We start from the raw sequence: 54,682 nt of genomic DNA, 5'->3' as shown, positions 1-54,682 counted from the left end.
GCGCAGGCATACAGGTGCTGGGTGTACGGGGTGGCGGCGAGGTGGTGTTGAAGCAAGGCGTGGCGAAATTGCCAGGCAGTTCCAGATTGGCGCAATGTCTGGCGTTGGTGCTGGTCTTCGAGGAATGTCCACAGTCTCCAGGGGAGCCGGCCCTTGGCGGCAAGACGAAGATGGGTGATCTTGTAATCGATCCAGGTCCACAGGCCCGCACCGCAGGCTGCGACCCATCCGTAGACGGCGGCCGCGGTGACGGCGGGGATCCAGAGGGTTGATGCTGGGGCGAGCACTGCGACAGAGGCGGTGAACACCAATGCGCCGGTGATGCCGTGCTGGGCGGCGGCGATGGCGGTGGCGTGGTGATTGGCGTTCAGCGTGGCGCGTGGAGTGGTGCCCCGAGGGCGGGTCCTGGAGGGCAGGGTGGGCATGACCGACGCGAGTAGCCCGGTGACCAGGGCACCGGCCGCTCCGATCAGCGGATTGCCGAGAATGACCCCGGTCAGCAGCCCCGGCGCGACCCCGAATCCGGCCCGCAGCGCCAGGACCCGGCGACGACGTTCGCGAGCCAGCGAGTAGGAGGTGGGGGTGTACGCCGGGTAAGCGTGGGGCCACAGCGGCTGCAGCAGGCCCGCCGCCGCGGCCAAGGCCGCGGCGGACACGGTGAGCGCTGCTGCGCCCCCCGGCACGGGCCCGGCCGCGGCACCGACACCGGCACCCACGCCGACTGCGACAGCCAGCACTGCGCGGGTCCTGATCACCTCCGCATTGAAGGTGAAGAGGTCGGGGGACAATTGCCACCACACCAGTTCCGTCCTGCCCACCAGCTGCAGGTGCAGGGCCAGGCAGCCGAGCCAGCGCCGGGCGGCGGCGGGACTGTAGCGGCGCACCGGCCGGCCTTCGGGCGGCATCGGCCGGTCGGGGTCATGAACGCTGGTCACGAACGTGTCCAGAAGCGTCGCGGCGATGGCGTCCTGGCTGTCGAGGCGCGTCAAGGCGACGGGGTCGGTGTTCGAGGGCCTGTAGGCGGTACGGGCCAGTGAGACCATCAACGGCGTGGACAGCACCCGCGCCAGCGGACCCTCGCCGTCGTGGCGGAGGTGGGTGAAAACCGGTTCCCAGCGATGCCGGAACGGCTCGGGGTGGGACAGGAACGCGATCGCCTGTTCCACATCGACCGGCATGATCTCCACGACCGCGGCCCGGGAGATGATCGAACGACTGGCGTCCACGGCTCGCTGGTATTCGCGGGCCCGGCAGGTCACCACGAGCGGCCGTCCTGTCGCGGCGAACTCGTCCAGCCTCCGCAGCGCCCGCTCCTGCGACTCGGCCGGGAGCTCGTCCAGTCCATCCAGCACCAGCAGTACCAGGCCTTCGCTCATCAGCAGCTCCGCCACGCAGCGGCCCTCCGACAAACCGGCCGGCATCGGATAATCCTCAGCCATCCGCCGAGCCGCGAACCGGCGTACCGACTCGTCCTGCGGGTTCCAGGAAGTGATCGACAGAAGCACCGGGACCGGGTCGTCCCCCACCGACCGCTCGATCAGCCCGAGGGTGAGCAGCATCGCCAGGACGCTCTTGCCCGCGCCCGCCTCTCCGAGCACCACCAACTGCCGATGGGGCAGCTCGCAGAACTTCTCGACGACCTGCGTGACGTCGCCTTCCAACGGCCTGTCCTGCCACGTGGTCTCCGGCTCGTCCAGCACCACCTGACGCGTCTCCGCGACCTGCCGATCGGTCGAGGACCACCGCACCCGCAACGGCACCGGCTGCCGAACGCCCCGCAGCACCGTCTCGTGCTCCCACTGCTCGCGGACCATCCGTCGCAAACCCGCCGCAGCGCTGCGCATCGCCGCCTCCCGGCTCTGCGGCACAGCGCGCGACTGCACGATCTGCGACGCGGTGGCGACCATGACCAGCACGCCGGTCAACACCCACGTGGCCGGGGTCCACCACCAAGCCTTCACCTCAACGGTGCCGGTCGCCAGATTCCCCACCAGCCCGATCCCGACCGGCACCACCGCGAGCGCGACCGGCGACACCACCCAGCGGCCCCGACCTCCACTGCCCATGGTGCCAGCATCGCTACCAAGCGTCACCGGCGCAACACTCAGCGGAAAGCCACGGTCCGAAGGGTCAGGAGATCTCCGCGATCAGATCCCCTTCATCCAGGACGTCGCCTTCGCTGACGGGCAGCGCGGTGATGACGCCGGACGTCTCGGCCTCGACAGGGATCTCCATCTTCGTGGATTCGAGGATCACCAGCGTGTCGCCGGCGGCGACGCTGTCTCCCGTGGAGACGAGCACCTTCCAGACGTTGGCCGCCAGGTCGGACGTGATCTGCCGGCCCATCTCAGCTTCCTTTCCTTGGGGTGGCGCGCATCCGCGCGACCAGCGCGGTGCTGTAGGAGCCGTCGGCGAACTCGGGCTCGTCGAGGAGCTCGGTGAAGAAGGGCAGGTTCTGCTTCGGACCCGCGATCGTGAAGGCGGCCAGCGCCTCCCGTGCCCTGGCGATCGCGTCCTCCCGGGTGCCCGCGTGCACGACCAGCTTGGCCATGAGGGAGTCGTACGCGGGGGTGACCCGATTGCCCTGCCGGTAGGCGGCGTCGACGCGCCCGCCTACGCGCTCCTGGACAGCGTGGAACGCATGCAGGCCCTCATTTGCGACCTGCTCCAGGAAGCGCGGCTGGACGCCGGCGTCACCGGCCGCCACGAGCCGATCGATCTCACCGAACTGGTCGCCGGTGAGCTGGAGCGCCGCCTCACCAAGACCGACCTGCGCCACCGCCTCACGCCCGGCGTCATGGTGGACGGCTCACGGATCGAGCTGTCCCGGCTGCTGAACAACCTGCTGGACAACGCCGAACGGCACGCCACCTCCGCCGTCACCGTCACCCTGACGCTGGATGCCGGCGTCGTGTCGCTGGAGGTGAGCGATGACGGTGAGGGGATCGCCCCCGAGCAGCGGGAGGTCATCTTCCAGCGCTTCATCCGCCTTGAAGCCTCCCGCGTCCGCGACCCCGGCGGCACCGGGCTCGGCCTGCCGATCGCCCGGCAGATCGCCCAGGCCCACGGCGGAACCCCGACCGCCCAGGACAGTCCCCGCGGGGGCCGGTTCGTGCTGCGTCTGCCCGAGCGCGGCACGCCTCGGCCGCCATCGGGATGAGCAGATCGTGGTTCCCACCTGGCTGAGTCGCGCTAGGACTCCCCCCTGGTTCGCGCGGTCGGATCGGTCAGGAGCGAGACCTGGCTCGTGCTCGCCAACCCGCCGCCGTGCGCGCGCTCATCGCGGCGCGCCGCCCTGCTCCGGCGGACGTGTTCGCTGCGGCGTGCCGCTTCGGCGCGAAGGGCCGACTGGCCGCGACGGGCCGCCGTGACGACCAGAACCGCCAGCAGCGCGGTGATGGCGGCTGCCACCGCGAATGCGATGCCTGTGGCCGCGTCGGGGTGGATCAGCGACTGGCCGCGCAGCGCCTGCCAGGTGGTGATGGCGAACAGGGAGCCGTAGCCGAAGATGACGACTCCGGCCGACTGGGCGCGGACGCGTTCGCTGCGCAGCCGGCCCACCCGGGTCGCGAGGGCGGCGAGGACCAGCGCCGTGAGCACGAACACCTGGATGGAGTGCAGGCCGATGAAGTGCGGGACGCGCAGGTCGCCGCCGGTGATGCTCCAGTTCGTGATCGGCATGCCGTCGCCGTCCGGTGCCCCGACGCCGTGCCCGCCCACCAGCGGGACCGGGCGGCCGTAGGCGTCCTCGACCGTGCGAGGCCCGGCCGAGGACGTCCACCCGGTGATGAAGGACGCCAGCGCCATGCCGGCGACGGCCAGGCCGAGCCCGGCACGCAGGGACCAGGTGAGCACCGCGTCGCCGACACGCTGGAAGAGCAGCATGACGGCGACGATCAGGCTCGCGCCGAACAGCCCGAACACGCCGCCGGAGAAGATCTGCTGCCCGATCTGGTCGAACGGGTCGGTGCCGACGTTGAAGTGGCTGTAGGTGCCGCGCGCGGCCTGCACCGCGATGAACCCGACGTCGATCATCCCGGCGATGGCGAAGACCGTCCCGAGGGTCCACATCGTGCGCCGTGCCCGGCTCAGCTGCGGTATCAGCCAGGCGAGCGTCGCACCGTACATGACGAACGACACACCGAACTTCAACGGTTTGGCCCACACCGACTGGTGCATGAGTTCGCGACCGTCGGCGAACAGGCCGATGCCCGCCACGACGACGAGCACGGACATGGCCGCCGTCATGATCACGAGGGGACGGTGCCATGACCGTATGTCGGTGCGCGAGACGGTCAACTTGCGCCCAAGTGCGTACGGTGTATCGAGTGTCATGCGTACATCGTATGAACGCTGGCCGGAGCTCTATGCAAAACTGCCACAGAACAGGCGACAAAGTGTTCTAGTGTACTAGCAAGTGAACTAGAACACTAAGCCTCGAGGTCTACGCGAGTCACAGAGAATCGGAGGGCATTGATGACCCCGGCCCGCCGTCGGCATCTCCACGATCTCTGCCGACAGGTTGCCTTACGGCAGCATGCCCACCAGCGCGGCCAGCTCGGGGTCGCTCTCGTACCGTCGCCGGTGCAGGTCGGCGATCTTCTCTCCCATCTGCGGGTCGTCATCGTCGGTGATGTCGTACGACTCATACTTCTCGACCAGGGGCATGCCGATCCGGTCGGTGCGCGCGTGCGCCGAATGCGTCAGGTACTCCCAGTAGCCGTCGAGGTCCTCGATGACGAACACGCCACCCCAGTCGAAATCGCCTCCGAAGTCGCGGCCGACGACGAACGACTTCACCGCGGAGATGACCCGGCCCTGGTTGCGCATGCTCTCCAGCGCCTCCTCGACCTGCTCCTGCGTCACGCCCGCCTTGGCCTTCATGCGGATGCTGTGGTAGATCATCGTGCTCCTTTTCGTAGGTGCTGAACGTAGAGGTCCAGCGGCCTGGCCTTGACGACGGCGCGCGCCCACCGCGCGTACGGTGCTGAGCACCCGACTATGAACTGGCCTGGTTCCTCGTCGCATCGGCACGAGTTGCCTATTCGACGGCAACGGCGCGTAGGCACACGCCCGTCGGCAAAGGTGCCCCCCGGCCGACCGCAATTCAAGCTGGCTGTTCCGCAATCTCCCGCATCGACTTCATGGTCCACCTGCGCCTACGGTTGCCGCTTGATCGGCATCGCTTGTGGCGAGGCGAAGGCCCGCTGCCGCCGACTTCGCGCATTGCGCCCATTCCTTCTCGTTCCCGCGCAGGTATTGGAGTTCGCGTGTCCACTGCGACCATGTCACGGGCCGTTCGCCGCCGCTGGTGGTGGACCCTGTGGAGTCTTCTCACCGTGTTGGCGATCGGCATCACGGCCTACTTCGTTCCGCCGTATTTGGTCGGAAGTACGAACATTCCGAATCTCGACATGAGCATCCCGGGGTACTACACGAGTCTCGTGATCCACGGGGTGCCTGCCGGCCTGGCACTTCTCATCGGGCCGTGGCAGTTCGTGCCGCGGTTGCGGGCCCGTTTCCCCAGGGCGCACCGGATAGCGGGGCGGGTGTACCTGATCTCGGTCTTGGCCGCCGCGCTGGCGGCGCTCTACTCCGCCGCGGTGACGCCGAGCGGCTTCACGCTGCAGGTCGCGTTCTTCGGGCTGGTCGTGGTGTGGTTGTACACGGCCGCCAAGGCGTATCGGGCGATCCGGCGCCGTGAGGTGCAGTTGCACCGGATCTGGATGGTCCGCAACTACGCGTTCACGTTCGCCGCCGTGACCCTGCGGCTCTACCAGCTGGCCCTGCTGCCGCTGATGAACGTCATGCCGTCACTGGAATACAGCTCTGTCTACGAGTCGGCCGCGTGGCTGTCCCTGCTGGGCAATGTGCTGGTCGCGGAGTACTTCATCGTCCAGCGCACGCTGGCACCGCTGGCGCGGCGGCAGCCATCGGAACAACCGGCCGAGGAGGTTCTACTGCCGCAGTGAATCGACTTCGTCGGCGTACAGCAGCGCGGCGTCGATGCCCATGCCGGTGAAGTGGCCGGCGAGTTCGAGGGACAGCACGCCGTGCAGCCGGGTCCAGAACGTCATGGCCTGGCGCAGGACGGCCGCCGGCGCCGTGGGATCAGGCGACCAGTGCCGGTGGCTGTCGAGGTGAGCGACAAAAGGGGTTTCCGGCGACGGGATGTCCGCCTTGCGGTAGGCGGCGATCAGCACGGACATGATCTCCTGCGACATCGCGACGGTGTCGGCGGGCGCCTGGTACCCGGGCACGGGGGTGCCGTAGATCAGCAGGTACCGGTGGGGATCGCTCAGGGCCCACGCGCGTACGACCTGAGCCAGCGCGGCGATGTCGGCGCCGGAGTCGTACGCCTCGCGAACGGCGTCGGCGAGGCTGCGGTAGGCGTCCCTGATGAGCGCCGTGATCAGATCGTCGCGACTGGCGAAGTACCGGTAGAGGGCCGGGCCGCTCATGCCCAGGTGCTTGGCGATCGCCTTGAGGGACAACGCCGACACGCCCGTGGTGGCGATCTGCTGCCAGGCGTGTTGCTTGATCTCGGCTTGCACCTGCGCCCGGTAGCGCTCGCGCGGGCTCACCACATCGCTGTCCATGGGTCAGCCTCTCCGATTTCCGCGCGACTAACTGGAGTTAGAGGCTATCACCATCGCGATTGACGAAAATGGAGAGGCAGTTATATGGTGTAACAGAAGTGAGTCAGCGTAACGCAATGGTTGCGCGTGCGCTGCTCGTCACCCGTACCGGAGAAGTGGTCTCGCTGATGCAGAGGGAATCGCGCTTCGAGATGGGCGGCTACGCCGGCCTGGACCTGGACCGGTTCGTCCGCCGATCGTTGTGCAGCTGGGAACGGCCCGGATGGCGCTCGCTGCTCGTCCAGAAGTTCGAGCACCTCGAGGCCGCCGGTGAGATGGTCATGCCGGCCTCGGCCGACACGCACCTGTGGCTGATCACCGGCGGCGCCGGCAAGCTGCACATCGACACCGGCGAAGGCTGGCGGACCACCTCCATCACGCCGGGCGAGATCGGCATGGCCACACCGGGCGTACCGACTCGCCTGCGGTACGAGACGACGGCGCCGATGCACTCCATCCACGTCCATCTCCCCGCCGAGGTGGTCGGCCGGACGGCTGCCGAGCTCGGTGGCCCGGCACCCCCGGCGCGGGATCCGGCCTCGGGCAGCGGCGAACTGATCGGCGCGGTGCTCAAGTCGCTGGCCGCCGCCACCGCGGCGGGTGCGGACGAGCTCTATGCCGATGCGGCCGCGCGATTTCTGGTGGTGCACCTGGCGATCCGCGACGGCCGGCGAGGCTCGGCGGACCGTACGGGGCGTGAGGACGTTCGCGTGCGGAAGGCCATCGCGTACATGCGCGACCGGTTGAGCGAGCCGGTGCGCCTGGCGGAGCTGGCCGAGGAAGTGCGGTTGAGCCCGTATCACTTCCTGCGGGTGTTCAAGCAGGCGACGGGAGAGACCCCGGGCCGGTACCTCACCCGGCTGCGTATCGCGCACGCGACGCACCTTCTGGAGAAGGGAATGACGGTGAGCCAGGTGGCCCGGCGTTGTGGTTTCAGCAGTCCCGGACACCTGTCGTCGGCGTTCCTGCGGGAGACCGGTGTACGGCCCTCAGCGGTGCCGGCCAAGTAGCACGTGACAACAATCCACCGAGGAGCTTTCGATGACCGGCACAGCCCTTGAGATCGTCATGCCCGGCAAGGTCGATCCGGACGGGTTGCAGATCCGCACCCGGCCGCTGCCGACACCGGCCGCCGGCAACATCCTGCTGCGGATGGAGGCGACCGGCATCTCGTTCGCCGAGCAGCAGATGCGCCGTGGCAGGTATTACGACCAGCCGAGCTTCCCCTTCGTGCCCGGCTACGACGTGGTCGGCACGGCGGTCGCGGCGGGCCCCGGCGTGGACGCCACGATGATCGGCAAGCGGTACGCCGCCGTGACCAAGATCGGCGGCTGGGCCAGCCACGTCCAGGTGGACGCCGCCGACCTGGTGCCCGTGCCGGACGGCCTGGACGCGGCCGAGGTGGAGACCGTCGTCGTCAACGGGATCACTGCCTGGCAGATGCTGCACCGGATGGCCAAGGTCCGCCGCGGCGGGACGATCGTGGTCCTCGGTGCCAACGGCGGCGTCGGCACGACGCTGGTGCAACTGGCTCGCCACGCCGGGATCACGGTGATCGGCACCGCGTCGGCACGTCACCATGAGACGGTGCGGAAGCTGGGTGCGACCCCGGTCGGCTACCGCGACCCCGGCATGTACGACCGGATCCGGCAGCTCGCCCCGAACGGCGTGGACGCGGTGTTCGACCACGTCGGCGGCACCGGGCTGCGGCAGTCGTGGCAGTTGCTGCGCCGCGGCGGAACCCTGGTGTCGTACGGGACCGCGGCCACCAAGGACGGCGAGGGCAATGCCCGGCTTCCGGTCCTCAAGTCGTATTTCCGGCTGATGCTCTGGAACTACCTCCCCAACGGCCGCAACGCCGGCTTCTACGACTTCTGGGCCGGCCGCCGGCACGCGGACGCCTTCCGTACCCGCCTGCGCGACGACCTCACCGAGGTGCTGCGACGGCTGGCCGACGGCACTCTCGCCCCGCAGATCGCCGCGAGGCTCCCGCTCTCCGACGCCGCGGCGGCGTTGACCCTCGCCGAGTCGCGAACCGTGACCGGCAAGGTCGTCCTCGTGCCCGACGCCGGATAGCGGTTCCCTTCCGGGGAGCAGTCTCACCGGCCGTCGGGTCTGTCCTGGACGGCGAGGTCGGGGTGATCCTTGAGCTGCCTGCGTGAGTTGATGCCGAGCTTGCGGAAGATGTTGCGCAGGTGGGCGTCCACGGTGCGTTTGCTGATGTAGAGCTGGACGGCGGCCTCGTTCGAGGTGGCGCCCGAGGCCACGAGGCGGGCGACGGCGACCTCCTGCATGGACAGCTTCCCGTACGTTCGCTCGGACCGGACCGGGACCTTCTCGCCGGCGGCGCGCAGCTCGTCGGCGGCCCGCCGGGCGAATGCCTCCGCCCCGGCTCCGGACAGCAGCTCGTGGGCGGTGCGCAGGTGCTCGCGGCAGTCACGCCGTCGCCCTTCGCGCCGCAGCCATTCCCCGTACAGGAGGTGCGCCCGGGCCAGGTAGGGGAGCAGCGGGCCCTCGGCGAGCAGGTCGACGGCTTCCCGGTAGTGATCCTCGATGCCGGTCACGAGCCCTCGTGAGTAGGCCGCGACTCCCCGGCCGGTGATGGTTCCGCCGGCCTGTGTGCGCTCGGTGAGGGAGTCCAGCGCCTGCGCTGCGGTGATGCGGTCGTCACAACGGACCGCGGCTTCGATCAGCTCCGGCAGGGCCGCTCCGGTGAGGAACAGGTCACCGTGCTCGGTGGCCTTACGGGCCGCGGCCAGCGCGGCCGGGTAGTCGGCCAGCCCGTTGTGAAGCATGGCTGTTGTCCAGTGCAGGTTCGTGACCTGCCCGGGCCATCCGGTGGTCGGTGCCGCGGTGGCCGCCTCGCACAGCTCGAGAGCCTCGTCGCGGCGGCCGCGCAGCGCGGCGAGATGCAGCCGGTGATGGAGCAGCGGGGGAGCGCCGGTCGCGTCGGCGATCGCCGCCTCCTCCGCGGTGGTGGCGATCGCCTGCCCGATGTCACCGATCAGGATGGCCTCGACCGCCTTCTGCGCGAGACCGAGCCTGAGCAGCAGCGGCGAGCCCGACGCCCGGCCCGCCTTCACCAGCCATGCGGCGATGGCGGCCAGGGTGTCCGGGTCCCACAGCTCGACGGCGATCATCGTGGCGAGTGCGGGACGGCGCGTCCAGAACCGCTCGCCTCTGTCGTAAAGGGCGTGGCGAAGCAGCGGAACCGCGGCCTCGTACCCGTCGGTGGCCAGCACGATCAAGGCGTCAAGGGCGTCCGGCGAGCTCGGCGCCGGCGCCGTGGACCGGGCCGCGGTGAGGACCCGATCGATGACGACACCGCCGCGGCCCACGGACAGGCTCATCTCGACGGCATCGAGGAAACAGTCACGTGCCCGGTCCGGATCCAGACTCGCCAGCCGTTGGGCGGCACGCACCATCAACATCGGTCCGGAGCCGTCGCCGTGCCGGGTGAAGGCGATCCGGCCCTGCAGCAGGTCGACGTCAGCGTGCTGGAACTCGTCCAGCGGGCTGGTCTCGAGGATCGCGAGCAGGCTCGCCGCCTTGCCGGACGCCCCCGCGTCGAAGCTGGCCTGGGCGGCGTGCAGAGTTCGTACGATCCGGCGTTCTGGATCCAGCGACAGCGCCACAGAGCGCTCGAGGAAGGCCGCCGCGGCTGCCACGCCCCCGCGTCCCTGAGCACGCGTCGCGCACCGCTCCAGCTCGTCGGCGATGTCGTCGTCGGGGCCGGGGCCGGCTTGGGCGCGGTGCCAGGCCCGGCGGTCCGGCGCCGTGACCGGGTCGGTGACCGCCGCCAGCGCCTCGTGCGCCGCGCGGCGTTCGCCGGCGTCGGCGGCGCGGTAGACCGCCGAACGTGCCAACGGGTGGCAGAAGCGGATACGGGCACCGAACTCGACCAGTCCCGTCGCGTCCGCCTCCGCGCTGGCCGGTGTCACATCGAGGTTCAGCTGACCGGCGGCCGGCCAGAGCAGGTTGGGGTCGCCGGTCGGGTCCGCGCTCGCCACGATCAGCAGCAGCCTGGCCTCGGCGGACAGGCCGGCCAGCCTGGCTCGGAAGCCGTACTCGATCCGGGTCGGCACCGAGGACCCGTCAGGCGGGACGAAGCCACCGGCGCGGGGCAGCTCCAGCAGAGCCAACGGGTTCCCGTGGGCCTCGGCGACGAGCCGGTCCCGGACCTGATCATCGAGGGGGAACGGGCTTCGCGTCGTCAGCAGAACCTTGGCGTCCTCGTCGCTCAGACCGCGGACGGCCAGCTGCGGCAGCTCGCCGAATCCATGCGCCGCGTACGTCGGGCGCACTGCGAAGATCATCGCTGCGGGGTCGGCGGCGACCCGGCGGGCGAGGAAGACCATCGCCCGCGCCGACGCGGTATCGACCCACTGCGCGTCATCGATCAAGCACAACAGGGGCCGCTCCCGGGCCGCCGCTGTCACCAGCCCCAGAGCCGCCAGACCGATCCGGAACGGGTCGGGTGTGCCCTCGGCCAGCCCGAAGGCCACCCGCAAAGCGTCGCGATGCCGGTCCGGCAGCTCGACGAGGTGCTTCAGCATCGGCACGCACAGCTGGTGCAGCGCGGAGTACGGCAGTTCCTGCTCGAACTCCGACCCGGCTGTCCGGACCACCCGGAACCCGGACGCCGCATTCCGGGCGTATTCCAGCAGGGCACTCTTGCCGATGCCCGCCTCGCCTTCCAGCACCAGCGCGCCGCCCTGTCCCGTACGAGCAGCGCCGGTCAGTTCGTCGACGCGCTGCTGTAACTCGTGCCTGCCAACGAGCACGTCGGTTGTGAGCGCAGGAGTCCGCATAACGGGAACCGTAGGTGATCGCCGCTTACCGGGCACGGGCTTCCCTCAGGAGTGCGGCCAACGTCTCGCCGCGTGCCGTTCCGTTCGTGCGGCATCCCGCCGATGCCGTCGGCACCGCAGGCTGTGGCGTGTCAAAGGAGCCAGTTGTCCGGCTGCTGCAGCGGCACCGCGGCCGGCAAAGGGGTGGCTGCGTCGGGAGCCAGGGCGTCGAGGATGAGCGAGAGGTAGCGCCGCCAGCCGTCGCTGTGGGGGTCCATGGTCCACATCAGCCCCACGAGCATGACCATGATGCGGGGCATGTCGTCGGGCACGAGGTCGGCGCGGATGAGGCCGGCCTCCTGTGCCCGGCGGGCCAGCAGGGTGAGTGACTCGAAGGAGCGGGTCCCGGCTTCGCGGGTGATGGCGCCGGAGTCCCTCGCGGCGGCCACGGTGTTGTGCTCGCGGGCCGCGACGGCCAGCGTCGCCTCGAGCACGGTGACCAGGCCACGCTTGGGGTCGTCGTCGCTCATGGCCTGCTCGATGGCGGGAGCGATGTCCTCGGTGAAGCTCTGGTCGAGAGCGTTCCGGGCGAGCACCGCCTTGTCCGGGAATCGGCGGTAAAGGGTGGCGATGCCTACCCCCGCGCGGCGGGCGATCTCTTCGAGGGGTGCGTCAGGCCCTTGTTCGGCCCAGACCTGCCTGGCGGCTCGCAGCAGCTTCTCGCTGTTGCGTATGGCGTCGGCACGCAGCGGCCGTGAGCTGTCGGTGGTCACCAGGCAAGGATAGCAACCGATAGTTGGCTATCGATTGTTGTTGACTTCCTTTGGCGCAATAAGTAATAGTTGGCTATCGATTATCGGCCGCTGTCTGCTGTTGCCTGCTGCGAGGAGCGCGCCGCCGGAGCTCAACCAAGGAGAGTCAGATGAAGGTGGCAGTCGAGGCCGACAAATGTGTGGCCGCCGGGCAGTGCGTGCTGATCGCGCCCGAGGTGTTCGACCAGCGTGACGAGGACGGCATCGTGGTGCTGCTGGACGAGACGCCCGCACCTGAGGTGCACGGCGCGGTCCGCGAGTCGGCCGCGGTCTGCCCGGCGGCCGCCATCCATCTGGCCGAGTCGTGAACCGGATAGTGATCGTCGGTGGGTCCGCGCGGCGGGCTGGCCACCGCGGAGGCTCTACGCAGGGCCGGGTACGGGGGAGCGATCACGCTCATCGGCCAGGAACCGCAGCTGCCCTACGACCGCCCGCCCCTGTCGAAGCAGGTCTTGACCGGCGAGTGGGAGCCGGACCGGCTCGCCCTGCGCGGCAAGGCGGAGCTGGACGCGCTGGGCCTGGAACTGCGTCTGGGCGTGCCCGCGACGGGGCTGGACCTGAGCGGCGGGAGTGTGGCGCTGGCCGATGGCGCCGAAGTGCCCTACGACGCTCTGGTCATCGCGACCGGAGTGCGTCCCCGGCAGCTGCCGGGCAGCGAGGTCGTGGCGGGCGTGCACACGCTGCGCACCCTGGACGACGCCGTATCGCTGAAGGCGCGGCTGCTTCCGGGGCGGCGACTGGTGATCGTCGGTGCCGGGTTCGTGGGCGCCGAAGTGGCCGCCGTCGCCGGCGGGCTGGGTGTGAAGGTGACGCTGTTGGAGGCGGGCCCGCTCCCGCTGGCGCAGGCCCTCGGCGAGCAGGCCGGCCACGTGCTGGCCGAGATGCACCGTGGCCACGGCGTCGAGCTGCGCACGCACGCCGCCGTCGCCGAGATCGTCAGCGCAGGCGGGGCGGTCACGGGGGTACGGCTGGCCGATGGGACGGTCCTGCCGGCGGACGACGTGCTGGTGGCCATCGGCTCGGTGCCGAACACCGCATGGCTGCACGGCAGCGGGCTGCCCCTGGGCGACGGGCTGGTGTGTGACGAGTTCAGCGCCGCCGCCCCCGGCGTGTATGGGGTCGGGGACGTGGCCCGCTGGCACAACCCGCTGTTCGGCACGGCGATGCGCATCGAGCACCGCACCAATGCGGCCGAGCAGGGCCTGGCCGTCGCCCATAACCTGCTCCACCCGCAGGCGCGGCGGCCGTTCGCGCCGGTGCCGTACTTCTGGTCCGACCAGTACGGCATGAAAATCCAGGCCTACGGTCACCTGCGCGACCACGACGAAGCACTCGTCCTGGACGGCGACGTCTCCCAACGCCGTCTCCTGATCGCCTACCGCACCGGCGACCGGCTGGCCGGAGTGCTCGCCGCCGGCCTGTCACCCAGGATCCTGCGCGCCTGGCGCGCCCTCATCGCGGCCCGGACCCCATGGGCCACCGCCATCGCCGGCGCGACAGCCGCGTAACTCGCACCGTGGCGTCGCCCACGCCGGCGCGACAGCCGCGTAGCTCGCACCGTGGCGTCGCCCACGCGGCGCGACAGCCGCGTAACTCGCACCGTGGCGTCGCCGACCCCGCACATGACACCCTTCTGGAGTTTCGCATGACCATCACGACCGACACCCACGACAACTCCGGCCTTCCGGTCTTCCCCGGCATACGCTCCCAGCGCTGCCCCCTGGACCCGCCCGCCGAGTACGCCGGCTGGCGCCAGGCCGACGGCCTGCAGCACGTCCGGATGTGGAACGGCCACACCGCCTGGGTGGTGACCCGGTACGAGGACGTCCGCGCGGTCTTGAGCGACCCGCGGCTCAGCGCCGACGCCCAGCGCTACCCGTCCGTGCTCCCGCACACGCAGGTCCCGGCGTTCCCGCGGATGGACGATCCCGATCATGCCCGGCTGCGCCGCATGCTCACCGCCGACTTCACGGTCAAGCGCGTGGAGGCGATGCGTCCGCAGATCCACGAGATGGCCGAACGATTCATCGACGAAATGATCGGCAAGGGGCAGCCGGCGGACCTGGTTCGCGAGTATGCGCTGCCTCTCCCATCTTTGGTGATCTCGCTCCTGCTCGGAGTGCCGTACGACGACCACGAGTTCTTCCAGCAGCACAGCGCCACCATGAACCACGCCGACGCCTCGCCGCAGGACAAGGCGCAGGCCAGCGGGGCGCTGTTCGGCTACCTGCTCGGCCTGGTGGAGCAGAAGGAACGCGAGCCGGGAGACGACCTCATCAGCCGCCTGCTCACCGAGCGGGTCGCCACGGGTGAGCTCAGCCGCGAAGAAGCCGCGATGAACGGCATGATCCTGCTGTTCGCCGGGCACGAGACCACGGCCAACATGATCGGCCTGGGCACGCTGGCGCTGCTGCAGCATCCGGATCAGGCCGCCCGGATCCGTGACACCGACGACCCCGCCGTGGTGGCGAACGCCGTCGAGGAACTGCTGCGTTATCTGTCCATCGCCCAGGACATGATCGTACGGGTGGCCACCGAGGACCTCACCGTCGGCGGGCAACTCGTCCGGGCCGGTGAAGCGGTGACCGTCAACCTGCCCGCCGCCAACCGGGACACGGCTTTCCTCGACCAGCCCGACACCGTGGATCTCGGCCGCAACACCCGCGGGCATCTGGCCTTCGGCTACGGCATCCACCAGTGCCTGGGGCAGAACCTGGCGCGCGTGGAACTGCAGGTCGCGCTGCCCGCACTGCTGCGCAGGCTGCCGGGGCTGCGCCTGGCCGTGCCGTTGGAGGACGTGAAGTTCCGGCATGACATGTCCGCCTACGGCGTCCACGAACTGCCGGTCGCCTGGTGACAACCCCGCTACCGGCAGGAAGTCAGGACCGATGGATGCACTGAACGGCAAGGCCGTCGTTGTGACGGACGCGAGCACAGCCCTGGGACGAGCCATTGCCATCCGAGCTGCGCAAGCAGGAGGTGGAGTCGTGGCGAACAGGCTCGCGCCCGTCGAAGAGGATGGCGGGACACTGGTCTCCGCTGACGAGGATGTCACGACGACGCCGGGGGCGGAACGGCTCATCCAGGTGGCCGTGGATCGCCTGGGCGGCGTGGACCTGCTGGTGAACACGTCCCGCCCCATTCGCGATGTGCCCTTGGCCGGCATGCTGGAGGAGGACTGGGACGCCGTCGTCAACGGCCACCTTCGCGCGCTCTTCACCTGTAGCAGAGCGGCGACCGCGCTCATGTGCGAGAAGAGGGCCGGGAGCATCGTCAACGTGGCCTCCGAGGAGGGCCTCCAGGGGGTCGGCGGGCAGGCGAATTTCGTGGCGGCGCAGGCCGGGATCGCCGGATTCACCCGCGTGGTCTGCCGAGACGTCGTCAGGTACGGGGTCACGGTCAACATGATCGTGACGCCTCGGCACCCGCAACCCGCAGACGAGGAGACGGCCGCGACACTGGCGGTATACCTCGGTGGCGGCAAGGCGGCCGGCATCAACGGCCGGCATTTCCAGGTCAAGGGCCGGACCATCTCCGTCCTGAGCCACCCCGTTCCGGGGGATGCGCTCTTCCACCCGGGGATGTGGCCGTCGCAGGAGTTGTCACAACTGATGCCGACGCTGGCAAGAGCGTGACCGCGGAGCGGCGATCCAGAAGGAGCGAAATCGAATGGGCGACCTGCTCAAGGGAAAAGTAGCCGCGGTGACCGGTGCCGGACGCGGCATCGGACGGTCGGTCGCGATAGGGCTGGCCGGCGAAGGCGCAAGTGTCGTCGTGAATGACCTCGGAGTCGACCCCGAGGGTGCGGGAACGGATGACGGTCCCGCCAGTGAGGTTGTCCAGGAAATCCTGGGACGGGGCGGGACCGCGGTACCGGACACCGGCAACATCGCCGCGATGGACGGGGGACGGGCCCTCGTGAAGACGGCCGTGGACAACTTCGGCCGCCTCGACATCCTCGTCAACGTCGCGGGCATCTTCCGCCACAACATGATTTTCGACATGCCGGAGAAGGATTGGGATGCCGTCCTCGACGTGCATCTGAAAGGGCATTTCGCCTGCATCCAAGCGGCGCTTCCCTCTATGCGAGAGCAGGGGTTCGGCCGGATCATCAATTTCTCATCCGGGGTGGCGACGCATGGGCGTGCCGCAGCGGCCAACTACGGCGCGGCCAAAGGCGCCATCATCGGTCTCACCCGAGCTCTCGCCCGGGAGATGGCGGAGTACGGCATCACGTCCAACGCCATAGCGCCTGCCGCCGAGACGCGGGTGACCCTCGGCTACGGTCGCCGCGTCAACGAAATGCGCGACAAATCCGGGGTCGAGCAGACCGGCGGCAAAGCCCACTCCTTGCCCGACCCGGAATTCATCGTGCCGGCCATCATCTACCTGTGCACGGACGAAGCGGCCCGGATCAACGGTGAGGTGTTTCACCTGATGGGCGGCCTCGTACAACGTGCCTTCCCGGAACGGCCCTACCGTTCCATCACGAAGGGCGATGCCTGGACATCGGCCGACCTGGAGAAGGCGCTTCAGCCCGGCCTGCTCTCCGACATGCAGAACCCGGCCCCGGCGTGACCGCGGTTGAACAGCAGGATCCGGTCGGTGCCCTCCTCGCGTACCGAACGTATGAAGCGCTCGGCGTGCGGGTTGCAGTTGGGGCGACGCGGGGGATCTTGGCCACGGTGATGCAGACAGCCCGGTGCGGCACGGCCCGGGCGGTACGTACTAATGAGATGCGCCTGCGCGTTCCAACAGCTCGGTGGTCGCCTCCCACAGGCGCCGCTCCCGGTCGCGGTCGTGGGCGACCGGCTGCACCTCGGTCAGCTTGGTCTTCACCACGAACGCGCCCTCGCGCAGGTGCGCCCACCTGTCGTCGAGGGCCATCGCAGCCAGCAGTGGCCCCGAGCGTTGCGGCGTCGACACGCCGGGTACCCGGCCCAAGGCGCGGCTCATCGCCTGAACCGCCTCAGGGGCGCCACGGCCCAGCGCGGTGCCGGGCATCCAGCCCGGTTCGAACACCGACACGTTGATCCCGGCGCCGGCGCGACGCTGCAGCTCATGGGCGTAGTACAGGATCGCCAACTTGGCGTTGGAGTAGGCGACGCCGGACGCGGCCATACCCGGGGCCCGCTCACCGGTGGCCGGGCGGGCGAGCTCGACGGGATCGGCCCACTTGGCCTCGGCCACACCCAGCAGCTTGCGCCAGAAATTGGCGTGATAGGTGTTCGAGCCGAGCAGCACGACCCGCGCCGGGGCGGTGAACGAACCAAGCAGGTCGCCGATGAGCTGGGCGTGGGCGAGGTAGTTGACGGCGAGCGTCATCTCGTAGCCATCGGGCGAGGCCCGCCGGGTGTCGGCCGACATGGTGCCGGCGTTGGCGACCAGCGCGCGCAGCGGCCGTACGGCGCCGGCGGCGAGCAGGGCGCGCACGGTGGCAGCGGCGGCACGGACGTCGGCCAGGCGCGACAGGTCGCAGCCGATCTCGTGGACGCCGGCGCCGCGGCTGCGGGCCTCGTCGGCGACGGCCGTCAGGTCCCGCCCGGCGCGGCCGACCAGCAGCAGGTCGGGTCGCCGCCCGTCCGGGCGGTCGGCCATGGCCAGCACGGCGTGACGGCCCAGGTTGCGGGTCGGGCCGGTGATCAGAACGGTTCCGGGTTCGGTCATGGCCCCAGCCTGCGGGACCGGTCGGGCCGCAGCCATTCGTCCGGTTTTCGTAGGACTGCCAGGGCCAGGACAACCCATGCAGAGATGCGCAGAATGGAGAGCGTGGAAGCGTGGGAGTTCGGCCCGACGGTGCGCCGCTGGCGCGACCGGGTGGCACCCGAGGCCGTTGGTGTGCAGGCGGGCCGCCGACGCCGGGCCAGCGGGTTGCGCCGCGAGGAGTTGGCCGCGCTCGCCGGCATCTCGGCCGACTACCTGACCCGCCTCGAGCAGGGGCGAGCGACCGCGCCGTCGGCGCAGGTCGTGGAGTCGCTGGCCCGAGCGCTGCGCTTGTCCGACACCGAACGCGACCTGCTCTACCGGCTGGCCGGGCACGCCGCGCCCGGCCCGGACATCGTGCCGTCGCGGGTCACCCCGAGCGTGCAACGTCTGCTCGACCGGCTGGCGCACACCCCGGTCGTCGTGTACGACGCCAGCTGGACACTCGTGCTGGCCAACGAGCCCTACGACGCGCTCATGGGCGAGACGGCCACCTGGCGCGCCCTGGAACGCAACGCCGTCTGGCGCAACGTCGCCCGCCTGCCCTCGCGGGTCGTCCACACCCCGCAGGAGCAGGCCGAGCACGAAGCCCGGCTCGTGGCCGACCTGCGCCTGACGGCCTCGCGCTACCCCGCCGACCGTACCCTGCGACGCTTGATCACCGACCTGGCCTCCGGCAGCCCGCGCTTCGCCGAACTCTGGGACGCCGAGACACCACCACCCCTGACCGACGCGTCCAGGCAAAAGACCATTAACCACCCGGCGGTCGGCCCGATCACCCTCGACTGCGACACGCTGTTCGTCGCACTGGACGACCTGCGCATCACCGTCTACACCGCCGAGCCCGGCACCGAGGACGCCGACCGCCTGGCCCTCGCCATCGTCCTGGGCACTCAGTCGCTACAGCTCTGACCACGAATGTTGGGGTGTTGGGTGACACGCCATCGGGTGTGTCGGCTTGCTTGGTGCAGTGAAGTCACCGGGTGCTCGATATGGAGGCGGGCGTTCGTCTCCATGAAGAACCCGAAGGTGCCGATGTTGCGCAGCCCGATGGCGCGGGCTCCGGTGACGACGGCCTCCCACAAGGCGTGCCGGACATCATCGGGCAGGCCGGGGGCCGGTGATGCCGCTGCACGGAGCGGCCCCGCTCAACGGGCGGCACCGAACGCCTCCGCCGGCCGGGCCGGCTCGTGGACCGGGACAATGCCGCGTCCGCCACCCCCGGCCGTCGCCTTGAGCACGACCGGATAGCCGATCTTCACCGCCTGGGCCGCCGCGCCCTCCTCCTCGTCCGCGAGAGGCTCGGGCGAACCGGGCAATACGGGCACAGGGAAGCGGACGATTCAGCTCCGGCGCCGCCCTGCGAACCGGCAGCCCCGCTGAGTGCTTTGTCGGAAAGTACCCGTGGTGTCGGTTGCCCCAGACGTGACCCACCCCTTGATTCTTTGATCCGAAGGTGGGAGTGGTAGGGCGCCCGGGGCTCGAACCCGGAACCTACGGATTAAAAGTCCGCAGCTCTGCCAATTGAGCTAACGCCCCTCGCAACAGCAAGGGTACAGAGATTACCGCCCAACCCGCGACGCCTACATCACCGGTAAGCGGCCAGACCCGTCAGCGCCTCCCCCAGCACCAGCGTGTGAATCTCTTGGGTGCCCTCGTACGTCAGCACAGACTCCAGGTTGTTCATGTGCCTGATCACAGGGTACTCCAGGGTGATTCCGTTCCCGCCCAGGATTGAGCGGGCCTGGCGGGCGATGTCCAGGGCGGCGCGTACGTTGGCCAGCTTGCCGAAGCTGATCTGCCGGGGCTCCAGTTGGCCGGCGTCCTTGAGCATGCCCAGATGGAGGGCGGTGAGCTGGGCCTGGGCGGCGCCGACGTACATCCAGGCGAGTTTCTCCTGCGTCAGCTGGAACGCCCCGATCGGCTTGTCGAACTGGACCCTGCTCTTGGCGTAGATCACCGCGGCCTCCAGGCAGGCGCGGGCGGCGCCCACGACGCCCCAGACGATGCCGAAGCGGGCCTCGGAGAGGCAGGAGAGGGGGCCGCGGAGGCCGGTGACGCCCGGGAGGGCGGCGGAGGCGGGCAGGCGTACGTCGTCGAAATAGAGGGACGAGGTGACCGAGGCCCTAAGGGACAGTTTCTTGTGGATCTCAGGGGCGGAGAAGCCGGGGGTGGAGGTCGGTACGACGAAGCCGCGGATGCCTTCGTCGGTCTGCGCCCAGACCACGGCGACGTCGGCGATGGAGCCGTTGGTGATCCACATCTTGGAGCCGTTGAGGATCCAGTCGGATCCGTCTTTCTTGGCATAAGTCCGCATATTGGCGGGGTCGGAGCCGTAATCCGGCTCCGTCAGGCCGAAGCAGCCGATGGCCGAACCGGCCGCCATCCGCGGCAGCCACTCCTCTTTCTGCTCGTCGGAGCCGTACCGCCAGATGGGGAACATGGCCAGCGAGCCCTGCACCGACACGAAGGAGCGCAGCCCCGAGTCCCCGGCCTCGAGCTCGCGGCACGCCACCCCGTACGACACCGCGTCCGTCCCGGCGCAGCCGTACCCCTGCAGATGCATCCCCAGCAGCCCGAGGGTGCCGAGCTCGGGCGCGAGCTCGCGCGCCGGGAAGACCGCCTCCTCGAACCAGTCGCCCACGTGCGGCAGGACGCGGTCGGAGACGAACGACTTGACCGTGTCGCGGATCAGCCGCTGGTCGGCGTCGAGCCGGTCGTCCAGGCGGAGCAGGTCGTCCATCGCGGGTCCCTTCATCACATAGGGGGCTACCAGGGTTCTACCAGGGGGAATCCTGATGTGCTAACACCGGGCCCACGGGCAGTCTTGAGACATGAGCGAATACAACGTCAAGAAGCTGCGTCGGACCCACAAGGGCAGGATCATCGCGGGCGTCTGCTCCGGCATCGGCGAGTTCGTCGGGATCGACGCCAACCTGGTGCGCATCGCGCTTGCGATCGCCACGCTGTTCGGCGGGCTGGGCGTCGGCGTGTACGCGATCGGCTGGCTCCTCATGCCCGAAGAGGACAGCGACACCTCCATCGTGCAGGACCTCATCAACAAGCAGCAGGACCGCAGCAGGACGGACTGGAGCGGCGAGCAGAAGCCCCAGTCGTGATCAGGCCGCGGCGGGCACGCGTTCGCGAGGCTCGGTCCAGAACAGGGCCAGCACGGCCGCGCAGATCAGGCCGGTGAATCCGGCCAGCGCGACCACCGGCTCAGGACCGAGTCTCTCCGCCGCGAACCCGCCCACCAAGATCCCGATCCCCTGTACGGACATCAGCCCCGACTGCACGAGGCCGAACGCCTGGCCGCGACGTTCAGCCGGCACCTGCTGGACGAAGGCGGCATTGGCCGCGAGTTGGTACGCCCCGCCGACCCCCGACAGCACCCATGCGGCGAGCACCACCTCCAGCGGCGGATACAGCGCTGTCACGATCAGGGGCGCGCAGCTCAGCATGGCCAGCCACCCCATGAGCCGCAGCCGCCGCGGCGGCGGCACGAACCTGCTGAAAAGGAACGCCCCCAGCACCGTCCCGGTCGGCATCGCCGCCATCAGCAGCCCGGTGATCACCGGAACCGGCAGTGTCCACGTGGCGAACAGGGTCCCCGTGGACAGCTTGGCCGCGTACGGCACGGCGATGCCCTCAGGCAGGATGTAGAAGCCGCACAACCACGCGAACAGGACGAGCGTCCGCAGCTTCCGCGACCCGAACACGAGCCGGGCTCCCGCCGCGGTCATTGTCCACATGGACGGTTTCGAGCCGTCGTGGGTAGCGGAGGGCCGGCGCCGTACCCCTGACACGAGGATCAGCGCGGAGCCGAGGAACGTCGCCGCGTCCAGAGCGAGCGCCCGGTAGGGGCCCATGGTCGCGATCACCGCTCCGCCCGCCGCGAAACCGAGCATCTGTACGGCCTGATTCGTCATGTTCTGAATCGCCGAGCCGATGACGTACCGGTCGCCTTCGAGCACCTCGGGCAGCAGCGCCGCCCGCGCGGCCGAGAACGGCGCGCTGAGCAGCACCACCAGGAACACCAGCGCGCACAGCGCCCAGAACGGCATGCCCGGCACCGCCATCGCGGCCACCAGCGCGGCCCGGATCAGGTCGCAGGTCAGCATCACGGCCCTGCGCGCGAACCGGTCCGCCAGCCCGGCCAGCAACGGCCCGCCCACGATGGACGGGAGGTACGTCAGCGCGTAGACGGCCGCCGTGGCCAGCGGTGACTGCGTGCGGTCATAGACGAGTACGGCGAGTGCCACCTGGGCGAGCTGGTCGCCAAGGAGGGAAAGGCCCTGTCCGTACCAGAGTGCTCTGAACTCCCTGAGTGCGATGACTTCCCGATATGTGGCGTGCCCTTCAGCACGGCGATGCCGTCCCGGCGGACGACCTGCCCGCATGGCCCCCATTGGACTCCGCTGTGCCTGACTTACAGTGTTCGCTACGTCACCTAAGGTGCCCGATCATTATGGCAAGCCGCAACCCAAAGAAGTCAACCAAAAGCAAAGGGTTACCAGCCCAGCTCGTGAAGTCTAGCGTCGTCGATGCCGAAGTGATGGCCGACCTCGTGGATGACAGTGACGCGCACCTCGGCGACGACGTCTTCCTCCGTATCGCAAATCTGGCATATCGGATTGCGGTAGATCTCGATGCGGTCGGGCAGGACCCCTGAGTACCAGTCGCCGCGTTCCGTGAGGGGGACACCGGTGTACAGGCCGAGCAGGTGGGGCTCCGGCGGGTCATCGACGACCGTGACGACGACATTGCTCATGGCGCGCGTGAGGTTCGGGGGGATCGTGTCCAATGCCTCGGCCACGAGTTCCTCGAACTTCTCCCGCGTAACCTCGATCACACTTGCCATTCTGCCCCGTTCCTCGGGTAGGCAAGAAAGCGTATGAAGTTCGTTCACAGGTCAAAGGCAGTCATTCAGTCCAGGGTGGCGAAGGGCGCGGCGGTGCTCCTCGTGGCCGCGGTGGGTGCTTGGCTGGGCATCTTCCTCAGCGGCACCGTACGAGCTCAGATCGGGCCCGTGGAGACCGGCATGTCGCTCCGGCCGGCCTGGAGCGGCGAGACGATCGTGGACGCCAGCCCGCTCGGCACGCTCACGTTCCGCACGCACGACGCGCCGCTGCGGTTGCGCATCACGCTCGAGAACATCGACCAGGAACGCGCCAAAGCCCTCATAGAGGACCCGCGCCTGGCCGACCGCCTGCCGGGGCTCATCGAGGACGACCTCCTCGACGGCGTACGCGCGCTGGTGATCCGCTCGCTGCTCTGTGCGGGCGCCGGGGCGCTGATCGCGGTCCTGATGGTCTTCAGGCGCCCCAGAGTGGCCCTGATGGGCCTTCTGGCCGCCTCCGTGGCGCTGGCGGGCACGGGGGTCCTCGCGGCCCTGACGTTCCGCCCCAGCTCTCTCGTCGAGCCCCGCTACTCGGGCCTCGTCGCCGCCGCGCCGTCGCTCGTGGGCAGCGCCGAGTCGATCGTCTCCCGTTTCGAGTCGTACCGGTCGCAACTCACCAAACTCGTCACGAACGTCTCCAAGTTGTACGACACGGTCTCCACCCTGCCGCTGTACGACGCCAACCCCAAGACCATCCGGGTCCTGCACGTCTCCGACATCCACATCAACCCCATCGCCTGGAACGTCATCCGCTCCCTCAAGGACCAGTTCAGCGTGGACATGGTCATCGACACGGGCGACATTTCCGACCATGGCACCAAGGCCGAGAACAAGTTCGTGGACGAGATCGGCCGCCTCGGGGTCCCGTACGTGTACGTACGCGGCAACCACGACTCGATGACCACCCAGAAAGCGGTCGAGAAGCAGAAGAACTCCATCGTCCTGGACGACACCACCGAGACCGTGGCAGGCCTGAAGATCTACGGCCTGGGCGACCCCCGCTTCACCCCGGACAAATCCGTGGCCGCCGACTCGGACCCGACCGTGCTCGGCGACTACGCCCGCTCCCACCTCGCCAAGGTGAACAAGCCGGACGTGATCGCCGTACACGACCCGGACGTCGGCAAGGGCTTCTCCGGCGCGACCCCCATGATCCTCGCCGGCCACACCCACGCCCGCAAGACGTCCATGCTTCCCTCGGGCACCCGCCTCCTCGTCCAGGGATCGACCGGCGGCGCCGGCCTGCGCGCCCTCGAACACGCCCAGCCCACGCCCGTCCAGGCCTCTGTCCTGTACTTCGACAGGGAGACGAAGCGCATGCAGGCATGGGACGACATCACGCTGGGCGGGCTGGGGGAGCAGTCGGTGTACATCCAGCGTCACGTGGAGCCCGACCCACAACGTATGATTTCCCCGGAGCCAACGAACGCCCCGTCGCCAACGGGACCGATCTCTGGCACACAAACGCCGTCCGCCGGTAAGCCACTTTGGCATCAGGGGCAATCGTCCCCTATGCTTCAGAGGTCTCCGACGGAAGGCGACAGGGAATCCTGAGCCCCCATCGTCTAGCGGCCTAGGACACCGCCCTTTCAAGGCGGCGGCACGGGTTCGAATCCCGTTGGGGGCACTGCGAGCGGTTAGCGCACCGGAAAACGGCTGGTCGAAGACCACCGAAAAGCTGGTAAGCTAAACGAGCGCAAACGGCAAGAACAGCAAGAAACGCAAGGTCCTGTAGAGCAGTTTGGAGTGCTCGCCACCCTGTCAAGGTGGAGGTCGCGGGTTCAAGTCCCGTCAGGACCGCTCTGGGTCAGGTAGCTCAGTTGGTACGAGCGTCCGCCTGAAAAGCGGAAGGTCGGCAGTTCGACCCTGCCCCTGACCACCATTATTTAGCAGCAGGAATGCCCCGCCCGTGATCACATGGACGGGGCATATTTGTGTCTGCGTGTCTATCTGCGTGACTACGGTTCCGGAGCGAGCGGGAAGATCTCGTCCATCACGATGTGCTCGATTGGCACGTCATGAGCTGAGAGCAGCGAGACGAAGCTGTGCCGCAGTTCCCGGGGAGTCCATTCCGCCGGGTTGATGCCCTCGGCGCTGTTGAGGGCAATCCGGAAGTCCCGCGGAACGTTCTCCGCAGTCATGGCAGTGCACCGGGCGGTTGGCGTTGAAGCCGTGGCGTGCGGCGAAGCCCGGCCAGCGGGGGTCGTCGCGTTTGCCCTTGGCGGAGGGCAGCCCGTGGCGAGCGCTTGGTCGCGGGTGAGCAGGGCCCGCTCGGCGTGGGGCCGGCAGCCCGTCCTACACATCTACTTTGCGGCTCATCGCGCTGGCCCGAGTGGAGGGCCTTGATCACGCGTTCGAGCTACTGGACGATGACAAATACTGGATCGCCTGGCATGGCCGGGCTGCAACGGGGGGCTGTGTATGGGCGAATGGCAGCGCTATGTGGACGACAATCTGATCGGCTCCGGCAAGGTCAACCGGGCGGCAATCGTCGGGCTGGACGGCGGAATCTTGGCTGCGTCCGAGGGATATGAGCTCAGTACCGCCGAGCAGAGTCAGCTCAGCAAGGAGTGCAGGGCCGTGTTCAGCGGCGGAGAGGACCAGGTCGGCGGTCTTGTGCTGGCCGGCAACAAGTTCCTCACCTCTGGGGGCGACGAGCGCTCCCTCTTCCTCAAGGCCACTCACTCCATCAACTACGATCCCAGACACGCCGGTGCGATCGTGGTGCAGACGAAACAGTGCATCATCGTCGCGGAGTATGACGCACCACTCCAAATGGCGGAATCGATTCCCGTCGTCGAGTCTCTTGCCGACGAACTGATCAACGCCGGGTACTGATCACTGGAGTGGGCCCCTGTGGCCAGATCTGCCGCCTGCTCCGTTCAGGCGGGGTGGGGGTGGTGGCCCCCTTGAGCCCAGCGACCTCCTCGGCGCTGCGGTGTGGGTGAGCTTGATCGGCTTGTTGCCCATCCTTGTCGGTCGTCCCAGGGAAAGTGGGAGAGGACATGCGGTTTCTGGAGCGGGAACGCGCCACTGTGGCGAAGCTGCTGCCGGGGCTGGACGAGAGCCTGCGGGCGGTATCCCTCATGGAGCTGGAGGGCCCGGATAGTCCCGGCATCCAGCTGTTCCGTGACAGCGGCGGCCCCGGGCTGCTGGTGCCGATCGCCCAGCGGGGGCGGGGAGCCACCGCCCTGGACGCTCTGCGGGTGCAGCGCGCGCTGGGCAGCAGGACACCGTCGCTGGCCGTGGCCACCATCTTGCACCACTTCTCGATGGCCACCCTGGTCGGTCTGGCCACCACCGACGATGGCCAGGAGTCGATGCTTGTCGAGGGGGTGGCAGCCGGCAATCAGCTCGTGGCGTTCGGCTTCGCCGAGGAGCGCCCCGGCGCCGGAATCCTGTCCCCCTTGATGACCGCCACGGCGGGGCCCGACGGGCTGTCGGTCAGCGGGAGGACGCGCCCGTGCAGTCTGGCCCGGTCGATGGACGTGCTCGCCGTCAGTGTCATGGTCCCCGCCTGGGGCGACGACGGCGGCGAGGTACCGGCGGTGGCGCTGGTGTCCGCAGAAAGCGAGGGTGTGAGCGTCGGCGGGGCGGGGGCGGACAGCGAGCAGGTCACTCTCGACGACGTCCTGGTGCCGCCGGAGCTGCTGGTGCAGGCCTCGGCCCCCGACGGGCGGCCGGAGGTCATGCTGACCGCGGGCTTCGCCTGGTTCCAACTGCTGATGACGGGCAGCTACCTCGGGGCCGCCGGCGCACTGGTCGAGCGGGTGCTGCTCGACAACCGGGTGCCCGAGTCCGAGCGGGTCCAGCTGCTGGTGGAGGCCGAGGGCGTGATGTCGGCCGCGGAGGGCGTCGCCCGCCGGATCGACGACGGAGACCCGGACGAGTCGATGCTCGCCGACTCGCTGTACGTCCGGTACTGCGTGCAGGACACCCTCTCCCGGGTGGTTCCGCGCGCGGTCGAACTGCTCGGCGACCTCGACTCCATGGCCTCCGATGAGGTCGGCCACCTCGCCACCTACGCCAACGGGTTGGACCTGCATCCGCCGACACGGGACCGGATGACCGGTCCGCTGGCGGCGTACCTGGCCGATGGACCTCTCACCATCGCCTGATCCCGGGCGTCCTCGCCCCGGACCACGACCCCACGAACTGACCGGTTGCGGAGCCTGGGCCGGTCAGTTCGTGGGGTCGTGGATGATGCGATGGATGGTGGAGCGGCCGATGCTGTAGTCGGTGGCGAGGTCTGTGAGGGAGACCTCGCCCTCGGCGTAGCGGCGGCGGATGGGGCACCGGGCGGGTTCGGGCAGTTTGGGTTGCTTGCCTTTGAGCTTGCCGACGCGGGGAAGAAGGCTCGGTTGCAGGCGGTGCGTCGGGCGCGGCGGGAGCGCGAACCGCAGTGCGGCGCGGCAGGCGCCGCCGCAGGACCGCTCGAATACGGCTGAAAGGGGCCGCGTTCACTGGAAACTGCAAGTCAGGCGATCGGGCCGGACGCCGAAGTTTCTATTCTGGATGACCGTGCCCGGCATGGGGTCGGACTGCCTTCGAGTCAAGTAGCCGTCGCCGTCGTTGTGAAACTGCTCGAACTGCTCAAAGAGCTTCTCGGCGCGCTCTTCTGCCAGCGTCACGATTGTCACCCGTCCTTTTCTTCTGAAGGGTCGCTGTAGTATTCAAACTAAATATCGCACGGCTACTGCTGCCGGCACCCCTCTGACGACCTCGCCGGCTCGCACGATCTCCGCCCGTGACCGCGCTGATGTGAGCGCTCTGGCTTGCGTCTACGCGTGGCCAGAATCGCGCGCGAGCGCTTCCAAACGCGCGTCGCGCGCCGGGGATGGGTCGCAAAGCTCCTCGGAGCGCTTAGAAGTGCTCTCAGATGCCCGTTTCTCAACGTGAACCGGCCGGTTCGGAGCGCCTATGCCAAGCGCACGCCCACGAGTAGGGTGCCAGTACGAATCAAGGCACACGGCCCGAAGCGACAGTGCGTGACCGGGAGCTCCGGGACGGCTTGACATAAAGCACTTAGCGGGCAACGCGACGTGGGAAACGCGCCCCGCAGCGTTGTCACGGCCGCGACCGCCGGACTCATCCCCCGGCTGTCCTGACCGAAACTCGTGTCTGCGCGGGGCCCAGGTCATCTGCTGTGACCTGGGGGCCTGCAAGACTGCTGTCAGGCCACCCGGTCGTGATCACAACTGGTGAGCACGGTCGGGTGGCGTCGGGGAGTCACAGATCTCCTCCGCGGGCCTGTGCACGACGTGAATGCTTACATCGGATTCACTCGGTCGGGAAAGGCGGATCATGCCGTTCGCTCATGCCGGTTGACACCGTCCGACCATCAAGTAAGACTCCCACTATGCAAATAACTCAAGTTTGGGAAGAACAGTGGACGACAGGCTGGACAACGCTCACTCCGTTTGAGCTATGCGGCGAGTATTATCTCCTGTCGTACAAGAACGGGTCGGGAAACGCGGATCTCAGCAAGTTCCACAAGGACGGCTCATACAGCGGGGTATGGCAGCAGGGGTGGACGGCGGGGTGGACGACACTCGCTCCGTTCGAGCTATACGGCGAGCCGTACCTTCTGTCGTACAAGAGCGGGTCGGGAAACGCGGATCTCAGTAAATTCCACAAGGACGGCTCATACAGCGGGGTATGGCAGCAGGGGTGGACGACGGGGTGGACGACAGTCGTCCCCTTCAAGGCGTACGGCGAGTATTATCTCCTGTCGTACAAGAGCGGGTCGGGAAACGCGGATCTCAGCAAGTTCCACAAGGACGGCTCATACAGCGGGGTATGGCAGCAGGGGTGGACGGCGGGGTGGACGACACTCGCTCCGTTCGAGCTATACGGCGAGCCGTACCTTCTGTCGTACAAGAGCGGGTCGGGAAACGCGGATCTCAGTAAATTCCACAAGGACGGCTCATACAGCGGAGTATGGCAGCAGGGGTGGACGACGGGGTGGACGACAGTCGTCCCCTTCAAGGCGTACGGCGAGTATTACCTCCTGTCGTACAAGAACGGATCGGGCGAAGCGAGTCTTGACAAGTTCGGCGAAGACGGCTCGTACAGCAATGTGTGGCAGCAGAACTGGGCGACGGGGTGGACGACGCTCGCTCCGTTCGAGCTGTACGGTAAGTGTTATCTGCTGTCTTACCAGGCGGAGACGGGAACTGCGGAGCTGAGCAGGTTTGATTTCGACGCTGAGGCGGCGTCCGGTCGGCCGGTGCCGTCTATGACGGCGAAGGGGATTTACGAAACGCTGAAATAGAGGCGAGGGTGTCGCGGTGACACGGCAAGATGGTCACCATGAGTAAGCATTCACGGCCTGGGCGTTTCTGTTGATCGCGGTGTGTGATCGTTCAGAGGTGTGCAACGGTACGACCGGCTCCGGAACGTCAGGCGGTGAATGCTTACCGCGGCAGACGATCAGGGACGTTGACGGACGCTTGCGGATGGTCGGGGCCTGGTCAGCGGCGTCATGAGCCCAGCGAGAGCGGGTCCTCGGCTTGCCTGAAAAGCGGAAGGTCGGCAGTTCGACCCTGCCCCTGGCCACCAGCATTGAACAGCCAAAACGCCCCGAAGCGAGAAACGCTCCGGGGTGTTTTCGTGTTTGCGGCGGCAACGTCGCCACCTCCGCTGGCAGGCTGATATTCGTGTGGTTACTTACCTGGCCTGTGGCGAAAGATCCTGATCACGGCACGGTGTTGCCCAGGGTGCTTCGGACCGTTCGTGCCGTCGACACGGCCATGATGATCGAGTTGTTGCGAGAGACCTCAGGTTCCGCCAAGCCGCAGGCCACCGAGCTTCTGGCCGCTCACCTTGCTCCGGGAGGAACGCACTATGTGATCCCTTGGCCACGTAGGCCGTGGGATGTGCCCGTCGAAGGCTGTATCTCTGCGGCCGTGGTGCTCAGGATGAACGACGGTGCGCTCATCAAGAGCGGACTTCACAGGTCTGTGCCCATGACGCGGTTCCGGCAGCTTCCCAAGACGCTGTCACGGTGGGAGGAGTATCGGACAGCGCGACGTGCGAAGGGCATTGGGCGGGACTTTCATCGGTGGTCCCGCGATCACCGGCACGACCACAGCTGCGAGCACCCGCGTTGCGTTGAAGAACGTGCAGGCCACTGCTCCTGCTTCACGTTCATGGAAGACATGCGGACAGCGCGTGACCGGCCCGCCGGATTGGAACGTGGTTCGGCGCAGGAGGCCGTAAGGATCTTGATGGCCATGGGGTTCATGGAGATCCGAGCCGACAGCCACCTCGTGAAGCGCGCGCTGGCTGCCGGGGAGACGGACACGGCCCTGAGACATCTGGAGCACATGCGCATGATCGCGGACGTGTGTCACAACCTTCCGCAGGACTTGTTCCCCAAGAGGCGCAAGATCCGTGAGCGGAAGGCGATCGAGAGCCTCCGATTCCACCTGCGGGAACTTGATCCGGACGATCGTGCTGCTCAGTGGGTCGTGGGGCAACTGGAAGCTCAGGGATTCGACTACGTTCGTGTTCTCCGGGATCGGACCAAATGGAAGCACGCACAGTGACGGCGTGCTGCACCAGCCGGGAAGCGGTTGGCTGTCCGAGGGCGTTGCCCGGTTTGCGCAGGGCGGCATAAGTGGTCGGACTGCGGAGCTGAGCCACCGCCCGAAACCGGCAGCCGTCAACCGTGCACAGAGCTGAACGACTGAGGCGTCACCCTCGGAGGGCGGCGCCTCAGCTCGTTTCCAAGGTTCCTTGCTCAGGCCATGACGGCATCCCCACGCCATCGCCGGGCTTCGCCGTTACAAGCGCCCCGTCATCGCGAGGATCGCTCCGCGTCCGCAGACTCGAGGGCCATCGTGGCGAGGTGGCGGCCGATGCCGTAGGTGTCGGTGTCCTGCACGTTGCTGAGCACGACTACCTCGATGTCGTCATCGGGCAGGTACATGTTCATCGCCGCATAGCCCTGAAGAAGTCCATGGTGGTACCGGAGCCGGTGCCCGTGGAGCCGGTCGACGGCCCAGCCGAAGGCGTACGCGGTCGACGGCAGGGTGAGGCAGCCGTTCGGGGGACACGGGAACTGTGGCGTGAACGCCTGCTTGACGGTGGCGGGCGGCGCGACCAGATCCGCGCCGAACGACCGGTCCCAGCGGGCGATGTCGTCCACGGTGGAGTAGATGCCGGTCGCGGAGAACGCCTGGGAGCCGTTGGTGGGCGGGGCCGGTGATCCGACCGTGAAGTAGCCCTTCGCGTACCCGGCGGGCGGATTGCCCCGGCTGTAGCCGGTGTGCCGGAGGTGGAGCGGGCCGGTGATCTCTTCATGCAGTACGGTGCCGTACGGCTGGTGCGTCACCGCCTGGATGATCGCCCCGGCCAGGACGTAGCCGCCGTTGCTGTACTTCCAGTTGGTCCCGGGCTTGAAGTCCAGCGGCCTGTGCACGAACCGCTGGATGAGCGCCCGGGTCGTGGTCGGCTGCGAGAGCTCGGCATAGAAGCCCGGCAGATCCTGGATGTTGACGATGCCGGACGTGTGCGTGAGGATCTGACGGATCGTGACGGGCCGCCACGCCTGCGGGCAGGTCTCGATGTATGCCGGGATGAGATGCGGGCAGATCGGGTCGTCCAGGCCGAGCAACCCGCGGTCGCGCAGCTTCAGCATGAGCATCGAGGTGAACTGCTTGGTGACCGAGGCGATGCGGTAGACGGTGTCGGGCCGGTTGGGGATGTGCCTCTCCTCGTCGGCCGCGCCGGCAGCGGTACGCAGCAGCACCTGCCCACGCCGTACCACCAGCACCGAGCCGGTGAACTGCTCCTTCCGGGCCAGGTCACGGACGTACTCCCGCATCGCCGCGGCGGTCCGGTCGCCCCGCGGCGCCGGCACGGTGGCCAGCGGATCCGGATTCTGAGGTGCTCGGCTTGTGGCGGCGGATGCGGCGATGGCAGGAGCGCCCGCGGGCATGACCCCACCAGTCAGAGCGGCACCGACCGCAAGAACCCAGGCGATATTAGGAAATTTGGGCATATTATCCCCCCGGAACGTATCAAAGTCCCGAAATATGGGCGTTTCTCCGAAGCGGGTGATTGTCGGTAGAGAGCGCCAGGTGGACTATTTTCGGTGGGTTGGTTTCCGTGCGCTGGAGCCGCAAACGGCGGTCGAAGTCTTTTTCCTTATGCATGTCCCTTCGCTCAGGCGGCGATGGTGCTGTGGCGGTTCGAGCGGTACCACGTCACGCCAAGTGCCGTGGTGACGGCCGAGGATGGGGGAGGCGCATCAACCGTTCGGTGGATTTTCGGGTCAGCAGCATTCGCCGGAGAGCATGGCCGGCAGATCGATTCGGTCCGGGGGCGGGAAAACGATGCTTGAGCCATGGCAGTCATCGAAGTCACAGACCTCCGCAAGAAGTACGCGGACCTGACGGTTCTGGATGGGGTGTCGTTCTCCGTGGAGGAGGGCGAGATCTTCGGCATCCTCGGTCCGAACGGCACCGGGAAGACCACCACCGTGGAGTGTGTGGAGGGGCTGAGGCGGGCCGACAGCGGGTCGATCAAGGTGCTCGGGCTCGACCCGGTCCAGGACGGGCCCCGGGTGCGTGAGCAGATCGGGGTGCAGCTCCAGGACACGCAGCTCCCCGAGAACATCAAGGTGTGGGAGGCGCTCGACCTGTACGCCTCCTTCTACGCCGAACCGCGCGACTGGCGGGAGCTGCTGGAGGAGTGGGGGCTGGCGGACAAGCGCAGCGGCCGGTTCGGGAAGTTGTCGGGTGGGCAGAAGCAGCGGTTGTTCATCGCGCTGGCTCTGGTGGGCAATCCGCGGGTGGCGTTCCTCGACGAGCTGACCACGGGGCTCGACCCGCAGGCTCGCCGTACCACCTGGGAGCTGATCAAGCGGGTCCGGGCGAGTGGCGTGACGGTGGTGCTGGTCAGCCACTTCATGGACGAGGTGGAGGAGCTCTGCGACCGCGTGGCCGTCTTCGACCGCGGGCGGGTGGTCGCGCTCGACACCCCGGCCGGGCTGGTCGACGGGATCGACGCCGAGCACCAGATGCGGTTCACGCTGATGGCGGGGGACATGGTCGAGCTGGGTGGGCTGCCCGGGGTGACCGGCGTGAACAGGACGGGGGATCGGGTGGTCGTCACGGGCAGGGGTGACTTCGCCACGGCGGTCACCGCGCAGCTCGCCCGTCACCACGTCCTGGTCAGCGATCTGCGCATCGACAAGCGCACCCTTGACGATGCGTTCGTCGCGCTGACCGGCCGTTCGTTCGACGGGCCCTGACGTCCGTCTCCCGGAGGTCCGCCTCTCACCGCCGGCGTCCAGGCCGACGAAGGTCCTGGCTGATGGACCCGCCGACGACCGAACGTCTCATCCACTGACGGAGGAAGATCATGACCAAGCTCGCCATAGTCGAACTGAAGTTGCTGACCCGCGAACCCGGAGCGATGTTCTCGCTGCTCATCCCGCTGTTCATCATGGTCGTCTTCGGAAGCTCGATCGGCCCGGGCGACACCGTGCTCCTGCCGATGGCGCTGGCGATCGCCGTGGGGCTTGTGGGCCTGTACATGCTGCCCACCACCATGGCCACCTACCGCGAGCGCGGCATCCTGCGCAGGCTCTCCATCACACCGGTACGCCCGGTGAACATGCTGGTGGTCCAGTTGCTCCTGCAGCTCGTCCTCGCGCTGACCGCATGCGCCCTGCTGGTGACGGTCGCCGGCACCGTGCTGAAAGCCCACCTGCCCACCCAGGTGCTGCCCGGCGTGCTGGTCTTCCTGCTCGGTACGGCGGCCATGTTCGCCATCGGCCTGCTCATCGCGGCCCTGGCCAAGAACGGCCGGAGCGCCAACGGGATCGGGGTCCTGCTGTACTTCCCGATGGCCTACCTCGCCGGACTCATGCAGCCCGCGGAGCAGATGCCCGTATTCGTGGCCCGCATCGGGGAGTTCACCCCTCTGGGCGCGTTCCGGCAGAGCCTGCGGGACGTCTGGGAAGGCGGCGCTCCCAGCCCGCTGCTGCTCGCCGTGATGGCCGCGTACGCTGTGGTCATCAGCATGGCCGCGGCCAAGTTCTTCCGCTGGGAGTAGTGAGGTATGACCGGGCGGCTCGACCGATGGGAGCGGCTGCTGGAGCGCCAGATGGCGGCCGCACCGTACGTCCTGCTCGGGACCTCCACAGTGCTCTCCCTGCTGACCGGCGAGACGGGCGGCAGGCCGTGGGTCATGCTCGCCCTGGCCGCGCTCGCGGCCGTCTGGATCTGGCTGGTGCCCCGCGGCGTGGCGTACGTGGCCGGGCTGGTGGTGCTGATCGGAGCGCTCTGTACGCAGGGGCTGTGGTTCGCGAGCTTCTTTGGTTTCGCCGGATATCTCCACTCGTGGCAGTACCTGAAAGGGAAATGGCGGTTCGCCGGGGTGACCGCCACGGCGGCGATCAGCGTCGCGACCTACAACGGCGGCCTGCCCGACCCCACCCCGACCGGGATCCTCGCCTTCCTGTTCTTCACCACCGCCATCGTGGCCCTGGTCGGCCTGTTCAGCTTCGTCGGCGAGATCACCGCCGAGCGGAGCGCCGAGCGCAAGCGGATGGTGGCGCAGCTCGAAGCGACCATGAAGGAGAACGCCGGACTGCACGCCCAGTTGCTGGTCCAGGCCCGCGAGGCAGGCGTTTTCGACGAACGGCAGCGCATGGCGGCGGAGATCCACGACACGCTCGCCCAGGGCCTCACCGGCATCATCACCCAGCTCCAGGCGGCGCACCGGACCGAGGAGTGGCGGCGACACGTGGACAACGCGATCCGGCTGGCGCGGGAGAGCCTGGCCGAGGCCCGCCGCTCCGTGCACGCGGTGGGACCGGGGCAGCTGGAGGCGGCGCCGCTGCCCGACGCGCTGGCGGAGGTCGTCGCTCAGTGGGGGGAGCTCAATGGGGTACGTGCGGATCTGACCATCACTGGTACGGTCCGTCCCATGCATCCGGAGGTCGAGGAGACGCTGCTCCGCACCGCGCAGGAGGCCCTCGCCAACGCGGCCAAGCACGCGGGCGCGTCGCGGGTCGGGCTGACCCTGTCGTACATGGAGGATGTGGTCACCCTGGACGTGCGTGACGACGGCGCCGGGTTCGACCCCGAGCGGGTCAGCGGCGGCGGCGGCTTCGGCCTGACCTCGATGCGGAAGCGGGTGAGTCGGGTGGCGGGCACGCTGGAGATCGAGTCCGAGCCCGGCTTCGGCACCGCGATCTCCGCGAGCGTCCCGGCGGTGGCGCGTGCCTGAGATCCCCGATTCCTGCGTGGCTGAGGCTCCGATTTCTGCGAGCGTCCCGGCGGTGGCCCGTGGCTGAGGCCCCGATCCGGCTGCTGATCGCCGACGATCATCCCATCGTCCGTGACGGCATCCGCGGCATGTTCGCCGGCGACCCCGACTTCGAGGTGCTCGGCGAGGCCGGGGACGGCGCGCAGGCCGTCGAGCTCGCGCGGGCGCTGGACCCCGACGTGATCCTCATGGACCTCCGCATGCCCAGGATGGACGGCGTCTCGGCCATCAAGGAGCTCGCCAGGCTGGGCATCGCGGCCCGCGTCCTCGTGCTCACCACCTACGACACCGACCGGGACGTCCTGCCCGCCATCGAGGCCGGAGCCACCGGCTACCTCCTCAAGGACACCGGCCGCGACGAGCTCGTCCGCGCGGTCCGTACGGCGGCGCGGGGCGAGGCCGTGCTCTCCCCGTCGGTCGCCACCAGGCTCCTCGGCCAGGTCCGCGCGCCCGCCGACCCGCTGAGCGCCCGGGAGCTGGAGGTCCTCCAGCTCATCGCCGACGGCGCCACCAACCGCGAGGTGGCCACGCGCCTGTTCATCAGCGAGGCCACGGTGAAGAGCCACGTGCTGCACATCTACACGAAGCTCGGCGTCAACGACCGTGCCGCCGCCGTGGCCGTCGCCTTCCGCCGCGGCCTGCTCACCCTCGAGAACGGCTGACAAAAGTCCGTTCGTGAGAGAGCGCTCTCTTGACAATGGGCGTGATGTTGCCGGATTGTTTCCGTAAAGCGACAGCCGTGGATCGGATGAGGTAATCAGTATGGTCCGCACCCCCCATTTCAGAGTGTTATTCACCGTCGGCGCCGTTCTCGTCGCGCTGCTCGCCCCTCTGGTGGGCACCGCCGGCGCCGCCCCCGCCCCCGGGCCGCTGGTCTGGTCCGACGAGTTCAACGGAGCCGCGGGCAGTGCCGTCGACCAGTCGAAGTGGCGCTTCGACATCGGCGGCAGCGGCTGGGGCAACAACGAGCAGCAGTACTACACCGACAGCACCCGCAACGCCGCCATGGACGGCGCCGGCAACCTCGTGATCACCGCCCGCCGCGAGAACCCGGCCAACTACCAGTGCCACTACGGCACCTGCCAGTACACCTCCGCCCGCCTGCTCACCGCCGCCACCTTCACCAGGGCGTACGGGCGGTTCGAGGCGCGCATGAAACTGCCCCGCGGCCAGGGCATCTGGCCGGCCTTCTGGATGCTCGGCGACAACATCGGGCCGGTCGGCTGGCCCGGTAGCGGCGAGATCGACATCATGGAGAACATCGGCCGCGAGCCCAGCACCGTCCACGGCACCATCCACGGCCCCGGTTACTCCGGCTCCGGAGGCATCGGCGCCCCGTACTCGATCGGCGGCGTCTTCGCCGACGCGTTCCACACCTTCGCCGTCGACTGGTCCCCGAACCTGATCATCTGGTACGTCGACGGCGTCGAATACCAGCGCCGGACGCCGGCCGACCTCGGCGGCAACCGATGGGTCTTCGACCACCCGTTCTTCATGATCATGAACGTGGCGGTCGGCGGCTACTGGCCCGGCTACCCCGACGGCACCACGACCTTCCCGCAGACGATGTCCGTCGACTACGTCCGCGTCTACGCCCCGCCCACCAGCGGCTCCGGCGGCCGGATCACCGGTATCGGCGGCAAGTGCGTCGACGTGGCCGGCGCCGCCACCGCCAACGGCACCGCCGTCCAGCTGTACGACTGCAACAACACGGCCGCCCAGAGCTGGACGTGGAACGCAGACGGCTCGGTACGCGCGCTCGGCAAGTGCATGGACATCACCGACGGCGCCACGGCCAACGGCGCGAAGGTGCAGCTGTACGACTGCAACGGCACCGGCGCCCAGCGCTGGACCTACGACTCCGGCACCGGCCGGATCGTCAACCCCCAGTCCGGCAGGTGCCTAGACGCGACCGGCGCCAGCTCGGCCAACGGCACCCGGCTGCAGATCTGGGACTGCGCGGGCAGCGCCAACCAGAAGTGGACCCGCTCCTAGGGTAAAGGGCTTCTCCCGTCCAGGGAGGAGCCCTTTATAAATGCCGGAATTGATGAGAACGCGCTCTCTCAACAGGCGCGCTAGGCGAAGATGCCGGTCACTCCCTAGTCTGGTCCTCCCCGGGAGGACGGAGGGAGCCGGTGGAGCTCCGGGAGATCGAGATCTTTCTGACGCTGGCCGAGGAGCTGCATTTCGGCCGGGCCGCCGAGCGGATGTACCTGTCCCAGTCGCGCGTGAGCCAGACCATCCGCGCCATGGAGACGCGCGTGGGCGGCCGGCTGTTCGAGCGCTCCTCCCGCCGCGTGCGGCTGACCCCGCTGGGCGAGCGGCTGCGCGACCGGCTGCGGCCGGGGTTCGAGCAGATCCACCTGGCCCTGGCCGAGGCCCGGGAGATCGCGTCGGGGATCACCGGCGTGCTGCGGGTCAGCCTGCTCAACTTCGCCGCGGGCGGCCCGGCGTTCTCGGAGATCGTACGGGCGTTCACCACGGCCCATCCGGGCTGCGAGGTCGTGGTGTACGAGGCGTTCCCCGGCGAGGCGCTGGGCCGGCTGCGCCGCGCCGAGCTGGACGTCGTCGCCCACTGGCTGCCGATCCGCCGCCCGGACCTGGTCGTCGGCCCCGTCCTCATGCGCGACGACCGCGCGCTGGTGGTGCGGGCCGGACATCCGCTGGCCGAACGCGGCCACGCCACCGCCGAGGACCTCGGCGACCACCACGTGATCGACGCCGAGGGAATGGTCCCGGCCGAGACGCTGGAGGCGCTCTACCCGCCGCTGACCCCGGCGGGGCGCCCGATCGGCCGCCGCCACCGGGAGGGCCGGATGATCGAGGTGCTGTCGCTGGTGGCCCGAGGCGAGATCGTCCATCCGACGGTGGCCTCGCTGTCCGACTACTACACCCATCCCGGGGTGTCGGTGATCCCGCTGCGCGGGCTGCCGCCGTTGGAGAGCGCGCTGGTGTGGGCGGCCGAGCGGGAGACGGCGGCGGTTCGCGCGTTCGCCGAGGTGGCCGGACGGCTCGGCGGGGCCTCCAGCGCCTGGCCGGCCACGGGCTCGCCGAGCTGAAACACCAGCCAGATCCGCGTACGGTCACGCAGTACCGCCGGCTCGGCCAGCGGGTCGCCGTCCACCACGACCAGGTCGGCGAGCTTGCCGGGTTCGACGGTGCCCAGGCGCTCGTCCAGCCCGAGGGCGCGGGCCGCCGTGGCGGTCGCCGCGACCAGCGTCTCGGCGGGGCTCATGCCGTGCCGGACCATGCGTACGACCTCGACGGCGGCGTCGGAGAACGGCTGCCAGTCGTGGCCGAGCGCGATCGGCACCCCGGCCGCGCGGGCCGCGGCGAGCGTACGGGCAGCTTCGACCAGGTTGTGCTCGGCGAGCTCCACCAACGGCGGCGTCCACGCCGCATGAGCGCCGCCCTCAGAGAGACCCTCGGAGAGGCCCGCGACGCCGTAGTAGCACGACAGCGTCGGCACGAGGATCTGCCCGGCCGCGGCCATCATGTCCAGCAGGTCAGGCCGCCGGTGGAGGTACATGCCGTGCTCGACGGTGTCCACGCCGTGCCTGATCGACAACTCCGTGCCGGGCAGGCCCTCCGCGTGCGCCGCCACCCGGTACCCGAGCCGGTGCGCCTCGTCCACCAGCGCGGCCATCTCCTCCTCGGTCACCTGGGCGGGCCGAGGGTCCTCCAGCTCGACCGAGCGCGCCCCGGTGGACATGATCTTGATGAAGTCGGCGCCCCGCCGCACCTGCTCGCGCACGGCCTTGCGCACCTCGTCCGGCCCGTCCGCCTCCCGGTACATCCCGTCGAAGAACCGGCCGCCGGGCGCGGTGGCCGACACGATCCGGCCGCAGGTCAGCAGCCGCGGCCCGCGGAAGGCCCCGTACCGCATCGCCTGCCTCGCCGTGACGACCGCGTCGCCGTACGAGCCGACGTCGCGCAGCGTCGTGAACCCCATCCGCAACGTCTCCCGCAACCGCGCGGCCAGGAAGTGCGCGGTCACGTCCGGCCACAGCGGCTCGGCCCCCTCGGCGGGCGCGGGCGGCGTCGCGAACACGTGCGCGTGGGCGTCGATCAAGCCGGGCAGGACGGTACGGCCCGCCACGTCGACGACCTCCGCCCCGTCGGGCACACCGTCGCCGGCCCGCCCGACGAGCCTGACCACGCCGTCCTCGACGAGGATCCCGGCGGCCGGCCGGACGGGGCCGCCGGTCCCGTCGAACAGGCGGGCGTTGGTCAACCAGAGACGACCGGGGCGGCAAGGGGGATCTGAGAGTCTCATGCCCTTCATCGTTCGCCGATGCCCGCGCCGGAACAACGGCGGACCGCTCACCCCATCGATGAGCCAGACTCATCGCTGGCATGCGGAGATAGCCTTTGTCCGCCTCCTGCGCGGCTGCCCACAATGACCGGCATGAACAGAATCAACTACTGGGCCGTAGGGGCCGCGGCGGTGGCGACGCTTGTTGCGAGCTCCGTCTACTACATGGTTTTCGGCGGGGTGTGGGCGTCGCTGCGCGGCGTGGCCACCGCCGCGCCGCAGCCCTGGGAGCTCGCGGGGCAGCTCGGGAGGAACCTCATCGAGGTGCTGGTCATGGCCGTGCTGTTGAGCCGGTTCCAGATCCGCACGCGGCGCGAGGCCGTGGGGTTCGGGCTCCTGGTGTGGCTCGGGTTCCAGGCCATGATGATCGCCGGTTCCGTCCTGCACGAGTCGTACCCGGTGGGGCTGTACGTCCTGCATGTCGGCGATGCCCTCATGACCACCCTCCTGGTGGTGTTCATCCTCTCCACCTGGCGCCCCGCGACCTCCTGAGATCCGGGGCCGCATAAGCGGCCCCGGATCGCGCTGTCACCGGGTCGTGCAGACGGACCCGTTGAGGGTGAAGACGGCGGGCAGGACGTTCGGGCCGGAGTAGTTGCCGACGAAGCCGACCGTGGCGGTGGCCCCCGTGGCGAGCGCGCCGTTGCCCGCCTCGTTGACGACCTTCACGTCCGACCCGGTCTGCGTCCAGACGCCGCCCCAGCCGCTGCCCAGGCTCTGCCACGACCTGGGCCAGCCGAAGTTCAGGGTCCAGCCGCTGACCGGGGCGCCGTTGTTGGTGATGTCGATGGCGCCGACGTAGCCGCTGGCCCAGTCGGTCGTGACGGTCAGCCGTACCGAGCAGGAGCTGGTGGCGGGCGTGCCGGTCGTGAACGTCAGCGGCGGGGAGGCCCACGACAGGCCGCCGCCGCTGTCACGGGCGATCACGTTGATCGTGTAGCGGGTGCCCGGCTTGAGGTTGTTCACGGTGAACGAGGTGCCGGAGGTCTCGCCGAGCTGCTCGCTGACGGCTCCGTGCTGGCGGTAGAGCTCGTACTTGGCGATGGGGCGCGAGCCGGGGGCGGCGCCGGGCCAGGAGATCGTGGCGGTCGTGTCCGTCACCTGCGTGGCCGCCGGCTGGCCGGGGGCGCCGGGGAGGCCGGTCTGCGGGGATGCGGGGTGCAGGACGAGGGTGGTCAGGGAGAGCGGCGGCAGCGTCTGGCCGGCCGCGGTCCCGCCGGTCGAGGTGGTGATGCCGGTGGCGCCGTTGGTGTGGGTCAGCACGGTCGGCGCGCCGGCCGCCGGGGTGTAGCCGGAGTAGTCGATCGCGACGGGGTACGACGTGTCGTTCGAGGTGTTGATCAGCATGACCGCCAGGTCCCCGTTGGGCCGGCGGGCGGCGTGCGCGACGACCTTGGCCTGGTCGGTCGCGGCGCGGACGAACTGGTCGCCCGGCCGGGCGAACTTGCTCACCATCTGGAGCGCGTAATAGGGGGCGAAGGGCGTGTTGAGCGCCGGCTCGCAGACGCTGTTGTCGGAGGTGCAGGTGCCGCTCGACAGCAGGCCGAAGTCGCCGTAGTCGGTGTGCCCCTCGACCTGGGTGACGGTGCCGATCCCGTTGTGGACGTTCCACCAGTCGACCGTGAACACCCCGTTCGCCAGCAGCGTCGCGTACGCGTCGGCGGCGGCCAGCGCGCCGGGCTGGGTGTTGGTGCCGTTGCTGCTGGACCCGGTGTTGAACTCGGTCATCGCGATGCCGATCCGCTCCGAGCCGGGCCCCACGTACTTGGCGATCTGCTGGCGGGTGAGCTGGATCATGTCGGTCACGTGGCCGGCCCTGTCGAGGGCGCCGGGGTACCAGTGCAGGATCACGAAGTCGATCTTCGATCCGGCGTTCGCGAGGACGACCTTGTTCCAGGTGCCGCTGTCGCCGTCGGCGGTGATGGCGTCGGGCCAGTTGGCGGCCGTGGTCAGCACCGCGCCGATCTTGATGGTGGGGTCGACCGCCTTCATCGCGTCCGCGTAGGCCACGACGTTGCGGGCGTATTCGGCCGGGCTCTTGTCGGCATGGTCGTCGGCCTCCCAGGCGGAGCCGTAGTGGCCGTTGCCGTAGTTCTCGTTGCCGATCTCCCAGTACTTGATGCCGTAGCCCTTGGTGACGTTGGCCTGGCGGACCCAGGCCGCGGCCTCCTCGGCGGTGCCGGTGCCGTAGTTGGCGGTCACCATGGCCTGCGCCCCGGTACGGCGGACGCCGCGCATGAACGTGTCGAAGTCGGTGTCGGGCGCCACGTAGCCGCCGGGGGCGGTGTGGGTGGCCCAGTGGTAGATGTCGGAGTACGACCCGCCGGGATAGCGCAGCATCTTCACGCCGGCGTCCTTGAGCCGGTCGGCGGTGTCGTCGGTCCCGAGATTGGTGTCCCAGATCGCATGGTTGGAGCCGATGCCGGTTCCGGGGACGGTGGCGAGAGCGGCACGCGCGTTGACGGTCACCGCTACCGGGGTGACGTCGTCGGCGTGGGCCGCGGGGGCGTTGAGGGCGGTCAGCGTCAGCAGGAGGGCGGACGCGGCTCGTAACAGCAGTGTGGGCATCGGCGTTCCTCGCCATGGATAGCGGAATTCACTCGACGCCTCCTCCTGACCAGGAGGCATCATGATCATGAGGTGCGCCGCCTCGCCCGTCAAACACCGTTGAAACTTTCATGGGGGCCGATCGTGGATCTCTTGCTCGTACGGCTGCGGGAGGCCGGGTTCGACGCCGTGTCCGCGGAGGCGGCCGGCGGGGGAGTGGTGGCGCTGGCCGGCCTGGCGACCCTGCGCGACGGCTCGCGCGTGTTCGCGAAGACCCTGCGCGCCCCCGTGCCCGGCCTGTTCGAGGTGGAGGCCGAGGGGCTGCGGGCGCTGCGCGAGCTGGGCGGCGTCACCACGCCCGAGGTGCTGGCGGCCACCCCCGGCCTGCTCGTGCTCGAACCCCTGCCACCGCGCCGCGACGGCGACGAGCGCTTCTGGGAGGACCTGGCCCGCACCCTCGCCACCCTCCACACCACGACCGCGGCCGACAGGTTCGGCTGGCACCGGGACGGCTGGCTGGGGCGGCTGCGCCAGGACAACACCTGGGACGCCGACGGCCACGCGTTCTTCGCCGAGCGCAGGATCCTGCGCTGGCTGCCGGAGCCGCTGGTGGAGGCCGCGTTCGGCGGCGAGGAGCGGCGGGCGCTCGAACGCCTGTGCGCCGCCCTGCCCGACCTGCTCCCGCCACGGCCGCCGGTGCTGACGCACGGCGACCTGTGGCGCGAGAACATCCTGTCCGGCCGCGCGGGCGGCCCGGCGCTGATCGACCCGGCCGTCTCCTACAGCTGGGCCGAGGCCGACCTCAGCATGCTCTGGTGCTCGCCGCGCCCGCCCGCCTCGGACCGCTTCTTCGAGGTGTACGCGGACGCGGCGCACCTGGCCGACGGCTGGCGGGACCGCATGCGGGTGTTCCACCTGCGCGAGCTGCTGAGCAGCCTCGCCCACGACGACAACCCGAGGGAGTCCGCCGAGGCCGTACGGGAGATCATCAGGCCCTTCGCCTAGTTGTACTTGTACAGCCTGGTGGCAACCCGCTTGTTGTGGTCGAAGAGCGAGGCGCGGTACATGCTGACGGCGAGGTCCCCGTGCTCGGCCTTGCCGCAGGTGTTCACCCCGGCCAGCTGGTGGATCTCGAAACGAGCGGTCGGGTCGCCGGCGATGAAGTACTCGGCGCGGGCCTGGTACTGGTCGGCGCTCGTGTCACAGGCGAACACGACCGTGTTCCGCTCGTTGAAGCACAGGGTGGAGGCGCCCTTCGTGGAGGTGCACACCTTGGACCGGGACCGCGCGGCGGCCGTCGTGACCCGCGTCTCCCGCTTGATCGGATATTTCGTGATATTGCGGACGGTCTTCCATCGCCCGAACCGCACCCGGTGGTTGCCCTCGTAAACCGCCGCCCGGAACGTCACGATCTTCCCGATCTCTCGGTTACCCCGGACCTCGCCCTTACGCCCCAGGTTGTGGATGACGTACTTGGTGCCCAGGTAGCCGTTGAGGTAGTACTCCACGGTGGCGTGGAGCTCGTCGTTCGCCGTGTCCTCGATCGTGATGCCCGGACGGTCGCTCCCGTCCGGCCCCACGCAGGCCTCCGCGCCCTTGATCCGGACGCACTCGGGCTCCGCCGCGACGGCGGCGGCGGCGGGCGTGGACACGGCCACCGCCGGAACGGGCGGCCGGGGCTCCGCCTGGGGCGCGGGCTCCGTCTTCGCCGCCGCCCCGTCAGCACTGAACACGGTGGCCGCCACCGCGACCGCCGCTATGAATGTACGACCTAACGCCACTCGAACCTCACCAGCCTTACGAGTCACACGCGCTTTGTCTGGGTGTGACGCGAAAGGTGGGGGAAAGGTTCCGAACCGGGAACGTTCAGCCGCCGTTCACGGACGATCGGTCTTGGACGTCAGCGTGGCCAGCGAGAGCAGCAGCGCGCTCTGGGCGAGCATGCCGGGGGCGAGCGGCGGCGCCTGGCCGACCGACTTGGTGAGCGCGTACCACCATTGGGTGAGCGGGGAGAGGGTGTCCCACGTGGGATCGGCCGCGCCCGCGCCGTGGTTGACGCTCACGTGCATGAAGACGCCGTACGCGGACGCGAGCAGCACGGCCAGCGCGACCACCCGTACGACGGTGACCGCCCGGGGAGTGTCGCGCAGCGCGAGCAGCACGAGCGCGAACCCCAGCAGCGCCAGTGCCACCCACGGGATCAGCTGCACCGGGCTCTGCCAGTGGCGTTCGAAGGCGAGTTCGAGGGCGGCGCCCATGATGCCGATCGCGACCAGCCCCAGAAGGCCGAGACGCACCACCGCGCGGCCCGTCGAGCGGGCAGCGGGCTTCACCGAGGTCGAGGTCGAGGCCATGCGGGACCACCGTCCGATACGAGAGAGGGGGGAATCTCCGGTCCCCTCAACGCTCTCCGGGATCCCTCAGAGCTTCCTGTGCGGATTCTGAAGATCTCGTGAGAATGACCGCCTCGAACATCCGCGCCAGCTCCGCCGCGTCCTCCTCGGCGTGATGCGTGTGCGGCAGCCCTTCGAGGCCCAGCCGCCGCTTCATGGTCCTCTTGCCCGTCTCCGACCACTGGCAGCCGGTCTGCCCCATCCAGTAGCTGCGCAGGTCGATACCCGAGCCGGTCACCCCGAACGGGCTCTTGCCGGTGAACCGTACGAAATACCAGTGCACGAACATCCCGTCCCACACCGCGGGCGCGGCCAGGAACACCGGGCGGCCGACCTTCCGCAGGCCGTCGACCCAGCGGGCGGCCGCCGCCATGGCCACCTCGGGCGCGGGGGCCTCGCGCAGCAGCCGGTCGCGGTCAAGACCCGAGACGGCCAGCGCCTCGGGCACGAAGTCGTCGGAGATCGGCCGCAGCTCCGTGTAGAAGGTCAGGCCGGGCCGCCCGGCCACGGCCATCCCCAGGGAGATCATGCTGTACGGGCCCGGGATCGGCCCGTCGGCCTCCACGTCCACGGCGACATACAGCTCAGGAAGTCGTGACACGGGTGAAAGCGTAGCTGCACGACATCTGCACCACATCCGCACACGGGGCTGGTGGATCCGGCGGGGCCGCACGCGGTGTGCTCGAGGAGCAGCCTAGTGGGGGAGGCGTCGCGTATGGACGAACCGATCGTGGATCCCGCCGCCTCCCGGCGGGAACGGCGGCGGATCCGCGGTGTCCGGACGCTGTTGCTCGGCCGCCGGGAGCCCGCGCCGCCGCCGTGGACGAGGCGCCTGCTCGCCGTCGCCGCGGGGGTCACGGGGCTGAGCGGCGCGTTGTTCGGCGCCGCGGCCCTCAGGACCGACCACGAGTCGGCGGGGATGGCGGGGCTGATGGTCTTCCTCGTCATGGTGCTCTACATCGGCGTCGCCCGGCCCGAGCCGGAGCGGAGGGGCGGCGAGCGTCACGTCCACCCCGCCGAGCTGGACTCCGAGGCGCTCACCCTGCTGGCCCGGGCCAGGCAGGCGATCCTGGAGGTGACCGACTCCCGGGTGAACCGCCTGGGGCTCCTCGACACCGTCGCCAACGACGTCGTGCTCCCCGAGCGGCTGTGGCACGTCGCCCGCCTCCTGCGTACGCAGACGGAGCTGCGGGCCGAGCAGGCCGAGGCGCGGGTGGAGCTGATGACGCCCGAGCTGGCCGCCGTGCTCGAACCCCAGCAGGAGGCCCTGCGCCGCTCCGTGGCGGCGGTCACCGAGCGGGTGTGGGAGCTGGAGGTGTACGCCGGCCGCGTCAAGGCGGCCGACTCGGCCCTGCGCGCCCAGGAGCTGCAGCGCAGCAACGACAGATATCGGGACCTGCTGGCGCAGACCGGCGACGCCGAGGGCCTGCGCGACCTGACCGAGCAGGCGGACACGCTGGCCAGGAGCCTGCGCGAGGCGGTCGAGGCGGGCCAGACGCTGGCCTCAGAAATCACGCCACTCGTCGAACCATGAGCCGGCCTCGCCCGAGGGCACGCCCGCCCGCGCCGCCAGCGCCATGAAGGCGTCGCCCGCCTCCTCCCGCCGCAACGTGTCGATCATCCCGTGCCGTCCGTCGAGGTCGTTGAGCCTCTCCACGAACTCGCGCAGCGTCTGCCTGGCGTCGGCCACCCCGCCCGGATCGTCGGCGCTCAGCCGCCCGATGGCCTCGGAGGCCGTCGTGTAGGCCCGGCACGCCGCCGCTCCCGCCCGCCGGTCGTCGTCGACCCAGTTGCGCAGCGGATTGTCGATGTTGGCGGCCAGCCATTTGTCCGACTTGGCGCCGCGCAACCGGACCTGCACCTCCGATCCCCGGTAGCGCTGCTTGATCGGCCCGCTCTGGCTGCTCCTGAGCGAGGCGACGCTGACGTGCCGCAGGGCGCCGCCGGGCGGGGGCAGCATCGACGCGTCCACCCCGTACGCGTCGATCAGCTCCAGCGTGTGCAGCTTGGGGAACGCGGTCGCGCCGACGAGCCCGCCGTACGAGCGGAGCCACTGGATCCGCAGCGACTCCAGCTCGGCGAGCCCGTCCAGCGCCGCGAGCCGCAGGTCGCCCGCCACCTCCATCGCCACCTCGCGCACGCCGCTCAGCCCGGAGGGGACGCCGGAGCGGGTCGTCACGCGGATCCACCGCCCGCCGGCGGCCGCAGTGACGAGCTCGGGCGGCGCCGCGTCCAGGCGCAGGCGGGTCAGGGTGGGCGGCAGGACGAGCCGGCGCGGCGAGGCTCCGGCGAACGTCAGATCGTTGAGATGCGTCCCGCCCAGATCGACCTCGCCGGGCGGATCGGCCCAGTGCAGGCTGGTGATGATCGGCCGGGACGAGAGGGCGGCGGCGAGACCGCGGTCGGGCCCGGCCCAGGTCAGCGAGGTCACCCGGGGCAGCGCGTCCAGCCCGGCCCAGCGCACCTCGCCGTGGAGCTCCCGCAGGTCGAGCCCGGACACCATGGCCGGCCTGCGGATCCGCCGGCCGCCGAAGTCGGCCTCGATCTGCCCGGGAGCGGCGCTCTTGTAGGCGGCCTTGACCTCGTCGGGCACCCGCAGGTCCCAGTGCCGCTGCAGGACGACCTGCACGCCCAGGGCGGGCCATCCGCCGTACGCGCTGGTCGAGCGCGGAATGCCGGCGCTCACCGGCAGCGACCCGAGCCGGACGAAACCGGCGGGCAGCGGGGCGGCCGCGTCGACGGAAAGGATCTGGGGCACACCCTCCCAGCTGTGGTGGTCGATGATCAGCGGGCGGGCCCCGAGCAGGTCGTCGAGCGCGGGCGCCGTGTCGGAGTGCCAGTCGAACACGCACACCGTCAGCTCGCGGCCCGCCGCCGTCACCTGGCACGCGCCGAAACCGCCGAGCGGCAGGGGCACGGCCACGACGTCACCGATCTCCAGCATGCCCGGCAGGCTAGCAACCGCGGGCGACAACCCCGTGGCAATGATCCCGCCCGCGCGGGATCATTGCCGCATGGACGTACTCGCGGCCGTCGCGGTGATCCTCGCGCTCGTGCTCAACGGCCTCATGGCAGGGGTCTACTTCGCGTTCTCGACGTCGGTGATGCCGGGCCTCGACGCCGTCGACAAGGAGCAGGCGGCAGCCGTCATGCGGAGCATCAACCAGAAGATCCTCAATCTGGCGTTCCTGTCCACGTTCACGCTGGCGCCGATCCTCGCGCTGGTCGCCGGGATCCTGCTGTTCGTGGCCGGGCCCGGCAGCCTGCCGGGCATCCTGGCCGTCGCGGGCGCCGTCGTCGCCTTCGCCGGCTCGATCATGGTGACGGGAGCGGTCAACGTCCCGCTGAACAACGCGATCGACGCGGGCGAGGTCGACTGGGCCGACTACCTGCCCCGCTGGACCCGCTTCAACACCGTGCGCGGCTGGGCCTGCGCGCTCACCGTCGTCCTCCTGGGCGCCGCGCTCTACGTCTGGGAGTGATCCGGCTTGTGCCGCTGGTAGTAGCGGGCGACGCGGATCCGGTTGCCGCAGAGCGTCGGTGAGCACCAGCGGCGGCGGGGGTGGGCCGGGAGGAAGAGCATCCGGCAGTCGGGTGCCTCGCAGGAGCGGACCTTGCCCACGTCGGGGTCCGTCAGCAGCTCCACGGCCGCCTCGGCGAGCTGCGTGAGCAGGCGGCTCACGTCCGTCCCGTCCCGCCGCGCGACGCTCGTGAAGACGACTCCCCGGGCCTCCAGCCGAGGGTACGGCGGGGAGAGCCGCAGGGCCTCGTTGATCGCCGCGATCGAGTCGGGCGGCGCGGGGACGGCCTGGCGGGCGGCGTCCAGGGCCGCTTCCACATGACCGCGCAGCCGGCGGACGGCGGCCAGGTCGGCGGCCGGGAAGGGCCCGCCGGGCAGAGTGAGGCGGTCCGACTGCCTGGCCAGCCAGTCGCCGAAGTCGGCGGCCCGGTCCAGGGCGTCGTGGTCGCGGGACCGTGTGTTGACCAGGTCCAGGGCCAGGGGCTCACCCGTCAGCAACTCCATGCCGCTAATGCTACATCCACGAGTTGACCCATTAGCTCCTGTCGGTCTATAACTAATGCGTCTTCGCGAGAAAGAGGCATGTGAGATGTGGATTCCAGACATCAGGCACGGGTTCGTGGACGTCGAGGGGGTCGAGGTCTTCTACCGGGAGGCGGGGCCGGAAGGCGGGGTCCCGCTGCTGTTGCTGCACGGGTTCCCGTCCGCGTCGCACCAGTACCGGCGGCTCATGGACGCCCTGGGCAGCCGCTATCGGGTGATCGCACCCGACTATCCCGGATTCGGGCACACGCGGGTCCCCGACGGTTTCGCGTACTCCTTCGACCGGCTGGCCGACGTCGTCGAGGGGTTCGTGCGGGCGATCGGGCTCGGGCGGTTCGTGCTGTACGCGTTCGACTTCGGCGGGCCCGTCGGGTTCCGGGTGGCCGAGCGGCATCCCGAGTGGATCGCGGGGCTCATCGTGCAGAACGCCAACGCGTACGACGAAGGGCTGTCCGAGGTGGCGCGCCAGGCCGTCAAGGCGCCGTCCGGGGAGCTGTTCACGCTGCCGTTCACCCGCGGCCAGTACGAGGACGGCACGGCGGACCCGGCGCTCGTGGCGCCCGACGGATGGACGCTCGACCAGCACTTCCTGGACCTGCCGGGACGCAAGGAAGCGCAGCTGGCCCTCGCCCGCGACTACGCCGGGAACCTCGCGCGCTACCCGGCCTGGCAGGCATGGCTACGCCTGCACCGCCCGCCCACGCTGGTGCTCTGGGGGCGGGGAGACGCGATCTTCCTGGAGCCGGGCGCCCACGCGTACCGGCGGGACGTGCCCGAGGCGGAGGTGCACGTCTTCGACACCGGGCACTTCGCGCTGGAGGAGAAGCTCCCGGAGATCGCGCCGGTCATCGCGGACTTCCTGGAAAAGACGACCACGTGACGAAAGCCCCACGGTTACCCGTGGGGCCCGACGAGCGTGAACGAGAATCCGGCGCGGGCGCCGGTCCTCGTCACGTCAACCAGGAACGGCTATCGACGGCCGGGAGGACGGTCGTCTTCGTCGTCTCCGGCGCCATAGTCATCGGCGTAATCGGCATAGCGATCCGCCAGCTCATCGTTGAGGTCGTCGGCGTCGTCATTGCTGCTGGAGTCTCCGACCCCGAGTTCATCGCGAAGACGGTCAAGATCCGTGCCACCGCTGTTGTACTTCAGCTGGCGAGCAACCTTGACCTGCTTGGCCTTTGCTCGGCCGCGCCCCATTGGCTCGACCCCCTCGTGTGGGGTCGTCCCCGACCCCCTCGTCGCTAACGCACCACACACTGACGCCGCGTCTCTTTGGGCGTCAGCCTATCGTTCGCCTATTACCGTACCTGTTTTGTGCCCAGCTCGGTACGTCGTATGGGCGTGGGCCGTCAGCGGCCCAGCCAAATGCCCCTAATACGCCCGACTTCCGACATTCTGCGCTCGGCTAGCCTATCCGCTGCGACAGCGGGCGGAACGCCCTCATCGGCAGCGATTTGGAAGATCTTCAGGGTCGTGTCGTAGATCTGGGTGGCCTTCGATCTGGCTCGTTCCATGTCGAAGCCCTCGATCTCGTCCGCGACCTGGATCACGCCTCCCGAATTGACGACATAGTCGGGCGCGTAGAGGATGCCGCGCTCGGCGAGTTGCTTCTCGACCCCGGGGTGGGCGAGTTGGTTGTTGGCCCCGCCGCAGACGATCTTCGCCCGGAGCCTGGCGACCGTCGCGTCGTCGAGGGCGCCGCCCAGCGCGCACGGCGCGAACACGTCGATGTCGGATCCGCTCAGCTCGGCCGCGTCGGCCACCACGTCGACCTCCGGATGGCGCAGGCGCACCCGCTCGACGGCCTTGGGGGCGACGTCGCAGATCACGACCTCGGCGCCGTCCTCGCGCAGGAGCTCGACCAGGCGGTGGCCCACCTTGCCGACCCCTTCGACGCCGACGCGCCTGCCGTGCAGCGACGGAGTGCCGTACACGCGCTCGGCCGAGGCCCGCATGCCCTGGAACACGCCGTACGCGGTCAGGATGGACGAATCCCCCGCCCCGCCGTAGGCCGGCGAGCGGCCGGTCACGAAGCGTGACTCGCGGGCGATGAGGTCCATGTCCTCGCTGTAGGTGCCCACGTCGCAGGCCGTGATGTAGCGCCCGCCGAGCGACTGCACGAACCTCCCGTACGCGCGCAGCAGCGCCTCGTTCTTGTCGTGGGCCGGGTCGCCGATGATGACGGCCTTGCCGCCGCCCAGGTCGAGCCCGGCCAGCGCGTTCTTGTAGGACATGCCCTTGGCGAGGTTGAGCACGTCGGCCAGGGCCGCGCTCTCGCTCTCGTACGGATAGAAGCGGGTGCCTCCCAGCCCAGGGCCCAGGGCCGTGTTGTGGATGGCGATGATGGCACGCAGGCCGCTCTGCTCGTCGGCGCAGAACACGACCTGCTCGTGGACGTCCTTTTGGGACGAACCGAAGACGTCGGTCACGGTAGTGACTCCCTGTCCGGTCCGCCGCACCTTTGCGACGGAGATCACCTCACAGCGTAGTAAGCCACAACGGTGCACGCAGGTTCGCTTCATGACACGATGCCTCCGTGCTGCCCTATGCCGCCTACCTCCGCGTCTATGAGCCACTGACCGCGTTCGCCGAACCCGAGCGCAAGGTGTGGGCCGACTACGCCGACTCACGGGACCGCCCGCGCCGCGCGAACGCGCTCAATGCGGAGCACGGCGAGTCGGTCATGCGCCTTCTCGGTATGCCCCCTCAACCCGTTCCCGCCCAGGAGAGCCCCAACGCCTATCTGCGGCGTGTTGAGGACCGTCTCTATGTCTGTCCCTGGCAAAGCCGTTTGCGCTCGTGGCTGGCGTTCTCAAGGCTGCGTGGCACCACTCCTGTGAAGCTGATGGACCATCTGGTGCCCAAGGCGATCGCGGACCAGGTGGCGGACGACTTCGACCGGTACAAGCGGCAGGCCGGTTCGTCCGCGTTGCGTACGCACATTCGCACCACGGCGTGGCATGTGCCGCCATCGTGGTTCGTGCCGTTTGATGGGAACGAGCGCTGGCTGGTGCTCGGCTCCGCCAACCCGGGACAGGACGTGACGACCGCTACCGGACGCAACCTCATCTACGTCACCTCCATGGCGCAGGCCAGGAGGCGGGCGGCCAGGGCGCTCAACGTGCTGCGCAGGCACCTGGGCGACGTGGCGGCCAACTTCGACGTGGAGGACGTCGCCAGGTGGCTGGAGGAGTTCCACCCGCACTCGCTGGTGGAGCTCGACTACGGCGGCCTCGTCCACCTCATGGACGACGACGCGTTGCAGGCGGACCAGTCGGTGGCCGAGCTGGCGGGCGCCCTGACGGGCCTGGACACGGGTCAAGAAGAACTTGCCTACGCCATGTACCAGAGGGTGATCCTCCGGTGGAAGTCAATGCAACAGCTGGAATCTGCCAACTGAGGCTCAATACGACCGTCTGACCTGCATGAGTAGGTCACGTCTCCCGGCTGCTCTCTTCTGCGAACTGAGTAGTTTGCCGTTTTCACTGCGATACCACGAACCGTGTCGCTAGAATCACCGAGCGTGACATCGCCGCGGGGGCGGGCAGTTGGGTCAAAGAAGGGCTCGCCAATCGCTCTGCGTGGCGGTATGGTCACATCGGGTGATGCCGCATATGGCTCAGAAAAGCCGCACGCTCTGTGCCATAGGGGGACATCCGTGACACGCGCAAAGGCAGTCACAGGATCGCTAAGCCGGTCCACACGGAGGAGAGGCCGCACAAATGTCAGCTCGTACACCCGAGGCCGAGCCACTGCTCACGCCCGCTGAGGTCGCGACCATGTTCAGGGTCGACCCCAAGACCGTTACGCGGTGGGCCAAGGCGGGTAAGTTGACGTCGATTCGAACCCTCGGCGGTCATCGGCGTTACCGGGAGACCGAGGTCCGGGCACTGCTCGCGGGGATTCCGCAGCAGCGCTCGGAGTAAGTGAGGGTCGTCACGGATCCTCAGGGGGGTTGAGGGTGAGCCAGGCCGACGGCCTGGTCCACCGTCGTGGCGACACAACGTCGCATGGGAGAGTTGGCGCCGCCCGCCCGGCGCCATCCTTCTCTCTATCTCTCTATCTCTCTATTTGAGTCGTTCCAACAGCGTGGCCACGGCGCCGTCGTAGGCGGCGGCCACGCCGAGCAGCGCGACCATGTGATCGACGAGCATCTTTTCCAGCGTCGGTCGCTCTATGTCACGGTGCTCGAGCCAGTCGAGGCCGGCCGTCTCCACGGAGGCGATCCACGAGCGCAGGGTCGTGCGCAGCACCGGGCTGGCCTCATCGACCCGCATCTGCTTCAGGATGAGGCGGAAGAGACGCTGGCGTACGCCGTCGACGATCTCGCCGATCTCGCCCGCCCGGTTGGCGGGCCCCCCGCGCAGCAACGCGGCGAACCCGGCCGCGTGCTCCTCGACGAAGTCGAAGTAGCGCCTGAGCCCGGAGGCCAGCTCTTCCAGCGGCCTGCCGCCCTCATGGGGGCGAAGCCGGGACTCCAACTGCTCCGCCGCGCTCCTCAGCGCGGCCACGTAGAGCTCCTGCTTGCCACCGAAGTAGTGGTAGACCAGGGCCCGCGAAGCGCCCGCCGCCGAGGCCACGTCGTCGATCGAGACGTCTTCCGCGTCACGGGTGCTGAACAGCTCGAGCGCGGCCGCCATCAGCTCCTCGCGACGCCGGTCGACGCTGAGCCTGCGCCGCGCCGGCCGTGCCGTCTCGGCTGACTTCCCGGGTGTCACACCTGCACAGTAGCCGACGCCGTGCCGGCCGTTCCCCGGGTCAACCCGCGACGATTCCCTGAGTCAAACAGTGAGAAGGCCGTACCCTGCCGCGAACTCGATCGTTTGGTCAGACAGGTGCCCATATCCGCATCGCGGGGGAGACACATGTCAGGACCGCCCGTCAACACTTCAACCATTACCGAGCTCAGAGAGGTAGACACACTGCCTCGGCCCAGACCGACCATCCGCAACGTCGCCGAACGAGCCGGCGTCTCGAAATCGCTGGTCTCTCTCGTGCTGCGCGGATCCCCGCACGTGAGCGAGCACCGGCGCCAGGCCGTGCTGCAGGCCGCCCGCGAACTCGGCTACCGGCCGAACGCGGTCGCGCGAAGCCTGGTCGAAGGCCGTACGCATCTGGTGGGCGCGCTCGTCGCCGACCTGCACAATCCGTTCTACGCGGAGTTCCTCGACGGTCTGCAGGAGAGCCTGCACGGCGACGGCCTGCGCATGCTCATAGGGAACAGCCAGTGGGACCCGGCGTTCGAGGACGAGGCCGTCGAGGCCTTCCTCGAGCTCAGGGTGGACGGGCTGGTCCTCCTGGGCATCGCGCCGACCAGCGAGACGCTGATCGAGGCCACCGCCTACACCCCGACCGTCGTCGTAGGGGAACGTGACATCGAGCTCGACGGAGTCGACATCGTGGTCGACGACGACCAGCTCGGCGCTCGCCTGGCCATCGACCACCTGGTCGAACTCGGCCACAAGCGCATCGCGCACATCGAGGGCCGGCGCTCGTCGCGCTGCGAGGGCTACCTCGTGGCCATGCGCAGGCACTCTCTGGCGCCGTACATCATGGTCGAAGCCGCGGACTCGACCGAGGAGGGTGGCAGGGAGGCGGCAACGGCGCTGCTCACCCGCGACCCCAGGCCCACGGCGATCTTCGCCGCCAATGACGTGGTCGCGCTCGGCGTGCTCTCGGCCGCCAGCGACCTGGGCCTGCGAGTCCCGCAAGACCTCTCGGTGGTCGGCTACGACAACACGCACCTGTCGGCCTCCCACCACATCTCGCTCACCTCGGTCGACCAGCCCCGCCGCACCATGGGAAGGTCGGCGGCGGCGCTGCTGAGCGACCGGATCGGGGACCCCGCGAAGGTCTCGCGCCTGCGCGAGATCCGCCCCGAGCTGATCGTGCGACGCAGCACCGGTCCCGCTTAAAAGAGGATCAAGGCTGGGTCAAGCCGCGCGGAGACGTGGCCGCGCGGCTGTTTACTCGTCAGGGTCATGCTATTTGTGGCCGGATTCGATCCGGCCACGATCTGATCCGGGGGAACAGTCATGCGTGATCCGGAACTAGTGTCTTGCGCCCAGCGCGCGGCGGCCGAGCTCGAGCGCGCCTGGGGCCACTGGCGGGCGGGGAGGGGGCGGGGCGTCGACGGCGCCGCTGAGTCGGTCGCCAGTTACGTCGCCCACTCCCTCGACCACCCGTGGGGCCGGCCCCGCGTCGTCCTCGGGCTCGACGCCGAGGACGCGCGG

General features: G+C 69.2%; 56 protein-coding genes, 4 tRNA genes and 2 pseudogenes (2 of these 62 only partly in view). 34 read left to right on the top strand and 28 right to left on the bottom strand.

The genetic code is table 11. From position 1 onward, the window contains the following. The 3 genes from ACWEPL_RS21690 to ACWEPL_RS21680 form a co-directional block, all read right to left on the bottom strand. Positions 1–2,066: the 5' portion of an NACHT domain-containing protein gene (locus ACWEPL_RS21690; protein WP_452437254.1), read on the bottom strand. 994 nt of this gene lie to the left of the window's left edge; the window shows 2,066 of its 3,060 coding nt (coding positions 1–2,066); it begins with the start codon at positions 2,064–2,066; the stop codon falls past the left edge of the window. A 64-nt stretch (positions 2,067–2,130) separates the two neighbouring features. After that, entirely contained in the window at positions 2,131–2,346 is a 216-nt protein-coding gene (locus tag ACWEPL_RS21685; protein ID WP_452437253.1) for a biotin/lipoyl-binding carrier protein, read from the bottom strand. Between the two features lies 1 nt (position 2,347). After that, complete coding sequence (locus ACWEPL_RS21680; protein ID WP_452437260.1) at positions 2,348–2,647, bottom strand: hypothetical protein; 300 nt, start codon at positions 2,645–2,647, stop codon at positions 2,348–2,350. On the opposite strand from ACWEPL_RS21680, the gene ACWEPL_RS21675 reads away from it, so the two are divergent. After that, positions 2,531–3,160 (top strand): sensor histidine kinase, encoded by a 630-nt coding sequence (locus tag ACWEPL_RS21675; RefSeq protein WP_452437252.1) that lies wholly within the window; start codon positions 2,531–2,533, stop codon positions 3,158–3,160. The two genes, ACWEPL_RS21680 and ACWEPL_RS21675, sit on opposite strands and share 117 nt — an antisense overlap. Positions 3,161–3,192: 32 nt before the next feature. Here ACWEPL_RS21675 and ACWEPL_RS21670 read toward each other — a convergent pair whose 3' ends face one another. Continuing rightward, a complete protein-coding gene (locus tag ACWEPL_RS21670) occupies positions 3,193–4,254 on the bottom strand; it encodes a hypothetical protein (RefSeq protein ID WP_452437251.1) in 1,062 nt (353 codons plus the stop codon). A gap of 273 nt (positions 4,255–4,527) precedes the next feature. Continuing rightward, positions 4,528–4,905 carry a Dabb family protein gene (locus tag ACWEPL_RS21665; RefSeq protein ID WP_363983853.1) on the bottom strand — a complete coding sequence of 126 codons (378 nt, stop codon included), beginning with the start codon at positions 4,903–4,905 and terminating at the stop codon, positions 4,528–4,530. A gap of 509 nt (positions 4,906–5,414) precedes the next feature. On the opposite strand from ACWEPL_RS21665, the gene ACWEPL_RS21660 reads away from it, so the two are divergent. Beyond that, complete coding sequence (locus ACWEPL_RS21660; protein ID WP_452437250.1) at positions 5,415–5,972, top strand: DUF2306 domain-containing protein; 558 nt, start codon at positions 5,415–5,417, stop codon at positions 5,970–5,972. Here the strand turns inward: ACWEPL_RS21660 and ACWEPL_RS21655 are convergent. After that, entirely contained in the window at positions 5,958–6,599 is a 642-nt protein-coding gene (locus ACWEPL_RS21655; protein WP_452437249.1) for a TetR/AcrR family transcriptional regulator, read from the bottom strand. The two genes, ACWEPL_RS21660 and ACWEPL_RS21655, sit on opposite strands and share 15 nt — an antisense overlap. A 116-nt stretch (positions 6,600–6,715) precedes the next feature. Between ACWEPL_RS21655 and ACWEPL_RS21650 the strand changes: the two genes are divergently transcribed. After that, positions 6,716–7,648 (top strand): helix-turn-helix domain-containing protein, encoded by a 933-nt coding sequence (locus tag ACWEPL_RS21650; protein ID WP_452437248.1) that lies wholly within the window; start codon positions 6,716–6,718, stop codon positions 7,646–7,648. 31 nt (positions 7,649–7,679) lie between these two features. Further along, complete coding sequence (locus ACWEPL_RS21645) at positions 7,680–8,714, top strand: medium chain dehydrogenase/reductase family protein (RefSeq protein WP_452437247.1); 1,035 nt, start codon at positions 7,680–7,682, stop codon at positions 8,712–8,714. A gap of 23 nt (positions 8,715–8,737) precedes the next feature. On the opposite strand, the gene ACWEPL_RS21640 is transcribed toward ACWEPL_RS21645, so the two are convergent. Both ACWEPL_RS21640 and ACWEPL_RS21635 read right to left on the bottom strand, forming a co-directional pair. Beyond that, positions 8,738–11,449 (bottom strand): ATP-binding protein, encoded by a 2,712-nt coding sequence (locus tag ACWEPL_RS21640; RefSeq protein WP_452437246.1) that lies wholly within the window; start codon positions 11,447–11,449, stop codon positions 8,738–8,740. A 131-nt stretch (positions 11,450–11,580) separates the two neighbouring features. Beyond that, positions 11,581–12,201 carry a TetR/AcrR family transcriptional regulator gene (locus ACWEPL_RS21635; RefSeq protein WP_452437245.1) on the bottom strand — a complete coding sequence of 207 codons (621 nt, stop codon included), beginning with the start codon at positions 12,199–12,201 and terminating at the stop codon, positions 11,581–11,583. A gap of 149 nt (positions 12,202–12,350) precedes the next feature. Between ACWEPL_RS21635 and ACWEPL_RS21630 the strand changes: the two genes are divergently transcribed. From ACWEPL_RS21630 to ACWEPL_RS21610, 5 genes are all read left to right on the top strand, one after another. Next, positions 12,351–12,548, top strand: coding sequence for a ferredoxin (locus tag ACWEPL_RS21630; RefSeq protein ID WP_355207470.1), 198 nt, complete (start codon positions 12,351–12,353; stop codon positions 12,546–12,548). Between the two features lie 18 nt (positions 12,549–12,566). Further along, positions 12,567–13,748 carry an NAD(P)/FAD-dependent oxidoreductase gene (locus ACWEPL_RS21625; protein WP_452437244.1) on the top strand — a complete coding sequence of 394 codons (1,182 nt, stop codon included), beginning with the start codon at positions 12,567–12,569 and terminating at the stop codon, positions 13,746–13,748. A gap of 137 nt (positions 13,749–13,885) precedes the next feature. Continuing rightward, positions 13,886–15,097, top strand: a complete 1,212-nt coding sequence (locus tag ACWEPL_RS21620; RefSeq protein WP_363983871.1) for a cytochrome P450 — start codon at positions 13,886–13,888, stop codon at positions 15,095–15,097. Then, positions 15,051–15,875: an SDR family NAD(P)-dependent oxidoreductase gene (locus tag ACWEPL_RS21615; protein WP_452437243.1), complete on the top strand. Its 825-nt coding sequence runs from the start codon at positions 15,051–15,053 to the stop codon at positions 15,873–15,875. Before ACWEPL_RS21620 ends, ACWEPL_RS21615 begins: the two co-directional genes overlap by 47 nt. A gap of 34 nt (positions 15,876–15,909) precedes the next feature. Then, positions 15,910–16,818 (top strand): SDR family NAD(P)-dependent oxidoreductase, encoded by a 909-nt coding sequence (locus tag ACWEPL_RS21610; RefSeq protein ID WP_452437242.1) that lies wholly within the window; start codon positions 15,910–15,912, stop codon positions 16,816–16,818. A gap of 150 nt (positions 16,819–16,968) precedes the next feature. On the opposite strand, the gene ACWEPL_RS21605 is transcribed toward ACWEPL_RS21610, so the two are convergent. Beyond that, a complete protein-coding gene (locus tag ACWEPL_RS21605; protein WP_452437241.1) occupies positions 16,969–17,907 on the bottom strand; it encodes an SDR family NAD(P)-dependent oxidoreductase in 939 nt (312 codons plus the stop codon). 93 nt (positions 17,908–18,000) lie between these two features. Between ACWEPL_RS21605 and ACWEPL_RS21600 the strand changes: the two genes are divergently transcribed. Continuing rightward, positions 18,001–18,855, top strand: coding sequence for a helix-turn-helix transcriptional regulator (locus ACWEPL_RS21600; protein WP_452437240.1), 855 nt, complete (start codon positions 18,001–18,003; stop codon positions 18,853–18,855). Here ACWEPL_RS21600 and ACWEPL_RS21595 read toward each other — a convergent pair. From ACWEPL_RS21595 to ACWEPL_RS21580, 4 genes and pseudogenes are all read right to left on the bottom strand, one after another. After that, positions 18,837–19,055: pseudogene (locus tag ACWEPL_RS21595) on the bottom strand (hypothetical protein); the annotation flags it as partial. The gene ACWEPL_RS21600 and the pseudogene ACWEPL_RS21595 sit on opposite strands and share 19 nt — an antisense overlap. A 36-nt stretch (positions 19,056–19,091) precedes the next feature. Continuing rightward, complete coding sequence (locus ACWEPL_RS21590) at positions 19,092–19,271, bottom strand: ATP-binding protein (protein ID WP_452437239.1); 180 nt, start codon at positions 19,269–19,271, stop codon at positions 19,092–19,094. 135 nt (positions 19,272–19,406) lie between these two features. Next, a tRNA-Lys gene (locus ACWEPL_RS21585) sits at positions 19,407–19,482 on the bottom strand. Positions 19,483–19,531: 49 nt separating this feature from the next. Continuing rightward, positions 19,532–20,686, bottom strand: a complete 1,155-nt coding sequence (locus tag ACWEPL_RS21580; RefSeq protein ID WP_452437238.1) for an acyl-CoA dehydrogenase family protein — start codon at positions 20,684–20,686, stop codon at positions 19,532–19,534. 91 nt (positions 20,687–20,777) lie between these two features. Between ACWEPL_RS21580 and ACWEPL_RS21575 the strand changes: the two genes are divergently transcribed. After that, complete coding sequence (locus ACWEPL_RS21575; protein ID WP_363983886.1) at positions 20,778–21,062, top strand: PspC domain-containing protein; 285 nt, start codon at positions 20,778–20,780, stop codon at positions 21,060–21,062. On the opposite strand, the gene ACWEPL_RS21570 is transcribed toward ACWEPL_RS21575, so the two are convergent. Further along, positions 21,063–22,343, bottom strand: coding sequence for an MFS transporter (locus ACWEPL_RS21570; protein ID WP_452437237.1), 1,281 nt, complete (start codon positions 22,341–22,343; stop codon positions 21,063–21,065). A gap of 110 nt (positions 22,344–22,453) precedes the next feature. After that, a complete protein-coding gene (locus ACWEPL_RS21565) occupies positions 22,454–22,804 on the bottom strand; it encodes a metallopeptidase family protein (RefSeq protein WP_452437236.1) in 351 nt (116 codons plus the stop codon). A gap of 75 nt (positions 22,805–22,879) precedes the next feature. Between ACWEPL_RS21565 and ACWEPL_RS21560 the strand changes: the two genes are divergently transcribed. The 4 genes from ACWEPL_RS21560 (at position 22,880) to ACWEPL_RS21545 (ending at position 24,725) form a co-directional block, all read left to right on the top strand. Continuing rightward, positions 22,880–24,397 (top strand): metallophosphoesterase family protein, encoded by a 1,518-nt coding sequence (locus ACWEPL_RS21560; RefSeq protein WP_363983890.1) that lies wholly within the window; start codon positions 22,880–22,882, stop codon positions 24,395–24,397. Then, positions 24,398–24,470: transfer RNA gene (locus ACWEPL_RS21555), tRNA-Glu, on the top strand. A 98-nt stretch (positions 24,471–24,568) separates the two neighbouring features. Next, positions 24,569–24,643: transfer RNA gene (locus ACWEPL_RS21550), tRNA-Asp, on the top strand. 5 nt (positions 24,644–24,648) lie between these two features. Then, positions 24,649–24,725 (top strand) — tRNA-Phe (locus ACWEPL_RS21545). A 76-nt stretch (positions 24,726–24,801) separates the two neighbouring features. Here ACWEPL_RS21545 and ACWEPL_RS21540 read toward each other — a convergent pair. Beyond that, a complete protein-coding gene (locus ACWEPL_RS21540) occupies positions 24,802–24,984 on the bottom strand; it encodes a hypothetical protein (protein WP_452437235.1) in 183 nt (60 codons plus the stop codon). A gap of 280 nt (positions 24,985–25,264) precedes the next feature. Between ACWEPL_RS21540 and ACWEPL_RS21535 the strand changes: the two genes are divergently transcribed. Next, positions 25,265–25,681, top strand: coding sequence for a profilin (locus ACWEPL_RS21535; RefSeq protein WP_452437234.1), 417 nt, complete (start codon positions 25,265–25,267; stop codon positions 25,679–25,681). Positions 25,682–25,848: 167 nt separating this feature from the next. Further along, the gene (locus tag ACWEPL_RS21530; RefSeq protein WP_452437233.1) at positions 25,849–26,961 is read left to right on the top strand and encodes a hypothetical protein; all 1,113 of its coding nucleotides are present in this window, start codon (positions 25,849–25,851) and stop codon (positions 26,959–26,961) included. A 342-nt stretch (positions 26,962–27,303) separates the two neighbouring features. Here ACWEPL_RS21530 and ACWEPL_RS21525 read toward each other — a convergent pair whose 3' ends face one another. Next, positions 27,304–27,483 carry a hypothetical protein gene (locus tag ACWEPL_RS21525; RefSeq protein WP_452437232.1) on the bottom strand — a complete coding sequence of 60 codons (180 nt, stop codon included), beginning with the start codon at positions 27,481–27,483 and terminating at the stop codon, positions 27,304–27,306. A 677-nt stretch (positions 27,484–28,160) separates the two neighbouring features. Between ACWEPL_RS21525 and ACWEPL_RS21520 the strand changes: the two genes are divergently transcribed. Next, positions 28,161–29,117 carry a hypothetical protein gene (locus ACWEPL_RS21520; RefSeq protein WP_452437231.1) on the top strand — a complete coding sequence of 319 codons (957 nt, stop codon included), beginning with the start codon at positions 28,161–28,163 and terminating at the stop codon, positions 29,115–29,117. Between the two features lie 238 nt (positions 29,118–29,355). Continuing rightward, the gene (locus tag ACWEPL_RS21515; RefSeq protein ID WP_452437230.1) at positions 29,356–30,393 is read left to right on the top strand and encodes a hypothetical protein; all 1,038 of its coding nucleotides are present in this window, start codon (positions 29,356–29,358) and stop codon (positions 30,391–30,393) included. Positions 30,394–30,644: 251 nt separating this feature from the next. Here ACWEPL_RS21515 and ACWEPL_RS21510 read toward each other — a convergent pair whose 3' ends face one another. After that, on the bottom strand, positions 30,645–31,709 hold the full coding sequence (locus ACWEPL_RS21510) for a serine hydrolase domain-containing protein (protein ID WP_452437229.1): 1,065 nt from the start codon (positions 31,707–31,709) through the stop codon (positions 30,645–30,647). 486 nt (positions 31,710–32,195) lie between these two features. On the opposite strand from ACWEPL_RS21510, the gene ACWEPL_RS21505 reads away from it, so the two are divergent. The 6 genes from ACWEPL_RS21505 to ACWEPL_RS21480 all read left to right on the top strand — a co-directional run bounded on the left by ACWEPL_RS21505 (position 32,196) and on the right by ACWEPL_RS21480 (position 38,187). Then, on the top strand, positions 32,196–33,104 hold the full coding sequence (locus ACWEPL_RS21505) for an ABC transporter ATP-binding protein (RefSeq protein ID WP_363983904.1): 909 nt from the start codon (positions 32,196–32,198) through the stop codon (positions 33,102–33,104). 110 nt (positions 33,105–33,214) lie between these two features. After that, a complete protein-coding gene (locus tag ACWEPL_RS21500; RefSeq protein WP_452437228.1) occupies positions 33,215–33,910 on the top strand; it encodes an ABC transporter permease in 696 nt (231 codons plus the stop codon). A gap of 6 nt (positions 33,911–33,916) precedes the next feature. Next, positions 33,917–35,089 carry a sensor histidine kinase gene (locus ACWEPL_RS21495; RefSeq protein ID WP_452437227.1) on the top strand — a complete coding sequence of 391 codons (1,173 nt, stop codon included), beginning with the start codon at positions 33,917–33,919 and terminating at the stop codon, positions 35,087–35,089. A gap of 59 nt (positions 35,090–35,148) precedes the next feature. Next, positions 35,149–35,790: a response regulator transcription factor gene (locus tag ACWEPL_RS21490; protein WP_363983910.1), complete on the top strand. Its 642-nt coding sequence runs from the start codon at positions 35,149–35,151 to the stop codon at positions 35,788–35,790. A 124-nt stretch (positions 35,791–35,914) separates the two neighbouring features. Further along, positions 35,915–37,123, top strand: a complete 1,209-nt coding sequence (locus ACWEPL_RS21485; protein ID WP_452437226.1) for an RICIN domain-containing protein — start codon at positions 35,915–35,917, stop codon at positions 37,121–37,123. Positions 37,124–37,263: 140 nt separating this feature from the next. Further along, complete coding sequence (locus ACWEPL_RS21480) at positions 37,264–38,187, top strand: LysR family transcriptional regulator (RefSeq protein ID WP_363983914.1); 924 nt, start codon at positions 37,264–37,266, stop codon at positions 38,185–38,187. 11 nt (positions 38,188–38,198) lie between these two features. Here the strand turns inward: ACWEPL_RS21480 and ACWEPL_RS21475 are convergent. Next, positions 38,199–39,404, bottom strand: a pseudogene (locus tag ACWEPL_RS21475) (amidohydrolase family protein); the annotation flags it as partial. Positions 39,405–39,536: 132 nt separating this feature from the next. On the opposite strand from ACWEPL_RS21475, the gene ACWEPL_RS21470 reads away from it, so the two are divergent. Next, a complete protein-coding gene (locus ACWEPL_RS21470; RefSeq protein ID WP_449908223.1) occupies positions 39,537–39,935 on the top strand; it encodes a DUF1761 domain-containing protein in 399 nt (132 codons plus the stop codon). A 36-nt stretch (positions 39,936–39,971) separates the two neighbouring features. Here the strand turns inward: ACWEPL_RS21470 and ACWEPL_RS21465 are convergent, their stop codons facing one another. Further along, on the bottom strand, positions 39,972–42,011 hold the full coding sequence (locus ACWEPL_RS21465; RefSeq protein ID WP_452437225.1) for a cellulose binding domain-containing protein: 2,040 nt from the start codon (positions 42,009–42,011) through the stop codon (positions 39,972–39,974). A gap of 123 nt (positions 42,012–42,134) precedes the next feature. Between ACWEPL_RS21465 and ACWEPL_RS21460 the strand changes: the two genes are divergently transcribed. Then, the gene (locus ACWEPL_RS21460; protein WP_452437224.1) at positions 42,135–42,995 is read left to right on the top strand and encodes a fructosamine kinase family protein; all 861 of its coding nucleotides are present in this window, start codon (positions 42,135–42,137) and stop codon (positions 42,993–42,995) included. On the opposite strand, the gene ACWEPL_RS21455 is transcribed toward ACWEPL_RS21460, so the two are convergent. The 3 genes from ACWEPL_RS21455 to ACWEPL_RS21445 form a co-directional block, all read right to left on the bottom strand. Further along, positions 42,992–43,723 carry a hypothetical protein gene (locus tag ACWEPL_RS21455; RefSeq protein WP_452437223.1) on the bottom strand — a complete coding sequence of 244 codons (732 nt, stop codon included), beginning with the start codon at positions 43,721–43,723 and terminating at the stop codon, positions 42,992–42,994. The two genes, ACWEPL_RS21460 and ACWEPL_RS21455, sit on opposite strands and share 4 nt — an antisense overlap. Before the next feature lie 144 nt (positions 43,724–43,867). Next, positions 43,868–44,344, bottom strand: a complete 477-nt coding sequence (locus ACWEPL_RS21450) for a hypothetical protein (protein ID WP_452437222.1) — start codon at positions 44,342–44,344, stop codon at positions 43,868–43,870. 46 nt (positions 44,345–44,390) lie between these two features. After that, on the bottom strand, positions 44,391–44,984 hold the full coding sequence (locus tag ACWEPL_RS21445; RefSeq protein WP_350737493.1) for an exonuclease: 594 nt from the start codon (positions 44,982–44,984) through the stop codon (positions 44,391–44,393). A 114-nt stretch (positions 44,985–45,098) separates the two neighbouring features. Between ACWEPL_RS21445 and ACWEPL_RS21440 the strand changes: the two genes are divergently transcribed. Continuing rightward, entirely contained in the window at positions 45,099–45,917 is an 819-nt protein-coding gene (locus ACWEPL_RS21440) for a hypothetical protein (protein ID WP_452437221.1), read from the top strand. Here the strand turns inward: ACWEPL_RS21440 and ACWEPL_RS21435 are convergent. After that, entirely contained in the window at positions 45,888–47,327 is a 1,440-nt protein-coding gene (locus ACWEPL_RS21435) for a hypothetical protein (RefSeq protein WP_452437220.1), read from the bottom strand. The two genes, ACWEPL_RS21440 and ACWEPL_RS21435, sit on opposite strands and share 30 nt — an antisense overlap. A gap of 70 nt (positions 47,328–47,397) precedes the next feature. Here ACWEPL_RS21435 and ACWEPL_RS21430 point away from each other — a divergent pair, with 70 nt between their 5' ends. Further along, entirely contained in the window at positions 47,398–47,865 is a 468-nt protein-coding gene (locus ACWEPL_RS21430) for an anthrone oxygenase family protein (RefSeq protein ID WP_452437219.1), read from the top strand. Here the strand turns inward: ACWEPL_RS21430 and ACWEPL_RS21425 are convergent. Continuing rightward, entirely contained in the window at positions 47,850–48,407 is a 558-nt protein-coding gene (locus ACWEPL_RS21425) for a CGNR zinc finger domain-containing protein (protein ID WP_452437218.1), read from the bottom strand. The two genes, ACWEPL_RS21430 and ACWEPL_RS21425, sit on opposite strands and share 16 nt — an antisense overlap. Positions 48,408–48,492: 85 nt before the next feature. Here ACWEPL_RS21425 and ACWEPL_RS21420 point away from each other — a divergent pair, with 85 nt between their 5' ends. After that, positions 48,493–49,326, top strand: a complete 834-nt coding sequence (locus ACWEPL_RS21420) for an alpha/beta fold hydrolase (protein WP_452437217.1) — start codon at positions 48,493–48,495, stop codon at positions 49,324–49,326. A gap of 89 nt (positions 49,327–49,415) precedes the next feature. Here the strand turns inward: ACWEPL_RS21420 and ACWEPL_RS21415 are convergent, their stop codons facing one another. Together ACWEPL_RS21415 and ACWEPL_RS21410 are read right to left on the bottom strand one after the other, a co-directional pair. Next, complete coding sequence (locus ACWEPL_RS21415) at positions 49,416–49,646, bottom strand: DUF3073 domain-containing protein (RefSeq protein WP_350737475.1); 231 nt, start codon at positions 49,644–49,646, stop codon at positions 49,416–49,418. Between the two features lie 152 nt (positions 49,647–49,798). Further along, positions 49,799–50,878 (bottom strand): Glu/Leu/Phe/Val family dehydrogenase, encoded by a 1,080-nt coding sequence (locus ACWEPL_RS21410; RefSeq protein WP_449908239.1) that lies wholly within the window; start codon positions 50,876–50,878, stop codon positions 49,799–49,801. A gap of 107 nt (positions 50,879–50,985) precedes the next feature. On the opposite strand from ACWEPL_RS21410, the gene ACWEPL_RS21405 reads away from it, so the two are divergent. Both ACWEPL_RS21405 and bldC read left to right on the top strand, forming a co-directional pair. Next, positions 50,986–51,849 (top strand): hypothetical protein, encoded by an 864-nt coding sequence (locus ACWEPL_RS21405; protein WP_350737470.1) that lies wholly within the window; start codon positions 50,986–50,988, stop codon positions 51,847–51,849. Positions 51,850–52,171: 322 nt separating this feature from the next. Beyond that, on the top strand, positions 52,172–52,375 hold the full coding sequence (gene bldC / locus ACWEPL_RS21400; RefSeq protein WP_013133571.1) for a developmental transcriptional regulator BldC: 204 nt from the start codon (positions 52,172–52,174) through the stop codon (positions 52,373–52,375). 141 nt (positions 52,376–52,516) lie between these two features. Here bldC and ACWEPL_RS21395 read toward each other — a convergent pair whose 3' ends face one another. Further along, positions 52,517–53,167: a TetR/AcrR family transcriptional regulator gene (locus ACWEPL_RS21395; protein WP_350737468.1), complete on the bottom strand. Its 651-nt coding sequence runs from the start codon at positions 53,165–53,167 to the stop codon at positions 52,517–52,519. A 147-nt stretch (positions 53,168–53,314) separates the two neighbouring features. Between ACWEPL_RS21395 and ACWEPL_RS21390 the strand changes: the two genes are divergently transcribed. Both ACWEPL_RS21390 and ACWEPL_RS21385 read left to right on the top strand, forming a co-directional pair. After that, complete coding sequence (locus tag ACWEPL_RS21390; RefSeq protein WP_350737465.1) at positions 53,315–54,364, top strand: LacI family DNA-binding transcriptional regulator; 1,050 nt, start codon at positions 53,315–53,317, stop codon at positions 54,362–54,364. A 120-nt stretch (positions 54,365–54,484) separates the two neighbouring features. Then, positions 54,485–54,682 carry the 5' portion of a hypothetical protein gene (locus ACWEPL_RS21385; protein ID WP_185069048.1) on the top strand. Its footprint extends 51 nt past the window's final position, so the window shows 198 of its 249 coding nt (coding positions 1–198); the start codon lies at positions 54,485–54,487; its stop codon lies off the right edge, out of view.

This window comes from Nonomuraea sp. NPDC004186 (genome assembly GCF_053603495.1).
This window is presented reverse-complemented; position numbering and strand designations above follow the sequence as displayed.

Excerpts from the sequence above, each read along its gene's own strand:
- ACWEPL_RS21660 (WP_452437250.1), top strand. The coding sequence starts at position 5,415 with ATGAGCATCCCGGGGTACTACACGAGTCTCGTGATCCACGGGGTGCCT.
- ACWEPL_RS21655 (WP_452437249.1), bottom strand. The coding sequence starts at position 6,599 with ATGGACAGCGATGTGGTGAGCCCGCGCGAGCGCTACCGGGCGCAGGTG.
- ACWEPL_RS21630 (WP_355207470.1), top strand. The coding sequence starts at position 12,351 with ATGAAGGTGGCAGTCGAGGCCGACAAATGTGTGGCCGCCGGGCAGTGC.
- ACWEPL_RS21415 (WP_350737475.1), bottom strand. The coding sequence starts at position 49,646 with ATGGGGCGCGGCCGAGCAAAGGCCAAGCAGGTCAAGGTTGCTCGCCAG.
- ACWEPL_RS21450 (WP_452437222.1), bottom strand. The coding sequence starts at position 44,344 with ATGGCCTCGACCTCGACCTCGGTGAAGCCCGCTGCCCGCTCGACGGGC.
- ACWEPL_RS21440 (WP_452437221.1), top strand. The coding sequence starts at position 45,099 with ATGGACGAACCGATCGTGGATCCCGCCGCCTCCCGGCGGGAACGGCGG.
- ACWEPL_RS21530 (WP_452437233.1), top strand. The coding sequence starts at position 25,849 with ATGCGGTTTCTGGAGCGGGAACGCGCCACTGTGGCGAAGCTGCTGCCG.
- ACWEPL_RS21650 (WP_452437248.1), top strand. The coding sequence starts at position 6,716 with ATGGTTGCGCGTGCGCTGCTCGTCACCCGTACCGGAGAAGTGGTCTCG.
- ACWEPL_RS21505 (WP_363983904.1), top strand. The coding sequence starts at position 32,196 with ATGGCAGTCATCGAAGTCACAGACCTCCGCAAGAAGTACGCGGACCTG.
- ACWEPL_RS21570 (WP_452437237.1), bottom strand. The coding sequence starts at position 22,343 with ATGCGGGCAGGTCGTCCGCCGGGACGGCATCGCCGTGCTGAAGGGCAC.
- ACWEPL_RS21600 (WP_452437240.1), top strand. The coding sequence starts at position 18,001 with ATGGAGAGCGTGGAAGCGTGGGAGTTCGGCCCGACGGTGCGCCGCTGG.
- bldC (WP_013133571.1), top strand. The coding sequence starts at position 52,172 with ATGTCAGCTCGTACACCCGAGGCCGAGCCACTGCTCACGCCCGCTGAG.
- ACWEPL_RS21665 (WP_363983853.1), bottom strand. The coding sequence starts at position 4,905 with ATGATCTACCACAGCATCCGCATGAAGGCCAAGGCGGGCGTGACGCAG.
- ACWEPL_RS21520 (WP_452437231.1), top strand. The coding sequence starts at position 28,161 with ATGCCGGTTGACACCGTCCGACCATCAAGTAAGACTCCCACTATGCAA.
- ACWEPL_RS21620 (WP_363983871.1), top strand. The coding sequence starts at position 13,886 with ATGACCATCACGACCGACACCCACGACAACTCCGGCCTTCCGGTCTTC.
- ACWEPL_RS21615 (WP_452437243.1), top strand. The coding sequence starts at position 15,051 with ATGACATGTCCGCCTACGGCGTCCACGAACTGCCGGTCGCCTGGTGAC.
- ACWEPL_RS21495 (WP_452437227.1), top strand. The coding sequence starts at position 33,917 with ATGACCGGGCGGCTCGACCGATGGGAGCGGCTGCTGGAGCGCCAGATG.
- ACWEPL_RS21640 (WP_452437246.1), bottom strand. The coding sequence starts at position 11,449 with ATGCGGACTCCTGCGCTCACAACCGACGTGCTCGTTGGCAGGCACGAG.
- ACWEPL_RS21580 (WP_452437238.1), bottom strand. The coding sequence starts at position 20,686 with ATGGACGACCTGCTCCGCCTGGACGACCGGCTCGACGCCGACCAGCGG.
- ACWEPL_RS21500 (WP_452437228.1), top strand. The coding sequence starts at position 33,215 with ATGACCAAGCTCGCCATAGTCGAACTGAAGTTGCTGACCCGCGAACCC.
- ACWEPL_RS21610 (WP_452437242.1), top strand. The coding sequence starts at position 15,910 with ATGGGCGACCTGCTCAAGGGAAAAGTAGCCGCGGTGACCGGTGCCGGA.
- ACWEPL_RS21435 (WP_452437220.1), bottom strand. The coding sequence starts at position 47,327 with ATGCTGGAGATCGGTGACGTCGTGGCCGTGCCCCTGCCGCTCGGCGGT.
- ACWEPL_RS21425 (WP_452437218.1), bottom strand. The coding sequence starts at position 48,407 with ATGGAGTTGCTGACGGGTGAGCCCCTGGCCCTGGACCTGGTCAACACA.
- ACWEPL_RS21540 (WP_452437235.1), bottom strand. The coding sequence starts at position 24,984 with ATGACTGCGGAGAACGTTCCGCGGGACTTCCGGATTGCCCTCAACAGC.
- ACWEPL_RS21575 (WP_363983886.1), top strand. The coding sequence starts at position 20,778 with ATGAGCGAATACAACGTCAAGAAGCTGCGTCGGACCCACAAGGGCAGG.
- ACWEPL_RS21390 (WP_350737465.1), top strand. The coding sequence starts at position 53,315 with ATGTCAGGACCGCCCGTCAACACTTCAACCATTACCGAGCTCAGAGAG.
- ACWEPL_RS21685 (WP_452437253.1), bottom strand. The coding sequence starts at position 2,346 with ATGGGCCGGCAGATCACGTCCGACCTGGCGGCCAACGTCTGGAAGGTG.
- ACWEPL_RS21430 (WP_452437219.1), top strand. The coding sequence starts at position 47,398 with ATGGACGTACTCGCGGCCGTCGCGGTGATCCTCGCGCTCGTGCTCAAC.
- ACWEPL_RS21420 (WP_452437217.1), top strand. The coding sequence starts at position 48,493 with ATGTGGATTCCAGACATCAGGCACGGGTTCGTGGACGTCGAGGGGGTC.
- ACWEPL_RS21605 (WP_452437241.1), bottom strand. The coding sequence starts at position 17,907 with ATGACCGAACCCGGAACCGTTCTGATCACCGGCCCGACCCGCAACCTG.
- ACWEPL_RS21465 (WP_452437225.1), bottom strand. The coding sequence starts at position 42,011 with ATGCCCACACTGCTGTTACGAGCCGCGTCCGCCCTCCTGCTGACGCTG.
- ACWEPL_RS21645 (WP_452437247.1), top strand. The coding sequence starts at position 7,680 with ATGACCGGCACAGCCCTTGAGATCGTCATGCCCGGCAAGGTCGATCCG.
- ACWEPL_RS21535 (WP_452437234.1), top strand. The coding sequence starts at position 25,265 with ATGGGCGAATGGCAGCGCTATGTGGACGACAATCTGATCGGCTCCGGC.
- ACWEPL_RS21470 (WP_449908223.1), top strand. The coding sequence starts at position 39,537 with ATGAACAGAATCAACTACTGGGCCGTAGGGGCCGCGGCGGTGGCGACG.
- ACWEPL_RS21565 (WP_452437236.1), bottom strand. The coding sequence starts at position 22,804 with ATGGCAAGTGTGATCGAGGTTACGCGGGAGAAGTTCGAGGAACTCGTG.